Annotated in this window: 45 protein-coding genes (1 of these 45 running past the window's edge); 27 read left to right on the top strand and 18 right to left on the bottom strand. The window is 72.1% G+C overall.

Annotated features, from left to right (window positions below; translation table 11 throughout):
* Both ACODT5_RS14655 and ACODT5_RS14650 read left to right on the top strand, forming a co-directional pair.
* On the top strand, positions 1–71 hold the 3' portion of the coding sequence (locus tag ACODT5_RS14655; RefSeq protein ID WP_422519712.1) for a DHA2 family efflux MFS transporter permease subunit. Its footprint begins 1,426 nt before the window's first position; only the last 71 of its 1,497 coding nucleotides appear in the window; its start codon lies off the left edge, out of view; it ends in the stop codon at positions 69–71.
* A gap of 124 nt (positions 72–195) precedes the next feature.
* On the top strand, positions 196–1,365 hold the full coding sequence (locus ACODT5_RS14650; RefSeq protein WP_422519804.1) for a glycosyltransferase: 1,170 nt from the start codon (positions 196–198) through the stop codon (positions 1,363–1,365).
* Positions 1,366–1,575: 210 nt separating this feature from the next.
* On the opposite strand, the gene ACODT5_RS14645 is transcribed toward ACODT5_RS14650, so the two are convergent.
* On the bottom strand, positions 1,576–1,995 hold the full coding sequence (locus ACODT5_RS14645; protein ID WP_422519711.1) for an ester cyclase: 420 nt from the start codon (positions 1,993–1,995) through the stop codon (positions 1,576–1,578).
* Positions 1,996–2,303: 308 nt separating this feature from the next.
* Between ACODT5_RS14645 and ACODT5_RS14640 the strand changes: the two genes are divergently transcribed.
* The 7 genes from ACODT5_RS14640 (at position 2,304) to ACODT5_RS14610 (ending at position 8,760) form a co-directional block, all read left to right on the top strand.
* The gene (locus tag ACODT5_RS14640) at positions 2,304–2,444 is read left to right on the top strand and encodes a hypothetical protein (RefSeq protein WP_422519710.1); all 141 of its coding nucleotides are present in this window, start codon (positions 2,304–2,306) and stop codon (positions 2,442–2,444) included.
* A gap of 4 nt (positions 2,445–2,448) precedes the next feature.
* Positions 2,449–3,837, top strand: a complete 1,389-nt coding sequence (locus tag ACODT5_RS14635) for an NDP-hexose 2,3-dehydratase family protein (protein ID WP_422519709.1) — start codon at positions 2,449–2,451, stop codon at positions 3,835–3,837.
* Positions 3,838–3,898: 61 nt separating this feature from the next.
* Positions 3,899–4,894 carry an NAD-dependent epimerase/dehydratase family protein gene (locus ACODT5_RS14630; RefSeq protein ID WP_422519708.1) on the top strand — a complete coding sequence of 332 codons (996 nt, stop codon included), beginning with the start codon at positions 3,899–3,901 and terminating at the stop codon, positions 4,892–4,894.
* A gap of 46 nt (positions 4,895–4,940) precedes the next feature.
* On the top strand, positions 4,941–5,927 hold the full coding sequence (locus ACODT5_RS14625; protein ID WP_422519707.1) for an aldo/keto reductase: 987 nt from the start codon (positions 4,941–4,943) through the stop codon (positions 5,925–5,927).
* A gap of 243 nt (positions 5,928–6,170) precedes the next feature.
* On the top strand, positions 6,171–6,794 hold the full coding sequence (locus tag ACODT5_RS14620) for a dTDP-4-dehydrorhamnose 3,5-epimerase family protein (RefSeq protein WP_422519706.1): 624 nt from the start codon (positions 6,171–6,173) through the stop codon (positions 6,792–6,794).
* A gap of 222 nt (positions 6,795–7,016) precedes the next feature.
* Positions 7,017–7,835 (top strand): AfsR/SARP family transcriptional regulator, encoded by an 819-nt coding sequence (locus ACODT5_RS14615; protein WP_422519705.1) that lies wholly within the window; start codon positions 7,017–7,019, stop codon positions 7,833–7,835.
* A gap of 16 nt (positions 7,836–7,851) precedes the next feature.
* On the top strand, positions 7,852–8,760 hold the full coding sequence (locus ACODT5_RS14610; protein WP_422519704.1) for a glycosyltransferase: 909 nt from the start codon (positions 7,852–7,854) through the stop codon (positions 8,758–8,760).
* Positions 8,761–8,893: 133 nt separating this feature from the next.
* On the opposite strand, the gene ACODT5_RS14605 is transcribed toward ACODT5_RS14610, so the two are convergent.
* The 17 genes from ACODT5_RS14605 to ACODT5_RS14525 all read right to left on the bottom strand — a co-directional run bounded on the left by ACODT5_RS14605 (position 8,894) and on the right by ACODT5_RS14525 (position 27,132).
* Complete coding sequence (locus ACODT5_RS14605) at positions 8,894–9,775, bottom strand: ester cyclase (protein WP_385374097.1); 882 nt, start codon at positions 9,773–9,775, stop codon at positions 8,894–8,896.
* A gap of 38 nt (positions 9,776–9,813) precedes the next feature.
* Complete coding sequence (locus ACODT5_RS14600; RefSeq protein ID WP_422519703.1) at positions 9,814–11,025, bottom strand: FAD-dependent monooxygenase; 1,212 nt, start codon at positions 11,023–11,025, stop codon at positions 9,814–9,816.
* 80 nt (positions 11,026–11,105) lie between these two features.
* Positions 11,106–12,101 (bottom strand): aldo/keto reductase, encoded by a 996-nt coding sequence (locus tag ACODT5_RS14595; RefSeq protein WP_422519803.1) that lies wholly within the window; start codon positions 12,099–12,101, stop codon positions 11,106–11,108.
* Positions 12,102–12,209: 108 nt separating this feature from the next.
* Positions 12,210–13,316, bottom strand: coding sequence for a 3-oxoacyl-ACP synthase III family protein (locus ACODT5_RS14590; protein ID WP_422519702.1), 1,107 nt, complete (start codon positions 13,314–13,316; stop codon positions 12,210–12,212).
* Complete coding sequence (locus ACODT5_RS14585; protein WP_422519701.1) at positions 13,313–15,682, bottom strand: beta-ketoacyl synthase N-terminal-like domain-containing protein; 2,370 nt, start codon at positions 15,680–15,682, stop codon at positions 13,313–13,315. The genes ACODT5_RS14590 and ACODT5_RS14585 overlap by 4 nt, the downstream gene beginning before the upstream one ends.
* 37 nt (positions 15,683–15,719) lie before the next feature.
* Positions 15,720–17,021 (bottom strand): beta-ketoacyl-[acyl-carrier-protein] synthase family protein, encoded by a 1,302-nt coding sequence (locus tag ACODT5_RS14580; RefSeq protein WP_422519700.1) that lies wholly within the window; start codon positions 17,019–17,021, stop codon positions 15,720–15,722.
* Between the two features lie 28 nt (positions 17,022–17,049).
* A complete protein-coding gene (locus ACODT5_RS14575; RefSeq protein ID WP_422519699.1) occupies positions 17,050–18,321 on the bottom strand; it encodes a beta-ketoacyl-[acyl-carrier-protein] synthase family protein in 1,272 nt (423 codons plus the stop codon).
* An 18-nt stretch (positions 18,322–18,339) separates the two neighbouring features.
* Entirely contained in the window at positions 18,340–18,768 is a 429-nt protein-coding gene (acpS, locus tag ACODT5_RS14570; protein WP_422519698.1) for a holo-ACP synthase, read from the bottom strand.
* A 67-nt stretch (positions 18,769–18,835) separates the two neighbouring features.
* On the bottom strand, positions 18,836–19,249 hold the full coding sequence (locus ACODT5_RS14565) for an acyl carrier protein (RefSeq protein WP_422519697.1): 414 nt from the start codon (positions 19,247–19,249) through the stop codon (positions 18,836–18,838).
* A gap of 87 nt (positions 19,250–19,336) precedes the next feature.
* Entirely contained in the window at positions 19,337–20,335 is a 999-nt protein-coding gene (gene fabD / locus ACODT5_RS14560; protein ID WP_422519696.1) for an ACP S-malonyltransferase, read from the bottom strand.
* The gene (locus ACODT5_RS14555; RefSeq protein ID WP_422519695.1) at positions 20,332–20,577 is read right to left on the bottom strand and encodes an acyl-CoA carboxylase subunit epsilon; all 246 of its coding nucleotides are present in this window, start codon (positions 20,575–20,577) and stop codon (positions 20,332–20,334) included. Before ACODT5_RS14555 ends, fabD begins: the two co-directional genes overlap by 4 nt.
* Positions 20,574–22,211, bottom strand: coding sequence for an acyl-CoA carboxylase subunit beta (locus ACODT5_RS14550; RefSeq protein ID WP_422519694.1), 1,638 nt, complete (start codon positions 22,209–22,211; stop codon positions 20,574–20,576). The genes ACODT5_RS14555 and ACODT5_RS14550 overlap by 4 nt, the downstream gene beginning before the upstream one ends.
* Before the next feature lie 120 nt (positions 22,212–22,331).
* Positions 22,332–24,206, bottom strand: a complete 1,875-nt coding sequence (locus ACODT5_RS14545) for an AfsR/SARP family transcriptional regulator (RefSeq protein ID WP_422519693.1) — start codon at positions 24,204–24,206, stop codon at positions 22,332–22,334.
* 363 nt (positions 24,207–24,569) lie between these two features.
* Entirely contained in the window at positions 24,570–25,019 is a 450-nt protein-coding gene (locus tag ACODT5_RS14540) for a DUF2871 domain-containing protein (protein ID WP_422519692.1), read from the bottom strand.
* A 162-nt stretch (positions 25,020–25,181) separates the two neighbouring features.
* Entirely contained in the window at positions 25,182–25,685 is a 504-nt protein-coding gene (locus ACODT5_RS14535) for a hypothetical protein (RefSeq protein WP_422519691.1), read from the bottom strand.
* 16 nt (positions 25,686–25,701) lie between these two features.
* Entirely contained in the window at positions 25,702–25,953 is a 252-nt protein-coding gene (locus ACODT5_RS14530) for a hypothetical protein (RefSeq protein ID WP_422519690.1), read from the bottom strand.
* A gap of 174 nt (positions 25,954–26,127) precedes the next feature.
* Complete coding sequence (locus ACODT5_RS14525; RefSeq protein WP_422519689.1) at positions 26,128–27,132, bottom strand: helix-turn-helix domain-containing protein; 1,005 nt, start codon at positions 27,130–27,132, stop codon at positions 26,128–26,130.
* 196 nt (positions 27,133–27,328) lie between these two features.
* Here ACODT5_RS14525 and ACODT5_RS14520 point away from each other — a divergent pair, with 196 nt between their 5' ends.
* The 18 genes from ACODT5_RS14520 (at position 27,329) to ACODT5_RS14435 (ending at position 57,580) form a co-directional block, all read left to right on the top strand.
* The gene (locus tag ACODT5_RS14520; protein WP_422519688.1) at positions 27,329–27,697 is read left to right on the top strand and encodes a hypothetical protein; all 369 of its coding nucleotides are present in this window, start codon (positions 27,329–27,331) and stop codon (positions 27,695–27,697) included.
* 180 nt (positions 27,698–27,877) lie between these two features.
* On the top strand, positions 27,878–28,105 hold the full coding sequence (locus tag ACODT5_RS14515) for a hypothetical protein (RefSeq protein ID WP_422519687.1): 228 nt from the start codon (positions 27,878–27,880) through the stop codon (positions 28,103–28,105).
* Positions 28,106–28,171: 66 nt separating this feature from the next.
* On the top strand, positions 28,172–28,654 hold the full coding sequence (locus tag ACODT5_RS14510; protein ID WP_422519686.1) for a helix-turn-helix domain-containing protein: 483 nt from the start codon (positions 28,172–28,174) through the stop codon (positions 28,652–28,654).
* A 110-nt stretch (positions 28,655–28,764) separates the two neighbouring features.
* Entirely contained in the window at positions 28,765–29,775 is a 1,011-nt protein-coding gene (locus ACODT5_RS14505) for an asparagine synthetase A (protein ID WP_422519685.1), read from the top strand.
* A 78-nt stretch (positions 29,776–29,853) separates the two neighbouring features.
* Entirely contained in the window at positions 29,854–44,538 is a 14,685-nt protein-coding gene (locus tag ACODT5_RS14500; protein ID WP_422519684.1) for a non-ribosomal peptide synthetase, read from the top strand.
* A 96-nt stretch (positions 44,539–44,634) separates the two neighbouring features.
* Complete coding sequence (gene gntD, locus ACODT5_RS14495; RefSeq protein WP_422519683.1) at positions 44,635–45,672, top strand: guanitoxin biosynthesis L-enduracididine beta-hydroxylase GntD; 1,038 nt, start codon at positions 44,635–44,637, stop codon at positions 45,670–45,672.
* A gap of 65 nt (positions 45,673–45,737) precedes the next feature.
* Positions 45,738–46,493: an SDR family NAD(P)-dependent oxidoreductase gene (locus ACODT5_RS14490; RefSeq protein WP_422519682.1), complete on the top strand. Its 756-nt coding sequence runs from the start codon at positions 45,738–45,740 to the stop codon at positions 46,491–46,493.
* A gap of 34 nt (positions 46,494–46,527) precedes the next feature.
* A complete protein-coding gene (locus ACODT5_RS14485) occupies positions 46,528–46,941 on the top strand; it encodes a cobalamin B12-binding domain-containing protein (RefSeq protein WP_422519681.1) in 414 nt (137 codons plus the stop codon).
* Complete coding sequence (locus ACODT5_RS14480) at positions 46,941–48,215, top strand: methylaspartate mutase (RefSeq protein ID WP_422519680.1); 1,275 nt, start codon at positions 46,941–46,943, stop codon at positions 48,213–48,215. Before ACODT5_RS14485 ends, ACODT5_RS14480 begins: the two co-directional genes overlap by 1 nt.
* A 34-nt stretch (positions 48,216–48,249) precedes the next feature.
* A complete protein-coding gene (locus ACODT5_RS14475) occupies positions 48,250–49,557 on the top strand; it encodes a glutamate synthase-related protein (protein WP_422519679.1) in 1,308 nt (435 codons plus the stop codon).
* A gap of 178 nt (positions 49,558–49,735) precedes the next feature.
* On the top strand, positions 49,736–49,954 hold the full coding sequence (locus ACODT5_RS14470; protein WP_422519678.1) for an MbtH family protein: 219 nt from the start codon (positions 49,736–49,738) through the stop codon (positions 49,952–49,954).
* A gap of 2 nt (positions 49,955–49,956) precedes the next feature.
* Positions 49,957–50,724, top strand: a complete 768-nt coding sequence (locus ACODT5_RS14465; protein ID WP_422519677.1) for a thioesterase II family protein — start codon at positions 49,957–49,959, stop codon at positions 50,722–50,724.
* Positions 50,721–51,725 (top strand): TauD/TfdA family dioxygenase, encoded by a 1,005-nt coding sequence (locus tag ACODT5_RS14460; protein ID WP_422519676.1) that lies wholly within the window; start codon positions 50,721–50,723, stop codon positions 51,723–51,725. The genes ACODT5_RS14465 and ACODT5_RS14460 overlap by 4 nt, the downstream gene beginning before the upstream one ends.
* A gap of 58 nt (positions 51,726–51,783) precedes the next feature.
* Positions 51,784–53,595: a non-ribosomal peptide synthetase gene (locus tag ACODT5_RS14455; protein ID WP_422519675.1), complete on the top strand. Its 1,812-nt coding sequence runs from the start codon at positions 51,784–51,786 to the stop codon at positions 53,593–53,595.
* Positions 53,596–53,694: 99 nt separating this feature from the next.
* A complete protein-coding gene (locus tag ACODT5_RS14450) occupies positions 53,695–54,366 on the top strand; it encodes an ArsR/SmtB family transcription factor (protein ID WP_422519674.1) in 672 nt (223 codons plus the stop codon).
* Between the two features lie 16 nt (positions 54,367–54,382).
* On the top strand, positions 54,383–55,756 hold the full coding sequence (locus ACODT5_RS14445) for an MFS transporter (RefSeq protein WP_422519673.1): 1,374 nt from the start codon (positions 54,383–54,385) through the stop codon (positions 55,754–55,756).
* A 66-nt stretch (positions 55,757–55,822) separates the two neighbouring features.
* Positions 55,823–56,830 (top strand): aspartyl/asparaginyl beta-hydroxylase domain-containing protein, encoded by a 1,008-nt coding sequence (locus ACODT5_RS14440; protein WP_422519672.1) that lies wholly within the window; start codon positions 55,823–55,825, stop codon positions 56,828–56,830.
* Between the two features lie 3 nt (positions 56,831–56,833).
* Complete coding sequence (locus ACODT5_RS14435; protein ID WP_422519671.1) at positions 56,834–57,580, top strand: 4'-phosphopantetheinyl transferase family protein; 747 nt, start codon at positions 56,834–56,836, stop codon at positions 57,578–57,580.
* The last annotated feature ends 91 nt before the right edge of the window (positions 57,581–57,671 follow it).

Genomic DNA, 57,671 nt, shown 5'->3' with positions numbered 1-57,671 from the left:
AATCGGACGGTGCCGAGTCCGACAGTGCACAGCCGCACAGCGCCGAACCGGCCGCCTCGGCCACCCGCTGACACCTCGTACGCCGACCCGCGGCCCGACACGACGACATCGCGTCGGGCCGCGGGAATTCGGCATCACCTCACCTCTTCCCACGCCACCTCTCCTCACGCCACTGGCAGAAAGGCCGTGCGAGACATGAAGGTCCTCTTCGCAAGCCTCGGAAACTACGGACACGTACTCCCCCTGGTTCCGCTCGCGCAGGCGGCGCAAGCAGCCGGGCACGAGGTCTGGTTCGCCACCAGCGAGCAGTTCCACACGACCCTCGAGAAGGCGGAGCTGCGGCCGGTCGCCAGCGGGCTCACCGTCCCCGAGGCGTTCATCGAGGCGATCGGCGGCCAGGCGTTCCTGGAGGCCAACGGCGGTGCCGCGCAGGCCAGTGACATCCCGCCCGAGGTGCTGGCGGCCCTGGCCGTGAAGGCGTTCGGCTCGGTCCTGCCGCGCAGCGTGTTCGCGGACCTCACCCCTGTCCTCGCCGACCTCCGGCCGGACCTGGTCGTCTACGAGTCCTTCAACCCGGGCGCCGGCTTCGCGGCCGCGGCGGCGGGCATACCCGCCGTCTGCCACGGCATCGGCCAGGTCTCCTCGGACCCGCTGATCCCGCAGGAGCTGTTCGCCACGGCGACCGACCTGGGCGTGGTCGACAAGATCGGCCGCGGTCTGAGCCTGGGCAACCCGTACATCGAGATCTGCCCGCCCGCCGTGCAGAACGAGGGCTTCCTGGCCCCCGGTGTCCAGGTGATCCCGCAGCGGCCCGCCTCCTCCAGCGAGCCGGGCGAGCTGCCCGCGAGCGTCACCGAGGGGGAGGGCCCCCTGGTCTACCTGAGCTTCGGCACCGTGGTCACCTCCGCGGAGCTGCTGCGCACCGCGATCGACGGCCTGCTGCCGCTGAACGTGCGGATCCTCGTCGCGACGAGCTCCCTGGTGGACCCGGCCGAGCTGGGCGAGCTGCCGGACCGGGTCGTCGCGCTCCCCTGGGTGCCGCAGCCCGAGGCGCTGAAGTACGCCACCGTCATCGTCCACCACGGCGGCCACGGCACCACGCTGGCCTCGCTGGCCGCGGGGCTGCCGCAGCTGATCCTGCCGAAGGAGAACGACGGCCTCGGCAACGCGCCCGCGGTGAAGGCGACCGGAGCGGGCCGCATGCTGCTCGGCGAGGAAGTGTCCGCCGAGGCGGTGGAGGCCGAGGTGCGCATCCTGCTGACCGACGGCGCCTACCAGGAGGCGGCCGACCGGGTCGCCCAGGAGATCGCGGCCCTGCCCGGGCCGGCCGACACGGTCGCGAGGTTCGCCGAGTTCGTCGGCTGACCCACCCCGCAGGTCCCCGGCGGCCACGCGCCGCCGGGCGGCCTCGGTCCGCCCGTTCACGGACCCCCCCACGCATCGTGCCCCGCGCTCAAAGACGAGCGCGGGGCACGATGCGTGGGGGGTGATGTGGGATGCGTTCTTCGAGCACGGCCGTGAGGCGGTCGCGGGTCTCCGCGACCGCCGCAGGGCACGGCGGACGGCCCGCCTCGTTCAGTGCTGCGCGAGCGCCGCCGGGTCGGCCCCCAGCTGGCGGAAGAGGTCGTCCATGTTCAGCTGGTCCCAGTGCTCGGCGAGGAGCCCGTCCGCCACCCGCCAGATGTCGATGGACTGGAAGTTCACCGGACGCCCGCTCGCCGGTATGCCGAGGAACGTGCCCAGGTGGGTCGCGGTGTACTCCACGCGGGCAGCAACCCGGTCGCCTTCCGCGATGACGTCGTGCAGCACGGCCTTCAGGTCGGGGAAGGCGCTGAACACCTGCGTCCAGAAGCCCCGGTTGGCCTCGATGCCGTCGGCCACCCCGGGGTTGTGGTCGATGTGACCGGGAGCCGTGTGCTCCTCCATCGTGCTGACGTCATGGCTGTTGATCATGTCCACGAAGCTCTGCACGAGAGCGTGGTGATTCCTCGACATGCCGGCCTCTCTCTAGGCGGGGTGGGAGAAGAACGATGAAGTCGAAGCATCGCCACCCGCGGTCGAATCCCCCTCGAGCACGCGCCCGGGCGCGCGTTCGCGACGAGCACCAGGGCGCTCCAGCGGAGCGCGAGGGAGGGGCGAGGGGGGCGTCCTAGCGTTACGTTCCGAATCGAACGAGCCAGTCTCAAGGACACTCCACGGCCACCACACGCCGACCGCGGCGATCGTGGAGGCGCAGTTCCGCGCCGAGCAGGAGGCGGACTGGCGCGGCATCCCCCCACTGCGGCAAGACCGTCGACGCGCCCGTGGCGATCCCCTTCCACTTCGACGACGACGTGCTGATCGAGAAGACGCTCCGCTTCGACATGGCCACCTTCGCCCGACAGCTCTCCTGCCCTCGCGAAGCCGGCTCGCCCGTCATGGCCCGTAAAGTTGAAAGGAAGTAGCAGGATGCAGCCCGAGGTGAACGCCGCCGACGCCTTCCTGGCATCGGCGCTGGAGTCGATATCCCCGCTGACCCCCGACGCAGGCGCCTTCCTCAAGGAACGCGAGGAGTCCGCCTCGTACGAGGTCGAACAGGTGCCGCTGGCCTCCCTCCCGAACTGGCACCACGGTGACCGGCTCAACCGCGAGGACGGCAAGTTCTTCACGGTCGAAGGGCTCTCCGTACGGACGGACTTCGGCCCCGTCCCGCAGTGGTCCCAGCCGATCATCGTCCAGCCCGAGATCGGCATCCTGGGGATCATCGTCAAGCGGTTCGACGGCGTGCTCCATTTCCTCATGCAGGCGAAGATGGAGCCGGGGAACACCGCCTTCGTCCAGTACGCGGCGACCGTTCAGGCGACTCAGAGCAACTACCGGCGCGTCCACGGAGGCAGGGCCACCCCGTACCTGGAGTACTTCCTGGAGGGCACGCGGCCACGCGTCCTGTTCGACCAGCTCCTCTCCGAGCACGGCTTCTGGTACCTGAACAAGCGGAACCGGAACATGATCGTCGAGGTGCCCGAGGACCAGGACGTCCCCGTCGAGAACGACTTCACCTGGCTCACCCTGGGCCAGCTGCGCCACCAGCTCATGCTGGGCAACCGCGTCAACATGAACGCCCGTACCGTGCTCTCCGGAATCGCCTACGGCGCTGCCGACGACGGCGGGCCGTCCTACGCCGAGCAGACCGACGGATTCCACGCCGAGCTCCTGAAGTCGCACCGGACGCCGTGCTCGGAGACCGACCTCGCCGGCGCCCTGACGTGGCTCTTCGACCAGAAGGCCAGGTTCAACCTGGACGTCAGGCGGACCAGCCTGCGGGACATGGACGAGTGGATCTGCGACGACGAGAGCATCCGTCACCGCGACGGCCGCATCTTCGACATCATCGGCATGTCGGTCCGGGCGACGAGCCGTGAGGTCGGCACGTGGTGGCAGCCCATGCTCGAGCCCCGCCCCGGAAACGCCGTGGCCCTGGTCTGCCAGCGGCAGAACGGGGTACTGCGGTTCCTGCTCCAGGCCACCGTCCAGCCCGGCCTGACGGACCGGCTCGAACTCGGACCCACCATCCAGTTCTCCCCGGGCTACCACCGCGGCCCCGAGGACTTCCCGCCGCTGACGGAGTACCTCGACGCACCCGAATCCTGGACCCGGCTGGACGCCATCCAGTCGGAGGACGGCGGCCGCTTCTCCAAGGCGGACACGCGCCACCTGGTCGTCGAAATCCCCGAGGACCACAAGATCGAGGTGCCGGACAACTACCGGTGGATCACCCTCGGCCTGCTCAACCGCCTGACCCAGATGGGCTACCACGTCAACGTCGAGGCCCGGAGCCTGGCCGCATGCCTTCTCTGACGACCGGCGGGGCCGCGAACCGTGGTTCATGGACCACACGAACCCTCATGGAGGTACGGGCGTGAACCCGCTCATCGTGGTGCTGGGCGCCACGGGCTTCGTCGGATCCGCCGTGTTCCGCGAGCTGGCCCAGCACCCGGTCCGGATACGGGCCGTCTCCCGCAGGAAGGTGTCCGTACCGGAGAACGCCCTCGCCGAGATCGAGGTGTTCCCCGCGGACCTGACCGAGCCCGGCCAGATGGCCGCCGCCGTCGCCGGCGCCGATGTCGTCATCCATTCGCTGGCGTACCTCGCCGGGGCGTCCACGTGGCGCATCGCGGACGGCGACGCGGGCGCCGAACGCGTCCACGTGGGCCTGATGCAGGACCTGCTGAAGGCGCTCGGCGACCGGCCCGCTTCCCAGGCGCCCGCGACCGTCCTGTTCACGGGCTCGATCACGGCGGCCGGCTCCTCGGACAAGGAAGTCCTGGACGGCACCGAACCCGACCGGCCCACGGGATATTACGAGCGCCTCAAGCTCGAGGCGGAGCGACTGCTGCTCGCGGCCGACGCGGCGGGAACGGTGCGCGGCGCCTGCCTGCGCCTCACCACGCTGTACGGCTACAGCGCCGGGTCCACGGCCAAGGACAAGGGCATCGTCTCCACGATGACGCGGCGCGCGGTGGCCGGCGAGCCCCTGACCATGTGGCACGACGGATCGGTCCGCCGGGACCTGCTCCACGTCGATGACGTCGCCCGCGCCTTCTGGGCCGCCATTCCCCACATGGACGAGCTCGGAGGAAAGCGCTGGCTGATCGGCACGGGCCAAGGAGCACCGCTCGGGGACGTGTTCAGCAGGGTCTGCGCGCTGGTCGCCGAGCAGACGGGCAAGGACCCGGTGCCGCTGGTCTCCGTGGAGCCGCCGGAGTACGCCGAGGTCAGCGACTTCCGGAGCGTGACCGTCGACTCCTCCGCGTTCCGGGCCGCCACCGGATGGAAGCCGCAGGTGTCCCTCGAGGAGGGCCTGCGCCTGACGACGGAGTTCTGCTCCAGCGGCCGGGAGTCGGAGGTCTCCTGAGCCCGTGACCGCGTAAGCGTTCATCCCTGAAGGAAGAGAAGGTCGCGTGATCTACACACAGCTGGGCCGTACCGGTCTGCGGGTCAGCAGGCTGGCCCTCGGCACCGTCAACTTCGGCGGCCGGGTGGAGGAGCCGGAGGCGCACCGCCTCATGGACCATGCCCTGGACCGGGGCATCAATCTGGTCGACACCGCCAACATCTACGGCTGGCGCGTCCACAAGGGCCACACCGAGGAGGTCATCGGCCGCTGGCTCGGCAAGAGCCCCGCGCGCCGCGACCAGGTCGTCCTGACCACCAAGGTGGGCGACCCGATGGGCGAGGGCCCGAACGACCACGGCCTGTCCGCCCGCAACATCGTCGCGGCCTGCGAGGCATCGCTCAAGCGGCTGGGCACGGACTGGATCGACATCTACCAGATGCACCACCTCGACCGGTCCGTGGGCTGGGACGAGGTCTGGCAGGCCATGGACCTCCTGGTCGCGCAGGGCAAGGTGCGCTACGTCGGCTCGTCCAACTTCGCCGGCTGGGACATCGCGTCCGCGCAGGCGGCCGCGCAGCGCAGGAACAGCCTGGGCCTGGTCACGGAGCAGTGCGCCTACAGCCTGGTCAGCCGGTACACGGAGCTCGAGGTCATTCCCGCCGCCCAGGCGTACGGACTCGGTCTCTTCGTCTGGTCACCGCTGCACGGCGGCCTGCTCGGCGGTGTGCTCCGCAAGCTGGAGACCAACTCCGCCGTCAAGTCCGCGCAGGGCCGCGCTCTGGAGGCCCTGGACGCGCAGCGCGACACCATTGGGGCCTACGAGAAGCTCTGTGCCCAGTACGGCCTGGAGCCGGCGGTGGTCGGCATGGCCTGGGTGCTGTCCCGCCCCGGTGTGACGGGTGTGGTGATCGGGCCTCGCACGGAGCAGCACATCGAGGGCGCGCTGGAGGCTCTGGACTGCACGCTGCCGGAGTCCCTGCTGGCCGAGCTCGACGTGCTCTTCCCGCCGGTCGGCCAAGGCGGCCCCGCCCCCGACTGCTGGCTGACCTGACCTATCCGCCCCATCCCGCCGCCCCCGTCGAGCCCATGCTCGGCGGGGCGGTGGTGCGTGCGGCGTGCGTGCGGCGCGCGTACGGGACGCCAGGGCGTGGCACGGCTCCGGCGCACGGTGCGGCCGGGCTCCAGTGCGGCTCGACCGCCGGCCGCGATCCTCTGACCGAGCGCACAGGGTGCGGTCCTCGGCCATCGGCGCTGCTCAAGCTGCTCTTGAGCGGCGGCGGCTACCTTCGTGAGCATGGAACTCCGCAGCCTGGAAGTCAGCGAACTGGCCCTGCCGGGCGCGTTCCTGCTTTCGCCCCGGGCCGTTGGCGACGAGGTCGTGGTCCGCTACGAGACGTTCCGCCAGGACGAGGTCGAGACCGCGGTCGGAAGGCCCTTCGCGATCCGCTACAGCGAGCTGTCGACCGCGCGGCGCATGGTCCTGCGCGGCATCCACGGCACGGCCGGCGAGGGTGGCCGGCCCAGGCTCTTCGACTGCGTGCGGGGATCCGCCGTCCACGTCGTGGTGGACCTGCGCGTCGGGTCCCCGGACTACGGCCGGCACGAGATGGTCTGGCTGAACCACCGCGACCTGTGCGGGGTGTTCGTCTCCGAAGGTCTCGGCCACGCCTGGCTCGCGATCGAGGACGACACGGTGATCGCCTGTCACAGCTCCCTGCCGGAGTCGCCCGACTCCGGCTACACCGTCAGCGCCCTCGACCCCGCTCTGGCCCTGCCGTGGGGGCTCACCGGGGCGCCGGTGATGTCCGACCGGGACCTGGCCGCGCCCACCGCGGCGGAGGCACTGGCGAAAGGGATCCTGCCGGTGTACGAGGACTGCCTCGCGCTGTACGACCGCCCGGTGCTCACCGGCGACTGAACCACTGCGGGTCCGGCTTTCCCCCCGTCCGGCCGGACCACAGGCCCCGCGTGCCTCACGGCGCGCGGGGCCTCAGTCATGTCCGCCGCGGCCCCGCCCCGTGAATCGGTCACACCCCTGAGCAGGACAAACACACCCGGCCAAGCGGTAGTGACGCACTGTCTGTGCGAGGCGGCCTCATGGGAGATTCAAGGTCCGATGACAGAGACATAAGGGGGCCGCATGCGAATCTCTGTTCTGGGGTCTTTGGAAGCCGAGCTGAAGGGCGTTCCGATCCTGCCCACCGCGGCGAAGCCGCGACAGATCCTGGCACTGCTCGCCATCTACGCGAACCAGGTGCTGCCGGTTTCCGCGCTGATGGAGGAGATCTGGGGCGATTCCCCGCCCCGCAGCGCGCTCACCACGCTGCAGACCTACATCCTCCAGCTCCGGCGCTGCATGGAGAAGGCGCTGGACGGAGAACCCGGTGGCTCCAAGGAACTGCTGCTGACCCGGCACGGGGGATACCTCCTGCACACCGAGCCGGGCAGCATCGACGCCCACGAGCACGACCGGTTGTCCTCCCTCGGACAGCGCGCCTTCGACCGCGGTGAGCACGCCCAGGCCGCGGAGCTGTTCCGGGAGGCCCTCGCCCTGTGGCGGGGCCCTGCCCTGGTCGACGTACGGACCGGCCCGCTGCTCGAGATCGAGGCGATGCGGCTGGAGGAGAGCCGCCTCGGGGTGCTGGAGCGGCGCATCGACGTCGAGCTCAGGCTCGGCCGGCACGGCGAGCTGCTCACCGAGCTCACCGCGCTCGCCGCCCGCAACCCGCTGCACGAGGGGCTGCACGCCCAGTCCATGGTGGCCTTCTACCGGGCGGGGCGGCCTTCCGCGGCGCTCGATGTCTTCCAGAACCTGCGGACCCGTCTCGTGGAGGAGCTGGGCATCGAGCCCTCGCAGCGTCTGCAGCACCTCCAGCGGGCCGTACTCGGAAGCGACCCGGCGCTGGACGCCGACATCGGGGCCGGGAGCGGGCGGATGCTCGACCGCTTCGCCAGGTAACGGCCAGGGAGGAACTGTGCGTGTGCTCTTCTCGGCGGGCCTCGGCATGCCGGCGGCACTGCGCCTGGTGTTGCTGGCGAAGGAACTGCAGGCGGCCGGCCACGAGATTCGTTTCGCCGGACCGGCCCGGACCCGCCACCGTGTGGTCCGGGCCGGTCTGGTTCCGGTACTGGCCACCCCCCAGCAGTTCAGCAGGGCCTGGCGGCCCGACCTGGTGGTCCACGATCCGCTGTGCCCGGACTCGACGGCCATGGCGGCCGAGTCCGGGGTGCCCACCCTCGCCTATCTTCCGTTCGCCCACGCGCCGCTGTCGCCGCGGCCGACCGTCTGGATCGACCCCTGCCCCCCGCTGCTGCGGGACCGGCCGGAGCCCGAAGCCTGGCAAGTGCGCTGTGACGCCTACGAGTTGCCGCCCCAGCCGGCACCCTGGCTCACCGAGCTGTCGCTGCTTCCGCGCGTCTGCATCACCGGTATGCCGACCGGCAGCCGGCCCGAGGACCTGCGCCGTGCACAGCTCTTCCGCCGGATAGCCGAGGGCGTCGAAAGCCTCGGCCTGCAGATCGTCGTACTGAACGGCGACGACCATCCCTGGAGCGCGGTGCTGCGGGGCAGCGTCGTCGTCGTGCACGGCGGGGACGAAGGGATCGTGTACGCGGCCGCCCGGTACGGGGTCTCCCAGCTCGTGCTGCCGACCGGGGAGGACGAGTGGCGGGCGGGCAAGCGCCTGGAACAGGCGGGCATCGGCGTCTGTCTGACCGACGACGACCTGGAGGGCGCCTCCAGCATGCTGCGGCTGCGCTTCCACATCGCCGAGCTGGTCAACGGCGGGCGGGTGCTTCCCGCGGCCGCGAATCTGGGCCAGAGCATCGCCCGCATGCCGAAGCCCGCCGACCTCGTCCCGGCTGTCGAGGCGCTGCTGAGCTGACGGCCGACAAAACAATCGACGGGCCCGCGCCGCCGGGGGATGTACGGCGTGGGCCCGTCGTCGGGGAACGATCCCAGTCTGCCGACCTGATCTGGAGGGCGGCTGGAACTCGGATCGGAGAAACGTGCGCAGGTCAGCGGGATCCGTCGGGCCGGTCCCGGGTGAGCTGCGGCGGGGCCGTCCAGGCGAGACCGGCCTCCTCGTTGGAGGTGGCGGGGCCGGCCCAGGGGTCCACGCCGTGGATGTCGAGGATCTGCTCGCGCAGCCACTGGTCGAAGGGGTGCGTCGACTCCGCCCAGCGCTTGCGGGTCCGCTCCGGGTCCGCGGTCTCGAAGTGCACGATCACGTGGTCCCGGTCGGGCCGCGGGTCGACGCGCAGCACCTCGCTGGTGATGCCCAGCCTGCGCCGGGAGGCCTCGTACTCGAGCCGGCGCGGCCCCTGCAGCTCGACGGTGAGCTTCTCCCAGGCCAGCGGCTTGCCGGACTTGAGCGGTACGGTCCGGGTCACGGACCGGGCACCCTCCGCGGAGCGCCGGCGGCCCTTGCGCGGCGCCAGCATCCGCAGGCCGAGCGCGGCGAACATGTTGGACGCCACGTTGTGCTCCCAGCGCTCGGCGATCCTGCCCTCCTCGTCGAACCGCCAGATGACGATGCCGACGGACAGGAACGAACGGCCGGTGGGCGCGATGCCGAGCAGCTCGCCCAGGTGGGTGCCGCGCCAGGTGTTGTGGATGACGACCATGTCGTCGTGGGCGCTGATGTCCTCGATGGTGACGTTGAAGTCGGGGAACGCCTCGCGCAGCGCGGCGATGGTGTACTTCACGCCCTCGGCGCCCTCGGGCGCGCCGGGCAGGCCCGCGTGGTCGACGATGTCCGGCCGGTAGTGCTGGTCCACGATCGAAGCGTCGCCCTGGTTGACGAACTCGGTGAAGACGCGCCGGATGGTCGCCTGGTTTCGTTCCTCGGCGCTTTCACCCAGTGCTTGCGCCAGGTTGGTGGTGGCCGCAGTGGTCACAACAGCAGTCCTCTCGTCAGGGGCGGGTACGAAGGTGCTCAGGCAGCGTGGGCGGTGGCGCCGGAGCTCCACCGGGTTCCGTAGGCGACGTGATCACGTTCCGTGGACTGGAAGGTCTTGTTCCAGGTCAGGGACATCACCCGGTCGCGCAGCCAGACGGCGGCCGGGTTCTGCAGGGAGCCGAGCACGCCGATGCGGTGCGCCAGCAACTGCATCGGCCGGGTGCGCTCCTGGCGCTCGGCCTCGTAGGCGCGCAGGGCCTCGGTGACGGTCACACCGGGCGAGACGAGGTGTCCGGCCAGGACGAGGCCGTCCTCGATGGCCTGGCAGGCGCCCTGCCCGATGTTGAAGCTCATGGCGTGCGCGGCGTCGCCGAGCAGGGTGACCCGGCCCCGGCCCCAGACGGGGTCGGGCTTGCGGTCCAGGACGTCGCCGCGCAGGATGCTCTCCGGCACGGTGGCGTCGAGGATCCGACGCACCATCGGGTCGCTCCAGTCGGCGTGCCGGGCGCGCAGCATGTCCAGGGTCTGCTCGGGCGTGCCCTCGTCGCGGCCTTCGGCGGGGCCGTCGGCGACGCTCATCCAGTGCACGACGCCGGGGGCGATGTCGTAGTACGTGAAGCGGGTCCCCGGACCGAACAGGGCCTGGAACGTGCCGGGCGCGAGCTCCTCGGGGCCGATCTCGGCGTGGCCGCGCCAGGCGATGTAGCCGGTGTAGTCCGGAGGCTGGGGGCCGAGCAGCTGGGCGCGGACGGCGGAGCGGACCCCGTCGGCGCCGATCAGCAGGTCGCCCTGCTCGGAGGTCCCGTCGGCGAAGTGCAGGCTCACCCCGTCGGCATGCTCGGTGTACCCGGTGACCTCGGCGCCGGTGACGACGGGCGCGGTCACGGCGTCGCGCAGGATGCCGTGCAGGTCGGAGCGGCCGATGGCGACCGTGGGCTGCCCGTAGCGCTCGACGAACTCGCCCACCGGCCACATGCCGATGGGCCGGCCGGCCGAGGTCGCGAAGTTGCACTCGGCCTGGGCGGGGGCGATCGCGGAGACCTGGTCGGCGACGCCGAGGTGGGCCAGGGCGAGCATGCCGTTGGTCCAGATGTGCAGTCCGGCGCCGCCGTCGCGCAGTTGGGGAGCGCGTTCGAAGACGACGGAGTCGATGCCCTGCTGCTGCAGGGCCAGGGCGGTGGCGATGCCGCCGATCCCGCCGCCGGCGATGAGAACGCGGCGTATGGGACGAGGCGTCTGAGCGGACATGTCATTCTCCCGGAGAGCGGGGCGGAGGCCGGATTGCGTGGGGGTGAGGGTGGGGGTGTGGGGGGTGTCGGGCGTGGGGCTCAGCGGGTCAGCGCGGCCATCTCCGCGTCCGGATAGCGGTTGCCGGCCGTGACGCCGTACGGGGCGATGACGTCGATCGCCGCCAGGACGTCGGCGGAGAGCTCGAGGTCGGCCGCGGAGATGTTCTCCTCGAGGTAGGTGCGCCGCTTGGTGCCGGGGATGGCGACGACGTCCTCGCCGCGGGAGAGCACCCAGGCGAGCGCGAGCCGGACGACGGTGGTGTCGGCCGCGGCGGCGAGCTCGCTGAGCTGGTCGACGACCGGCAGGTTCTGGCGGATGTTCTCGTCCTTGAAGCGCGGAGCGATGCGCCGGAAGTCGAGGCCCTCGGGAATGTCGGAGGTGTCGCGGATCGTGCCGGTCAGGAACCCGCGGCCGAGCGGGCTGTAGGCCACGAAACCGATGCCCAGCTCGCGCACGGTGTCCAGCACGCCGTTGACCTCGACGTCCCGGGTGAACAGCGAGTACTCGGTCTGCACCGCGGTCAGCGGATGCACCGCGTGAGCGCGCCGAATGGTCTCCGGCCCCGCCTCGGAGATCCCCAGGTGCTTGACGAGCCCGGCCTTGACGAGTTCGGCGAGCGCGCCGAAGCTCTCCTCCACGGGGACGTCCGGGTCGACCCGGTGCAGGTAGTAGAGGTCGAGGTGGTCGGTGCCCAGACGGCGCAGGGTGCCCTCGATCGACTTGCGGATGTAATCGGGGCGGCCGTTGATCCGCCACGTCAGCTGGCCGTCGGGGCCGATCTCGTTGCCCACCTTGGAAGCGAGCACCACCTTGTCGCGGCGCCCGGCCACGGCACGGCCGATCAGCTCCTCGTTGGAGTGCGGGCCGTACATGTCGGCGGTGTCCAGCAGATTGACACCGAGCTCCAGCGCCCGGTCGATGGTGGCCAGCGCCTCGTTCGCGTCCGCGTTGCCGTACCCGAACGTCATGCCCATGCAGCCAAGGCCCTGGGCCGGGACTTCCAGTCCGGGTGTACCCAGCTTGCGGTGCTTGATCGCCACGTGATGCCTCCTGGAATCGCGCCCCACGACGGAGGCGGCGTGCAATGAATGCAATGAATGCGATGAATTGAGATGACTCGACAGGTCTGGGAAGGCGGCCGCTCAGGCCGCGGGCGGTGCCTGCCAGGTCAGCGACAGGCCGGTGTAGACGTACCGGCTGGCCTCGATGCCGAGCAGCACGATCCGGTCGCCGGCCTTGATGCGCCCCGAGGTCCAGCCCGCGTCCAGCGACAGCGGCACCGCGGCCGATCCGGTGGCCCCCACATCGGCCAGGTTCTCCACGATCCGCCCGTTGAGCGCCTGGATGTCCTCGGGGGACATTCCGGCGGACTCGAACTCGTTGGCGAAGTAGTCGGCGTTGCCCTCCGGCAGCACGATCGCGTCGAACTCCCCGAGCGTCCGGCCGTCCTTCCGGGCCATCTCCTGGATCGCACGGACGAACACCTTCGGCCCGAACGTGGTCGTGCCGGGTACGTCGATCTTCATCTGGATCAGCTGGCGCCGGGCCAGCTGCTCCGCCTGCGGCACGTCCGTACCGCCACCGATGATCTCCATGCCGGGCTTGCGCAGCCCGCCCACGCACGCGTTGACGAAGGCGAACTCGTCTCCCGGCTTGCCCGACGACTCGCCCACGGGCTCGGCCCGCATCACCACGGCCCCGGCACCGTCACCGAACGTGTACAGCGTCAGGCGGTCCCGCATCCGCACGCGCGCCGGGTCCTTGCCCAGGAAGTGCGGCGCCAGCACCGGTGATCCGGCCTCGCTGCCCACGACCAGGGCGGTGCGCGCCGTCCCGTCGGCCAGCTGCCGCCGGGCCAGGTCCAGCGCCTGCACCCAGCCTGCGCAGGCCCCGCGGATCTCGATCGCGGCAACGCTCTCGAGGCCCAGGTAGTGCTGCAGGGTGGTCGCCACGTTGGGCAGCGTGTACTCCGGCGTCGCCGTGCACACCACGATCAGGTCGACCTCTTCGGGCTCCACACCGGCCCGCTCCAGGGCTTGCCGGGAAGCACGCTCGGCCATCCGGCTGTTGTTGATCCGGTGCTCGCCCGTGACCGGGTCGATCATCCAGTACCGGGTCTTGACCTGGATGCCTTCGAGCACGTCGTCCGGCAGCGGCCCGACGTACTTCTCCAGCGTGGCGTTGTCCAGCGGCTCGCCGGGCAGGTAGGCGCCGGTGGAGAGGATCTTCACGTCGTACGCGGTGGTCATCGGACGGACTCCGTTGCGGGAAGGGGGACGGGGGACAGGACGAGCGAGACGTGGGTGCCGCCGAGGGACGAGCTGTTCACCAGGACCGGGCGGGGATCCCCGCCCTCGCGCCAGGCGCCGACGGCGAGGACCGCCGCCAGGTGGGCGCCCGCACCGACCGGCTCACCGAGGACCCGCTTCGGGGCCTCGACGCGCACCCGGTCCGTGTCGAACACCCGCTCCACAGCGGCCTGTTCGGGGCGGTCGGCGGCGGACAGGCCCGCCGCGTTCGCCCAGACCGTCGCGATGTGCTCCGGCCCGAGCCCGGCGTTGCGCAGTGCCTGGCGCATCGCCCGCTCCACACCGTCACCGGACGGGTCCCAGCGGCCGATGCCGCAGGCGTCGGACGCGGTCGCGTGCCCCAGGACCACGGCGTGGATCGTGGCGCCGCGCCGCTCGGCACTCTCCCGGCGCTCCAGCACCAGCGCGATGCCGGCCTCGGCGAAGGTGTACCGGCGCCCGGCCGCCGAACCGAACAGCGGGATGCTGCGGTACGCGGCCAGCGTGGCCGGCGAGAACGCCTCCACCGCCGGCACCAGCAGGCGCTCGGCCCGCCCGGCACGCAGCATGTCGTACGCGACACCCAGGGCGGCGGCACCCGCCGCGTGCCCCGACGTCAGCGTCGACGTCGGCCCCTTGGTGCCCAGGGCCATGGCGACGTGGCCGGCCGCGCCGCTGTACACGGTGTTCGTGAACACGGCGGGGTTCGCCTCCCGCGCGCCGTCGGCCAGCAGCGGGACGGTGAACCGTTCGCTGCTCTCCATCGGCCCGATCGCGGTGCCCAGCACCACGCCGGTCGCGGCGACGGCGTCCGCGTCGCCGTCCGCGCCCGCGGCGCCCAGGGCGGCGCGGCACGAGGCGATGGCGAGCTGGGAGACCTTGTCCATGCGCCGGCGCTCCCTGGGGGTGCCGACGGCCGTACGGTCGAACTCGGCCCGGGCCACGCGCAGCCCGTCCTCGGGCGCACCCTGCCGGCGCCCTGCCGCGTACGCCTCCCAGAGCGCCTCGGCCCCCTCGCCGGCCGAGGTGATTACGCCGAACCCGGTCACGACGACGTCGTCCGGGCCGACGGCCGGAGCCGGCGCACCGGGGCCGCCGGGGCGGGCGAAGGCGATGGTGGCGTTGGCTCCGGCGAACCCGAAGTTGTTGGACAGCGCGGTGTCCAGCACCATCGGCCGGCCCGTCCCCGCCACCGGGTCAAGACCGCACTGCGGGTCCACCTCGGTGAAGGACGCGGTGGGCGGCGCCACCTGGTCGCGCAGGGCCAGCACCGTGACGATGCCCTCCACCGCGCCGGCCGCGCCGAGCAGATGGCCGATCATCGACTTGGTGCTGGACAGCGAGACCTTCTCGGCGGCGGCCTCGCCCAGCGCGGCACGCACGGCCTTGCTCTCCGCCGAGTCGTTCTTCTCCGTACCCGTGCCGTGCCCGTTGACGTACCGGACGTCGTCCGGGGTCAGACCCGAGGCGCTCAGCGCCGAGCGGATCGCCCGGGCCGCGCCCTCACCCTCCGGGTGCGGCGCCGTCGGGTGGTGGCCGTCGGCGGACAGACCGTAGCCGAGGATCTCGGCGACGACCGGCGCGCCGGTACGTTCGGCCACCTCCCGCGACAGAAGCAGAAGCATCCCGCCGCCCTCGCCCAGCGTCAGACCCGACCGGTCCTTGGAGTAGGGGGCCGCGGGCTGCGGCGAAAGCGACCACAGACTGCTGAACCCGGCGAACGCCGACTCGGTGAAGGCATCACTGCCCCCCACGAGCATCGCGTCGGCCGCGCCCGCCCGGATCACCTCCAGGGCGTGCGCCAGCGCATGGGCGCTGGCGGCACAGGCCGTGTTGGCACTGAGCACCGGGCCCTTGAGGCCGAAAGCGGCCGACAGCGCCTCCGCGCCGGCATGGGGCGGCACGAACGTGTAGCGCTGCCAGTCCGGCTCGCCACCCTCCTGCACCTCGCGCAGGGCGATTTCGGCGCTGCGCCAGCCACCGTGGCAGGTGCCGTAGGCGACCCCCCAGCGCTCGGCCGGGATGTCCGTGCCGACCCGCAGGCCCGAGGAGGCCATGGCCTCCTCGGCGGCGGTCAGCGCGAAGTCGATCGACCGGTCACGGGCCTCGGAGTCCGGCGCGTAGTCGTACGCGGGCGAGCAGGGTTCGGTGATCTCACCGCCCAAGGTGGTCTGGTACTCGTCCATGGGCAGGCGGCGCACGGGCGAGATCGCCACCCGCCCGGCGCGCACCCCGTCCCACAGGGCCTCGGCCGAACCGCCGTGCGGGGTGACCGCACCCACTGCGGCGATCACCACGCCGACGGTCTGGTCAGGAACGTCAGTCATGCGTCAGCTTCCTTCTCTGCACGGGCTGCTCAGCCGTTCACACCGGCCTGGACAGGGTCAGGGCCACGGCCTGTCCCTCGATGCCCCGGGCCAGCGCCATCGCATGGGACGGCCTGGTCTCCCGGGCGCTGCCGCGGACGTGGTCCAGGGCGCACACCGGGTCGGGATGGTCGAGGTTGAGCGTCGCGGGCACGACCCCGTGGTGCAGCGCCAGCGCGGCCACGGCGGCGTTCAGCGCACCACCGCCGCCGAGGAGGTGGCCGGTCTGCGGCTTGGGCGTGCTGACCGGCACCGACGAGGCCGCCGTGCCCAGCGCGGTCCGCAGGGCGATGGCCTCGCTCGAGTCGCCCATGCGGGTCCCGGAGCCGTCCGAGGCGATGTAGCCGAGGTCGTCGGCGGCCAGGTGGGCGTCCTCGAGCGAGCGCCGCACCGCCCGGGCCAGACCGCGGCCCTCGGGGTCCGCCGCCGGCGGCGTACGGGCGTCGTGGCCGGCGCCGTAGCCGGTCACCTCGGCGTAGATGCGAGCACCGCGCCGCAGCGCCGCCTGCTTCTCCTCCAGCACCAGCAGGGCCGCGCCCTCGCCGGGGAGACCGCCGCTGCGGTCCCGGTCGTAGGGCCGGTACGCCCCCTGCCCGCGGTCGTTGCGGGTGGTCAGGATTCCGAGCCGGTCCAGCAGCGTCATCGACCACCAGCTGGTGGCGTCGTCGTAGCCGCCGGCGATCGCCACGTCCGCGTCCCCGCGGCGCACCGCGCGCATGGCGCGGCCGATCGCGGTGGCGCCGGCGTCCGCGTAGCCCGCGAAGAAGGTGCTGGAGCCCCTGATGCCGTACGTCTGCGAGATGTTGAACACCGCGCCGGCCGGCAGCCCCTCGACGAAGAACAGCGGCGGCATGATGACATCGCCGTGCTTGGCGAGGTGCGCCAGGTCGGCCGTGCCGTCCGGGCGGCGGATCACCTTCAGCTCGTCGATCAGCTGCTCCATGCGCCCCAGCGACTTGTTGCCGCCCAGGTACAGGCCCGTCCGGTAGCCGAGCTCGTCACCGCCGTCCTGCTTGTGCGGCAGGCCCGCGTCGTCGAGCGCGATCCGGGCCGCGGCCAGCGCGAGGCGGTCACCGCGGTTGATGGTGCGCAGCTGGCGCTTGGTGGCGTACCGGGTGGCGTCGAAGTCGGGGATCTCACCACCGAGCCGGGTCTGCAGCGGCTCCGGGTCGTACGCCTCGATCGGGCCGATCCCGCACTCGCCGGCCACCAGCGACTTCCAGTTGGCCTCGGGGCCCTCGCCCAGGGCGGTCACCAGGCCGATGCCACTGATGACGACCTGACGTCCGCTGTCGTTCATCGCGCTCCTCCATGTCGCTGTCGGGTCGTCATCGCTTCTCCTCGTAACGCCCCACGACCAGGCCGACGTTGGTGCCGCCGAAGGCGAACGCGTTGATCAGGGCGTTCCGGACCTCCTGCTTGCGTGCCGTGTTCGGGACGAAGTCGAGGCCGAGCCGCCGGTCGGGCGTCTCCTGGTTGATGGTCGGCGGCACCACGCCGTGGTTGATCGCCCCGATCGCGGTGAGCAGGCTCAGCGCGGCGGAGGCGGCGGTCAGGTGACCGGTCATCGACTTCGGCGAGCTGATCACCAGCCGCTCGGCGTCGTCGCCGAACACCTTCTTGATCGCCGTGGTCTCCGACAGGTCGTTGCCCGGGGTGCTGGTGCCGTGCGCCACGACGTAGTCGATGTCGGCCGGTTCCAGGCCGGCGTCCGCGATCGCCGCCTCGATGGACTCGATGGCGCCGCTGCCGTCCGGCGGCGAGTCCGTCATCCGCCAGGCGTTCAGGCTGGTGCCGTAGCCCAGGACCTCGGCGAGGATCCGCGCCCCGCGGGCGCGGGCCGACTCCAGCTCCTCCAGTACCAGCACGACGCCGCCCTCTCCGAGGACGAACCCGGAGCGCTTGTCGTCGAAGGGGCGGCTGGCCCGCTGCGGATCGTCGTTGTAGTCCTTCGTCAGCGCACCCAGCAGGCCGAAGCACAGCACGTCGAGCCAGGTCGTCAGCGAGTCGTAGCCGCCCGCGAGCATGAGCTTGGCATCGCCCTCCTGCAGGGAGCGGAACGCCTCCCCGACGGCGTGCCCGGAGGCGGAGCAGGCGGTGGACACACCCAGCATCGGGCCGGTGGCGTCCAGCATCCGGGCCATCGCCGCGGACGCGATGTTCTGGCTGTAGGCCAGCGAGGCCGAAGGCGCGTAGGTGGTGAACGCGTCGTCCCGGCCGGTCTTGTCGCGCAGCGCCCCGACGTCCACCAGCCACTGCAGGTCCGGCCGGTCCACACACGCGCCCATGGCCACGCCCATGTCCGCGCCGTCGTACGTGTCCCCGTCCACCCCGGCGTCGCGCAGCGCCTCCCAGGCCGCGCCCACGCCGAAGGTGCCCGGCCGCAGCAGCCGGCGCAGGCCGACCGAGGCGGGCACGGCGTCGTCCAGCCGGTAGTCCTTGACCTCGCCGGCGATCGTCACGTCGAAGCCGGTGGTGTCGATCGTGGTCAGCCGGCCGACTCCGCTGCGCCCGTCGACCAGTCCCTGCCATGTGCTCGGCGCGTCGTTGCCCAGCGGCGTGACGGCGCCCACGCCGGTGATGACCACCCTGCGGCTCATCGCGGTGCCTCCGTCTCGTCAGGCCTCATGCCGTTCGTCTCCTTCTCCCGTGTGCGTGGTGCGGACTGGTGCGTCGTGCGGTGCCTCGGGCAGGCACACCATGACGGCGTGCGCGACGGCGAGACCGCCGCTGTGGCTCATGCTGACGTCGATGGAGTGCATGCCGAGGGCCCGGGCAACCACCTCGACCTCGCCGTGCAACCGCACCTGGGGGCGGCCGGCGCGGTCGTTGACGACCTCGATGTCCGTCCACTCCATGCGCGGGCCCATGCCCGTACCCAGGCTCTTGAGCACGGCCTCCTTCGCGGCCCAGCGGGCGGCGAGGTGCTCACCACCCCGCTTGCGCCGGTCGCAGTAGGCCAGCTCCCGAGCGGTGAACACCCGCTCCCGAAGCTCCGGTTGCGAGTTCATCAGCTCATCGACCCGGGAGACCACGGCCAGGTCCATGCCGGTACGGACCCGCAGCGGAGGCGGGGCGGCGCTGTCCCGGTACGGTGGCCCCCCCGCCCCTCGCTCACGCAGCGGCCGCGGCGAGGGCGGCACGCTCAGCCACCAGATCCGTCAGGTTCTGCACGGTGAACAGCGACAGCACCTCATCGGCCGTAAGCTTTCCGGCCAGCTCCTGCACGTCGATCTGCGGCAGCGACTTCTTCAGCTGGGCCAGACCGACCGCGTTGATGATGTCGTCCTCGTCGGCGAACTCCTCGTCGGGTATCCCGCCCTGGAGGAGCTCGGCGATGTCCGAGACCTTGATCTTCACGTCCGCGGCCTTCTCGATGCGAAACAGGACGTCCAGCAGGTCGATGGACTCGGCGTCCAGATCGCCCAGCAGCGTGGCTTCGGGCACGGCCTCCTCGATGTCGATGCCCAGTGCGTCGGCTACCGCCTCCTGGACGATGGCGCCGAAGTCCTTACCGTCGTACGACATGTGTCTTTCAACCTTTCGTAGATATCGCTCGTGGATATCGCTCGAGATGGACGAACCGGGGCGGTGCGCCAGGCGGAGCGTGCGGCGTCAGGACGCCACCGGGGCCTGCCACTTCTCCGGTGCCAGTTCGCCGTGCAGCGCCGTGAGCCGGCGCGGGTCTCCGGTGGAGCGGGTGCGGGCCTCGCCGAGGGTGCGGCGGGCGAGCCCGCTGAGCACCCGGCCGGGCCCGAGCTCGGTGTACGCGCCCACCGGGTGCCGGGCGGCCGTGCGCAGCACCTCGACCCAGCGGACGGGGCCGGTGAGCTGACGCCGCAGCAGCTGCCTGGCCTCTTCTCCCGAGCCGATGTAGGTGCCGGTGACCGAACTGATCACGGGCAGCTCGGGATCGGCGAACGGGTGGGCGGCGAGTGCCTCGGTGAACTCCTCCTCCACCGCCGACATCAGCGAGCAGTGGAAGGGCGCCCCCACGTCCAGCCGTACGACCTGGTCGGCGCCGGCTTCCAGCGCCGACCGGCCGGCCGATTCGACGGCGGACGCGTGCCCCGAGATGACCGTCTGCAGCGGCTCGTTGTAGTTCGCGACCTGGACCAGGCCGTGACCCTCGACGCTGTCGCAAGCGGCCAGCACGTCCTCCGCGGACAGGCCCAGTACGGCAGCCATCGCGCCGGGCACCTCGCGGGCCACCTCGCCCATCAGCTGGCCGCGCAACCGCACCAGCTGCAGGGCCGACTCCAGGGACAGCACCCCGGCGGCCACCAGCGCCGGGTACTCGCCGAGGCTGTGGCCGGCGGTCGCCGCCGGCCGGTAGCCGTCGGACCGCAGCAGTTCCCATACGGCCAGGCTGGTCGTGGCGATCGCGGGCTGGGTGATCTCGGTGCGGCCGAGCTCCGCGGCACTGCCGGTCACACAGATCTGCGACAGCGGCAGTCCCAGGATCTCGTCGGCGCGGGCGAACAGCTCCCGGGCCGCCGGATAGGTTTCCAGGAGGTGCTTGGCCATGCCGGGCCGCTGCGAGCCCTGTCCGGGGAACATGGCCAGGCAGCCCGACGTCGCACCGTCGCCGCCGGGGCCGGTCCAACCGGTCATCGGGTAGTCCTTTCATGGGTCGTTGCGTAGGTGCGCTGCCAGCCGGCCGCGTCCGGGGCTTCGGCGGGCAGCGACCGCTGCCAGCCCTCCAGCCGGGCCCAGCGGCGCTCGTCGCCCGGCGGCGGAGCCAGCTCGCCGGGACACCCGCGCAGCGCGGCGAGCACGACCAGCAGCCCTGCCAGCTCCTCCGGTGTCGGGTTGCCCCGCAGCACCGTCAGCGGGACGCTCCCCGGCGCGCTCACAGCGGCTCGTTTCCGTGCTTGCGCAGCGGCTGCCGGGCCCGCTTGGTGCGCAGCATGTCCAGGGACTTGATCAGCACCCGCCGGGTCTCCGCCGGGTCGATGACGTCGTCGACGTGGCCGCGCTGCGCGGCGACGAAGGGATTCATCAGCTGCTCGGTGTACTCGGCGACCAGCTCCTTGCGGAGCTTCTCCGGCTCCGCCGCCTCGCGCAGCTGCCGCCGGAAGATGATGTTGGCAGCGCCGTCGGCGCCCATCACGGCCGTCTGGTTGGACGGCCAGGCGAAGGACAGGTCCGAGCCGATCGACTTGGAGTCCATGACGATGTACGCCCCGCCGAACGCCTTGCGCAGGATGACCTGCACACGCGGCACCGTCGCCTCGCAGTACGCGTACAGGAGCTTCGCGCCGCGCCGGATGATCGCGTTGTGCTCCTGGTCGGTGCCGGGCATGAATCCCGGTACGTCGACCAGAGTCACGAGCGGGATGTTGAACGCGTCGCAGGTGCGCACGAACCGGGCGGCCTTCTCCGAGGAGTCGATGTCCAGCACCCCCGCCATGGCGGCGGGCTGGTTGCCCACGATGCCGACCGCGCGACCGTCCAGGCGGGCCAGGGCGCACACGATGTTCGGCGCCCAGTTCTCCTGGATCTCCAGGTAGTCGCCGTCGTCGACGATGTGGCCGATGACCGTCCTGATGTCGTACGGCGCCCGGTCGTCGACCGGCACCAGCTTCAGCAGCTCCTCACAGCGCCGGTCCGGATCGTCGTGGGGCCTGCTGTACGGCGGCATCTCGGCGTTGTTCGACGGCAGGTAGGAGAGCAGCTCCCGTACGCCCTCGAAGCAGAGCTCCTCGTCCGGGGCGACGAAGCTCGCCACGCCCGTGCGGGTGCCGTGGGTGTACGCGCCGCCGAGCTCCTCCTGCGTGACCTTCTCGCCCGTCACCGCCTGCACCACGTCGGGTCCGGTGATGAACATGTTGGCCATGCCCTCGACCATGAACGTGAAGTCGGTCAGCGCCGGCGAGTAGACGGCGCCGCCCGCACAGGAACCGAGCACGACGCTGATCTGGGGCACCACGCCCGAGGCGCGGACGTTGCGGGCGAACAGCTTGCCGAAGCCGGCGAGCGCGTCGATGCCCTCCTGGATCCGTGCGCCACCGCCGTCGTTGAGGCCGATGACCGGTGCGCCGACGGAGTCGGCGAAGTCGAGCAGCTGGTGGATCTTCGCGGCGAACGTCGCTCCCAGCGCGCCGCCGCGCACCCGGGCATCGTGAGCGAAGACGAAGACCGTACGGCCGTCGACCTCGCCCCAGCCCGTGATCACGCCGTCGCCCTCGGGATGCGTGTGCTCCATGCCGAAGCCCACCGCCCGGTGCTCGGCGAACAGCCCCAGCTCGGTGAACGTGCCCGGGTCGAGCAGTTTCTCGATGCGCTGGCGGGCCAGCAGCTTGCCCTTGGAGAGGTGGCGGGCGTCGGCCTCCGGGTCGTGCCCGAAGTGTGCCTGCGCCCTGCGGGTGGCGAGCTCGTCGGCCAGATCGGCCATCGTGGCTGCACGCGCCGGTGTCGGTAGCCGAACTTCCGTGTCGGTCCTGCCGAGCTCCGGCAGCACGGCCTGGGGAGAGTCAGGAGGCGTCATTGCGGTCCCACTCCTTCCTGCCCTGTCGCGTAGGTGGCTTCGGATACGACTCTCCGGTACAGGGGTGGGAGCTGGACTGGAGTGCGTCTTGAAGGCGGGTGTATCACCAGGTGGGCCGCGTCAGACGGCCAGACGGACGGCCCCCTCCAGGGCGCCGGCCCGGCCGGAGACGAGCTCCTGGGCGAAGCTGCGCCGCAGGCCGTCGAGGCGGTAGCGGGTGGGAAGGTGGGCCCCCGCGGGCTCGACCACGCTCAGGAAATGGGCCTCCACCAGCTGCTCGCAGGCGTCCTCGACGGTGGCGAAGTCCTTCCCGAGCACCGGGCAGGCCAGCTGGGCGTCGAACTCGGGCACCGGCAGGTGGCCCAGGCAGCACAGCGCCTCGCGGGCGTCCTCGGGCAGCGCGTTGTACGAGGCCGTGAAACTGGCCCGCACGCTCAGCGAGCTGTACGCCAGCTCGTCCAGCCGCCGGCCCTCGTCGCCGAGCCGCTCCGCGTACCGGCTCAGCGACCAGTGGGGGCGGCTGTTGAGCCGTAAGGCCGCCGCACGCAGGGCCAGGGGCAGCCCGCCGCAGTACCGCGCGATCGTCGCCGCCGCGGCCGGCTCCCGCTCGATCCGCTCCGGGCCCAGCATCCGTGCCAGCAACCGCACACTGTGGCCGTGCGGCAGATCCGGCACCTGCAGGACGCGGGCGCCGAGCGGCGTACTGAGCCGGCCCCTGCTGGTGACCAGCACCGCGGCGTCCGAACTGCCCGGCAGCAGCGGCTGCACCTGTGCGTCGTCGGCCGCGTCGTCGAGGATGAGCAGCACCCGGCGCCCCGCGAGCGCCAGCCGGTAGACCTCCGCACGCTCGTCGGGGTCGGCCGGGAGCCGGTCGGGGTCCGTCCCCAGCACGCGCAGCAGCCGGCCCATCACCGCGTACGGGTCCGCCGGCCGGGTGCCGCTGCCGCGCAGCGCCGCGTACAGCTGCCCGTCGGGGTAGGCGGATCCCAGCCGGTGCCCCAGGCGCACGGCCAGCGCGGTCTTGCCCACGCCGCCACCGCCGACCAGCACCACCGCGGGCGGCTGCGCGGCGGTGGGCTGGGTCAGGGTCCGCTGGATCACGTCGAGTTCGCGTTCGCGCCCCGTGAAGTCGGGGAGGTCGAGCGGGAGCATCTGCGGGACGTGCGGGGAGGGCCGGGGGCGCTCGAGGACCTGCAGCGTGCCCACGCCGTGCGGGTCGCCGCTGCGCTCGGGCGGCGGCACGGGGTCGGCCGCCTCGCCGCGCAGGATCGTCTCGTACAGCCGCTGCAGCCGCCGCGATGGATCCGTGCCGAGCTCCTTGGCGATCAGCCGGCGCATCGCCTGGTAGTACTCCAGAGCGTCGACGCTGCGCCCCTCCAGGTAGAGCGCGAGCATCAGACGCTCACAGAGCTGCTCGGAGAGCGGATCGGTCAGCAGCGCGGCACGCAGTTCCGACAGGACCGTACCGGGCCGCTCCAGGCGGATCTCGGCGTCCGCCCACTGACTGAGCGCCTCGTGGTGCAACTGCCGCAGCGTCTCCCGCAGCCGGGCCGCCCAGTCACCCTGCATGCCGCCGAGCGCGTCGCCCCGCCACATGTGCAGCGCCTGCTGGAGCAGCGTGCTGCGCTCCTGATCGCCGAGACCCTCCTGCTGCGCGCTCTTGAGCAGCCGCCGGAAGCGCACCAGGTCCACGGCGCCGGGATCGGCCGAAATCTGGTAGCCGGCCGGGGTCCGAACCAGCCCGATCGGCTCGGGCAACCCGGCCGAGGCAGTGGCCAGCGCCCGGCGCAACCGGGTGATGTACGTGTGGACGACATTGCGGACCCCCGCGGGCGGCCGGTCCCCCCATACCCGGTCCACGAGGGACTCCAGTGGCACCGGCCTTTCCGGATCGACCAGCAGGACGCCGAGGATGCTGCGTTGCCGCGCGGGGCCGAGATCGGCCAGGGCACTGCCTGTCCAGAGTTCTATCGATCCGAGTATCCGGAGCTCCATCGAAGATCACCCGTATCCCTTCAGTGTCCGAAAAGCTAACTCCGGCCGGTGCAGCGCCCCTTGATTCCCGCTCTGTCGCACCGGCCCCGGTAGGCGCGACAACGCACGTCACCCGCCCCGCGGAAATTCGCGGGGCGGGTGACGGATGCTGCGTACCGGGCTCTCGGGCAGGGCGGCGGATTCAGGCCGTCACCGCCCGCTTGCTGCGGCGGGCACGCTGACGACGGCGAAGACCGGACCCTTGAGGGATCGCCCGGCAGGTTCCCCGGGCCTCATCGGTGAGCACACGAAGGCCCGAGCCGGTGCTCCGGCTCGGGCCATTTGCTGTCCGGGGGCCCGACGGCCCCCACCGTAGGGCGACCGTCAGACCGAGGTCTTCACCGGCTCGGACTCCTCGGGCTGCCCACTCTCGTGGTTCTTGACCTTCTTCCCGAGCAGGATGAAGAACAGGACGAGCCCCACCGTCAGGACGATGTGCCCCAACCCTCCGACCAGGGAGAAGAGTTCGGGTACCTCGTTGCCGAGCACGGTCTGGGTGCCCCGGTAGAACATGCTCAGGCAGGTGATCGTGAGGCCGGTGTTGTAGATCCAGAAGAAGTAGTCGAACTGCTTGGTCCCGGACAGCCTGAACACCTTGTCGAGACCAAGAACTATGAGGAAGACCAGCATGCCCAGCGCGAGCAAGTGGGTGTGGAGGACGCCGAGCTGGGTCTCGCCCTCGAACTCGTTGATCTTGGTCAACTCGCGGTAGTACAACCCGGAGAGTGTTCCGATAATCATATAAACATGCGCCGCGACGTATGACTTACGCATCCCCGTGCCCCACTCCCTGCTGATCCAATCGCGCCCTAACGGTGGCCATTGAAGCACCTCGCGTAGCCTGTTCGGTGGAATCAGAAGGATCACTCGAGCCCGATTCGAGTGACATTCCACGGCCTCTCTGGCGCCACCACTCCGATGTGGAGTATTGGTCCGCTAACTCGCCGCCCGCACCCCCTCGGCGTCCGCGACGACCTCGCCGGCCGCCGCGATCCAGGAGTCGAGCTGTTCCGGTGTCGTGGACGGGTCGGCCACCAGCTCGGACAGGGCATCGTCCTGGTAGTTCGCCGTAGAGACGGCCGGGCAGCGGTGACAGGCGTCCACACCCGTCTGACGCCACCACTGGCACTGGTTGCGCAGGTGGCACCGGGGAACCGCGCGGGTCTGCTCCTTGGCCGGGACGCGCAGGACCCGCTCGACCAAGGTGCAGTCGTCGCCCCGCCGGTTGGCGCAGTCCGAGACGCAGTGCGATGCGAAGCGCAGGACCCGGGTGGGGGAGACCCCCGCCGGGATCGACCCCAGGACATCGGCCGCGGGCACGGGGTCGGCGAGGTACGTGACCTGGCCGCCCGGGCCGGAGCGCACGCCGAGGACGACGGACTCGGGCGCGTGCGCATCGCCGCTCGGACACCAGGAGGGTGTGGACGCGTCGGTTCCCACGGTGCTCACCTCCCGGTCAGCCCTGAGCGGCGGAGAGATCGGCCGGCGCGTCGGCAGCGACGACACGGCCGACCACGCCGCCGATCGGGTCGCCGCTCTGGAGCTGATCCTGGGCGATGGCCTGCTGCAGGCCGGCCTGCAGCTGCTCGGCGGACGTGATGCGTTCGGCCTTGGCGGGGGCGGCGGCCGCCGGAGCGGCGGCGCCGATGGCGATGGCGGCCGCGATGGCGGCGGCCGCGCCGGTGGCAGTGAGTCGGGTGTGCTTCATGAAGCCTCTCCTGGGTCGAGGTCCCGGACGTGACGTCCCTGGCTCGAGCGCACCCTAGGAAGCACGGGCCCGCGCGGACAGGCAGTTGGCGGCGGCAGTTGAGTTCCGCCGGTCCGCCGGCCCGGTCATTCCGCCGGTCCGCGGGCCCGGTCATTCCTCCGGTCCCCGGCCCGGTCATTCCTCGCCGGTCAGCCAGCCCCTCGCGACGGCTCGGGTGCCGGCCTGGAACCGGCTGCGGGCATCCAGCAGCTCCATCAGGTCGGCGGCGATGCGCCGGGCGGTGCGCGGCGAGACGCCCAGCCGTTTGGCGACGGCCTCGTCGGTCGCCCCCTGGCCGAGCATCCGAAGGGCCTCGGCCTCCTGGGGGGTCAGACCGCGCTGGTCGCGGTCCCGGTCACGGCCGGGCGTACCGAGCGGGGCACCGTTCTCCCAGATGGATTCGAAGAGCGCGCAGAGCGCGGTCAGGGTCCCGTTGGCGGTCAGCTCCAGGGCCCCGGCGGCACTGTTCTCGCTCTCGGTGGGCACGATCGCCACGCTCCGGTCCATGATCATGAGCCGGATCGGCAGCGAGGTCGCGGTGCGTACCTCGCCGCCCAGTTCCGAGAGCCATTTGGCGTACGCCACGGTGGCCGGGCTGTTGCGCACGCTGTCGAGGTAGAGGGTGCGCATCCTGACACCCCGGCCCAGCAGTTCCTGGTCCTGGGGCTTGGCGGCCTCCATGCTGGCGGCGCTCTGGGCACCGCCGGGGGCGAGGGTCATCACCTCGGTCCGGACCGCCCGTACCAGGACGTGGATGCGGTCGCGGATCTCCTCGATCCCGTCCAGCCGCTTCACGTCGGCCAGGACCTTGCGGGGCCGGCTGGCCGCGTAGTCGGCGGCCAGTTGCACGGCCGCCACCCTCAGCCGTTCCACCCGCTGCTGTTCGGCCACCAGCCGTTCCTGCTGCCGGGCGATGAGCGCCTGGAGGCCCAGCTCGGGGTCGACCGCACGGAACGCTTGCGGATCGTTCATCGAGGCGCGGATCAGAGCCAGTTCACTGAGCTCGTCGAGCGCCGAACGCAGCTCCTCGTCGGAGATCCCGAGCCGGCTGCGCAGCTCCTCCAAGTCGGCCTGCGGCTGGACGAGTAGGGCTTGGTATACGTTCGCGCAGGCGGTGTCCAGGCCAAGTGCGTCCAACACAGGCGTCTCCCAAACGAGTTGATGGGCCCGTATACAAACACGCCAGGGCGAACGTGAGTACGGCGCAAGCGTTTCATGTCGCAGGAATGGCCGGGCACGCCGTGCACGAGCGCCGAGGTGGCCTGTTTATGACCGGGCATACAGCGTCCCCCGGATCTCCTTGTTGGGCGCTGCGGACCCCGCGCAAGCTCGATGGATGCATCTCGTCCATGTGCGCGTCCTCATGCCGGAAGAACGTGAGTGTCCCGAGCCCCAGGACCTCCGGGACCTCCTCCGTGCCCACGCCGCTCCCGAGGAGCGGGTCGACCACGTCAGCGTCCATCCGGGCGAGGAGGGACTCGTGACGGTCGGCCTCTTCGTCACCTCCGACTCGCTGGTCTCGGCGGAGATCGTGGCGCTGGCCGTCGCCGAGCGCGTGGTGGGCGGTGAAGCGGCTCTGCGGGGGGCGCGGATCGTCAGCTGCTCCGGCGCGCTGGTGCCCGAGTTCTATGACCGGTTCCTCATCGGTGCTGGTGACGATGGACGGATTGTGCGAGTGCAGGATCAGGACACGGGTCAGAGCTAGCGGCAGGCTCGAGTGGCGCGCGAGTCTTGCTCCACCGGCAGGGAGGCGGCCCCGGAAAGCAGGGGCCACAGCCGGACACGGGGCGTCAACCGCGGGACGCCCCCGACCAGCCTCCGGAGCACCACCCGAATGTGCTCGCGATTCCCGCCCCGTGCCACCCGACCCAGGGAGAAGACTGTCGTGTCGATCCGCCTGCCCCTCGCCAAGTTCACCGCGGTCCTCGCTCTTGTCGCCGTCCCGGCCGTCGGTGTCGCCGCAGCCGTCACGGCCGGCTCCCAGGGCCCCTCCGGCAGCCGGACCACGATCTCCTCCGTCGCCGACGGGCCCGTGGCCGGTGACCAGCAGGGCGCTGCTGCCACCCCCACCCCGAGCCCCTCGCAGTCCAAGGACACCACCGGCTGGGACTAGTCCCTGCCCGCAGTCCAAGGACACCACCGGCGGGGAGCAGTCCCCGCCCCCTCAGCAAAGATCCCCGTGCGTCTTCTTCTCCGAACCCGTGGAGGGGTAGTGCTCCTGCCTTACAAGGTGAATCCGTTCGGTTCCCTTCTTCAGCTCTACAGAGCCAAGGAAGGGATGACACAGCAGCAGCTCGCGGACTTCTCCGCGATGAGCGTCCGGGCCATACGGGACCTGGAACGCGGCCGGGCCGAGCGGCCCCGGCGGGACACGGTACGGCTGCTCGCCGAGGCGCTCCGGCTTGACGACCAGCGCCGTGAGGTATTCGAGCGGGCCGCCCGGCCCGCACCCGCCGGGGACCGCGGCGAACTCGTCGACCTCCACCTGGCGAAAGACATGCCCGAGTACGAGTACGCGACCATGCTCCTCGAATCGCTGTCGCTCGACTCGGCGGACGGCGACTGGGCCGACGCGCTCAACGACATGGCCGAGCAGAAATGGCGTCTGGTCGCGGTCGACCGGGGCGTCGCCTTCATGGAACGCCGGCTCGACCGCGTCTGATCCGCGCCCTGCGCACTGTCCGAAAGCTGCCGCCCGCAACTGCCGCTCGTACGGAATTCCAGCAAATAGATTTGCTGTAGAAGGAATTCCGAAAGAATCGAGGGCGCGCCATGTCGCAGCAGCAGCAAGAGCAGGAATACCTGAAGGATTCCGGGAACCAAAGGCTTCCCGGAACTCCGCGGGAACACCTCTCCTCGGAGACCACCCGTACCGTCCTGCGCATTCAGCACCGCATGCTGATGGCAATACGCCAGCATCTCGACGACGCCGGATTCACCGAACTGCACATGCCGATCATCGGCCCGGTGACCGACCCGGGCTGCCGGGGTGCCAAGCAGGTGGACATCGACTACTACGGGCGCCGCTACAAGCTCATGACGAGCGCGATCCTCTACAAGCAGGCTTCCCTGCTCGCGTTCGACAAGATCTTCTGCATCGCCCCGAACGTCCGGCTGGAGCCGCCGGAGACGGCCAGCACCAGCCGGCACCTCGCGGAGTTCCACCAGATCGACGTGGAGGTGGCGGGCTTCACCCGTGAGCAGATCATGGGCGTCGCCCAGGGCATCGTGGTCGCCGCGGTCCGCGAGATCGTCACGACGATGCCGCAGGAGCTGGAGCGCCTCGGCCGGGACGTGGACGCCTTCAAGGACCTTCTGGAGCTGCCGTTCGACGTGACGACGCACGCCGAGGCGGTCAGCCAGGTCGACGGCGACCCGCACGCCGAGATCGACTGGGAGGGCGAGGCGCGGATCTCCTCCAAGGCCACGCGCCCCTTCTTCGTCACCGACTACCCCAAGGGCTCCCGCGGCTTCTACGACCGCGAGAGCCGCGAATACCCCGGCACGCTCCGGAATTTCGACCTACTGGCCCCCGAGGGGTACGGCGAACTCGCCAGCGGCAGCGAGCGGGAATTCGAATACGCCCGCATCGTGACGCGGATGCGCGAGACCGGGGAGAACCCGGCGAAGTACGGGTGGTACCTGGACATGGTCCGTGAGGGAATTCAGGGGAGCTCCGGATTCGGCATCGGATTCGAGCGGCTGACCCGCTACGTCACCGGTGTCCAGTACATCTGGGAGGCCAGCGCGTATCCCAAGATCCCCGGAGTCTTCTCGGCCTGATTGCACCATCTATTTCAGAGGGTTCCACGAGTTCCGCGAGTCCCATGAGGCAGAAAAAGAAAAGGTGGAGTGAAGAAGATGTCGACCGATCGTGACGAGCAGCAGTGGTGGCGGGAGCGGCTTGCCGGACATGCCGAGCAGACCGGGCCGCTGCTGCCCGTCACGGACGCGGACGGTGAACCGGGGTCCGTGGAAGCGGAGCTGGCGCCCGGTACGCCGCAGGGGCTGCGCGCGCTCGCCGCCGCGGCCGGGACGGGTCTGGACGCCGTCCTCATCGCCCTCACCGCCGCCTTCCTCGCCCGCACCGGCCACGCCACGGACCAGCTCGTCGGGATTCCGGCGCCCGGCCACCGGGCGCTGCCCGTACGGCTCGACGTCGCCCCCGGCACCACCCTGCAGGCCCTGGCCGCCCAGGCGGAGGCCGGGGCCGCAGAGGCGTCGGCGCACGCCGGCATCACCCCCGAGGACCTGGCGGAGCTGCTGCCCCTCCAGTCCGCCGGGTACGGGTCGACGGGCCCCCTGGTCCTGCTCGGCGCCGCCGCCGCGCCGGCCGGCGCGGGTCTGGCCATCGCGGTGGACCCCGACCGCGGCCGGCTGGCCCTCCACGCGGCCCCCGGCAGCGTGTCCGCGGCCGAACTCGCCCTGCTGCAAGCCTCCTTCGGCGCCTTCCTCGCGTCCGCCGCGCGATGCAGCGCCGACGCGACCGCCGACCGCCCCGACCTGCTGGACGAGGCGTCGCGCCACACGGTGCTCAACGAGTGGAACGACACCGCCCGTTCCCTGCCCGAGGGCCCCGGCGATGTCGTCGAGGCCTTCGCCCGCCAGGTCCGCCGCGCCCCCGAGGCCGTGGCCCTGCGCACCGACGACGGCCCGGTCGGCTACGCCGAGCTCGACCGCCGCGCCAACCGGCTCGCGCACCGCCTGGCCGGGCTCGGCGTGGGCGCCGAGACCGCCGTCGCCGTGCTGATGGAACGATCTGCCGACCTGGTCGTGGCGCTGCTGGCCGTACTCAAGGCGGGCGGCGCCTACGTGCCGCTGCACGTCACCTACCCCGAGGCCCGGATGCGCTCGGTCATCGAGCAGACCGGCGCGCCCGTACTCCTCACCGACCTCGCCACCACCCCCGGCGACACCTTCGACGGCCTGACCCGCACGCTGGTCGTCGACGCCGACCCCGAGCTCGCGCACTGCCCCACCACCGCGCCCGAGGTCCGTGTCACGCCGGACCGTCTGGCCTACGTCATGTTCACGTCCGGCTCCACGGGCGCCCCCAAGGGCGTGGCCGTCCGCCACCGCGACATCCTCGCGCTCGCCGCCGACCACTGCTGGGACGCCGAGACCCAGGCCCGGGTGCTGGTGCACTCCTCGCACGCCTTCGACGCCGCGACGTACGAGATCTGGGTACCGCTGCTCGGGGGCCACCAGGCCGTGATCGCCCCGGCCGGACAGCTGGACGCCCCACTGCTGCGCCGGATGACCGAGGACCACGGCATCACGAGCCTCTTCCTCACCACCGCGCTCTTCAACCTCGTCGCGGAGGAGGACCCCACGGTCTTCGACTCCGTCCGCCAGGTGTGGAGCGGCGGTGAGGCCTGCTCGCCCGACGCCATCCAGCGCGTCCTCGACCTGTGCCCGCGCACCGACTTCGTGCACGTCTACGGCCCCACCGAGACCACGACCTTCGCGACCTACCTCGCACTGCGCGCCCCGCACCGCGTCGGCGCCACCGTGCCCATCGGCCGCCCCATGGACAACATGCGCACGTACGTCCTCGACGACGCCCTGCGCCCGGTCCCGGCCGGCGTCACCGGTGAGCTCTACATCGCGGGCGAGGGCCTCGCCCGCGGCTACGCGAGCCGTCCCGGGCTGACCGCCGAGCGGTTCGTGGCCTGCCCCTTCGACCCCGGTGCGCGGATGTACCGTACCGGCGACCTGGCCCGCTGGCTGCCCGACGGCACCATCGAGTTCGTCGGCCGGGCCGACCAGCAGGTCAAGATCCGAGGCTTCCGCATCGAGCTGGGCGAGATCGAGGCCGTACTGGCCCGTTTCCCCGGCGTCGGCCTGCGGACCGTGGCCGTTCGCGAGGACCGGCCCGGCGACAAGCGGCTCGTCGCCTACGTAGTTCCGGCCGATGGGGCCACGCTCGACCCGGCCGCCCTGCGCGCGCACGCTGCCGGAGCCCTGCCCGAATACATGGTCCCCTCCGCCTGCGTCGTCCTCGACGCGCTGCCGCTCAACTCCAACGGGAAGGTCGACCGCAAGGCCCTGCCCGAGCCCGTCGCCGAGGCCGTCACCGGGCTGCGAGGCCCGCGCACGCCGGAGGAGGAGGTGCTCTGCGCCCTGTTCGCCCAACTGCTGGGCTACGACCGGGTCGGCATCGACCAGGGCTTCTTCGACCTCGGCGGCAGTTCGCTGAGGGGCATGACCCTGATCAGCCGCATCCGTACCGCCCTGGGCGCCGAGGTGTCCTTCACCACCTTGTTCCGCAATCCCACCGTGGCGGGCCTCGCCGAGGCCCTGCGGGACGGCGCGGCACGGCGCCCGGCCCTGGTCGCTGCCGAGACCCGCCCGGACCCGCTGCCGCTGTCGTACGCGCAGCAGCGCCTGTGGTTCCTGCGGGAGTGGGAGGAAGGCGGCTCGACCTACAACATCCCGCTCGCCCTGCGGCTGCGCGGACCGCTCGACCGGTCGGCCCTGCGGGCCGCGCTCGCCGATGTGGCAGGTCGACACGAGTCCCTGCGCACCCGCTACCCGGCGCCGGCCGGTGAGCCGTACCAGCACACGGACCCGACCGGCACGATCGAGCTGCACCACGCCCGGGTGCCCGAGGACGGCCTCGACGCGCTCGTACGGGAGGCGGCCGCGCACGTCTTCGACCTCGCGGCCGACCTCCCCCTGCACGCCGAGCTGCTGGAACTGGCCGAGGACGACCACGTGCTGGTCCTCGTGCTGCACCACATCGCGGGCGACGGCTGGTCGCTGGCCCCCCTCAGCCGTGATCTCGGCACCGCCTACGCGGCGCGCACGGCGGGGGAGCGGCCGCAGTGGGCCCCGTTGCCCGTGCAGTACGCGGACTACACGCTGTGGCAGCGGGAGCTGCTGGGCGCCGAGACGGACGAGGAGAGTCTCGCCGCCCGCCAGCTGGCCTACTGGAGCCGTCAGCTGGCCGGGGCCCCGGAAGAGCTGGAGCTCCCGGTCGACCGGCCGCGACCGCCGGTCGCCTCGCACCGCGGCGAGGTCGTCACCGCGCTCGCCGGCCCGGAGCTGCACGCCGGGCTGACCGCCCTGGCCCGGCAGACGGGCACCACGCTGTTCATGGTCCTGCACGCGGCCGTGGCCACGCTGCTGTCACGGCTCGGTGCGGGTACGGACATCCCGCTGGGGACGGCGGTGGCCGGGCGCGGCGACGAGGCGCTGGACGACCTCGTCGGCTTCTTCGTCAACACGCTGGTGCTGCGGACGGACGTGTCGGGTGATCCGACGTTCCGGGAGCTGCTGGGCCGGGTGCGGTCGGCGGACCTGGATGCGTACGCCCATCAGGAGCTGCCCTTCGAGCGCGTGGTGGAGGCGCTGAACCCGGCCCGCTCGGCCGCCCGCCACCCGCTGTTCCAGAACATGATCGTCCTGCAGAACAACATCGACGGCATCTACGAGTTCACCGGCACCACCTCCGAGCACCACCCGCTGGAGAAGCGTGCCGCCAAGTTCGACCTCACCTTCTTCGTGGAGGAGGCGGACGGCGGGCTGCGCTGGGACGTGGAGTACGCGACCGACCTGTACGACCGGCCGACCGTGGAGTCGATGACCGGACGCCTCCTGCGGCTCCTGGCGGCCGTCGTCGCCGACCCGGACGTTCCGGTGGCGGGCATCGGTCTGTTGGAGCCGGCCGAGGAGCGTCGGGCTCTGGAGGAGTGGAGTGGTGCGTCTGCCGGGCGGGAGGACGGGCGGTCGGTGCAGGCCGTGTTCGAGGAGCGGGTGGGCGTCGATGGTGACGCGATCGCGCTGGTGCAGGGGGCTGAGCGGGTTTCGTTCGCGGAGTTGAATGCCCGCGCCAACCGTCTGGCGCGTCATCTGGTGGCTGCCGGTGTGGGGCGTGGCGAGGTCGTCGGCGTGTACCTGCCGCGCTCCGTGGAGCTGGTCGTTTCGCTGCTCGCGGTGTTGAAGGCGGGCGCCGCGTACACGCTGCTGGATCCGGCGTTCCCGGTGGAGCGGCTCACGGCCGTGGTCGAGGACGCAGGGGTTGCGGTCGTCGTTTCGCGGCGGGAGCAGGCCCGGGAGTTGGGCGCGCTGGCCCGGTACGTGCTGCTGGACGGCGATCGGGAGGCCATCGAGCTGCTGGACGGCTCAGACCTCACACTGCCGTGCGGGGCGTGGGATGCCGCCTGCGTGATGTTCACCTCCGGATCGACCGGACGCCCCAAGGGCGTGGTGGCCCCGCACCGGGCCCTGGTGTCGACGTTCGTGGGACCCGACTACTTGGAGTTCCGCCCGGACGACGTGTACTTGCAGTCGTCCCCGGTGTCATGGGACGCCTTCGCGCTGGAGGTGTTCTCGGCGCTGTTCCACGGCGGCCGCTCGGTCCTCCCCGTGAGCCCGCGGACCGACCTGGACGAGATGGCGCAGCTCGTCGCCGACCACGGGGTGACCGTGCTCCAGCTGTCGGCGAGCCTCTTCAACGTCCTGGTCGACGACCGCCCGGAGGTCTTCGCCGGCCTGCGGACGGTGATGACCGCTGGTGAGGCGGCGTCCGTGGCGCATGTGGCCCGGGCCCGTCATCTTCACCCGCGGCTGCGGATCCTCAACGGTTACGGCCCGGTGGAGTCGATGGGCTTCACCACCTCCTTCGCCGTGGCGGAGGAGGAGGACCTGAGCGCTCGGTCGATCCCGATCGGCTCGCCGCTCGCCGGCAAGCGGGCCTACGTGCTGGACGGTCTGCTGCGCCCGGTCCCGGTGGGCGTTCCCGGCGAGCTGTACGTGGCCGGCTCGGGCCTGGCCCGCGGCTACGCGGGCCGCCCCGGGCTGACGGCCGAGCGGTTCGTGGCCTCCCCCTTCGACCCCGGTACGCGGATGTACCGTACCGGCGACCTGGCGCGTTGGCGGGCGGACGGTGAGCTGGAGTTCATCGGCCGCGGGGACGACCAGGTCAAGATCCGAGGGTTCCGCATCGAGCCCCGTGAGGTCGAGGCCGTCGTCGCGCGTTTCCCGGCGGTGCTGCAGACCACCGTCATGGCCCGCGAGGACCGGCCCGGCGACAAACGCCTCGTCGCCTACGCCGTCCCGGCCGACGGAGCAGTGGTCGACCCGGCCGCCCTGCGGGACTTCGTCGCCCGGATGCTTCCCGAGTACATGGTCCCGGCGGCCTTCGTACTCCTCGACGCGCTCCCGCTGACCGCCAACGGCAAGCTGGACCGACGGGCCCTGCCCGCCCCGGTGACCGGCGCCCCGGCAGGCCGCGGGCCGCGCACCCCCGAGGAGGAAGTGCTCTGCGGGCTGTTCGCCGAAGTCCTCGGTGTCTCGCGGGTCGGTGTGGACGACAGCTTCTTCTCCCTCGGCGGGCACTCCCTGCTCGTCACCCGGCTGATCAGCCGGATCCGCTCGGCGCTCGGCGCCGAGGTCGGCATCCGTACGCTCTTCGCGACGCCGACCGTCGCGGGACTTGCCGCTGGTCTCCGCAAGGACTCCGAGCGCCGGCCCGCCCTCGTCCGCGCCGCGACCCGACCGGACCCGGTACCGCTGTCGTACGCGCAGCAGCGGCTGTGGTTCCTGCGGGAGTGGGAGGAAGGCGGCTCGACCTACAACATCCCGCTCGCCCTGCGGCTGCGCGGGCCCCTCGACCACGACGCGCTGCGCGCCGCGCTCACCGACGTCGCCCTGCGCCACGAGGCGCTGCGCACCACCATCCCGTCCGTGCACGGCGAACCGCGCCAGCACATCGTGGCCGACCCCGAGATCCCGCTGCGGATCCGCCCGTGCACCGAGGACGAGCTGCGGGCACGCGCCGATCGGGCCGGTGAGCACGAGTTCGACCTGGCCGTCGAACTGCCCTTCCGCGCCGAACTGCTGGAGCTGGGCGCGCAGGACCACGTCCTGGTCCTGATCATCCACCACATCGCCGGCGACGGCTGGTCCATGGCCCCGCTCAGCCGTGACCTCAGCGTCGCCTACGCGTCCCGGGCCGCGGGCCGTGCCCCGGAATGGGCCCCGTTGCCCGTGCAGTACGCGGACTACACGCTGTGGCAGCGCGAGCTGCTCGGCGACCAGCGTGACGAGCAGAGCCTGGCACTGCGCCAGCTGCACTACTGGAACACGGCCCTGGCCGGCGTCCCGGAGGAGCTCGAACTGCCCATGGACCGGGCGCGGCCGCCGGTCGCCTCGCACCGCGGCGAACTGGTCACCACTCTCGTGGGCCCGGAGCTGCACGCCGGGCTGACCGCCCTGGCCCGGGAGACCGGGACGACGCTGTTCATGGTCCTCCAGGCGGCCCTCGCCGCCCTGTACTCGCGGCTCGGTGCGGGTACGGACATCCCGCTGGGGACGGCGGTGGCCGGGCGCGGCGACGAGGCGCTGGACGACCTCGTCGGCTTCTTCGTCAACACGCTGGTGCTGCGGACCGACGTGTCGGGTGATCCGACGTTCCGGGAGCTGCTGGGCCGGGTACGGGCTGCCGACCTGGATGCGTACGCCCATCAGGAGCTGCCCTTCGAACGGGTCGTGGAGGCGCTGAACCCGGTGCGTTCCACCGCCCGCCACCCGCTCTTCCAGACCATGATCGTCTTGCAGAGCAATGCCGCCTCCGCCCTGGACCTGCCCGGTGTGACGGCCACGCGCTACCCGCTCGACCATCGCATCGCCAAGTTCGACCTCACCTTCTTCGTCGAGGAGCTGGTGGGCGCCGTCGGCGCGGAGGGCGGGTTGCGCTGGGACGTGGAGTTCGCGACCGACCTGTACGACCGGTCGACGGTCGAGTCGGTGGTCGGACGGCTGGTGCGGCTACTGGAGGCCCTGGTCGCGGATCCGGATGTCCGGGTGGCGGGCATCGGTCTGTTGGAGCCGGCCGAGGAGCGTCGGGCTCTGGAGGAGTGGAGCGGTGCGTCTGCCGGTCGGGTGGACGGGCGGTCGGTGCAGGCCGTGTTCGAGGAGCGGGTGGGCGTCGATGGTGACGCGATCGCGCTGGTGCAGGGGGCTGAGCGGGTTTCGTTCGCGGAGTTGAATGCCCGCGCCAACCGGCTGGCGCGCCATCTGATGGCGACCGGCGTGCGGCGCGGTGAGGTCGTCGGTGTGTATCTGCCGCGTTCGGTGGAGCTCGTGGTGTCGCTGCTCGCGGTGTTGAAGGCGGGCGCCGCGTACACGCTGCTGGATCCGGCGTTCCCGGTGGAGCGGCTCACGGCCGTGGTCGAGGACGCAGGGGTCGGGGTCGTCGTATCGCGGCGGGAGCAGGCCCGGGAGTTGGGCGCGCTGGCCCGGTACGTGCTGCTGGACGGCGATCGGGAGGCCATCGAGCTGCTGGACGGCTCAGACCTCGGGCTGTCGTGCGGGGCGCGGGATGCCGCCTGTGTGATGTTCACGTCGGGCTCGACGGGACGCCCCAAGGGTGTGGTGGCTCCTCACCGGGCTCTGGTGTCGACGTTCGTGGGACCCGATTATCTGGAGTTCCGTGCGGACGACGTGTACTTGCAGTCGTCCCCGGTGTCATGGGACGCCTTCGCGCTGGAGGTGTTCTCGGCACTGTTCCACGGCGGCCGTTCCGTTCTTCCGGTCGGGCAGCGCACGGACCTGGAGGAGATGGCGCAGCTGGTGACGGAGCACGGGGTGAGCGTGCTCCAGCTGTCGGCGAGCCTCTTCAACGTCCTGGTCGATGACCGGCCCACCCTGTTCTCGGGCCTGCGGACGGTGATGACCGCCGGTGAGGCGGCGTCCGTGGCACACGTGGCCCGGGCCCGTCATCTCCACCCGCACCTGCGGATCCTCAACGGTTACGGCCCGGTGGAGTCGATGGGCTTCACCACCTCGTTCACCGTGGCGGACGTCGATCTGGGTGCTCCGTCGATCCCGATCGGCTCGCCGCTCGCCGGCAAGCGGGCCTACGTGCTGGACGGTCTGCTGCGCCCGGTCCCGGTGGGCGTTCCCGGTGAGCTCTACGTGGCCGGCTCAGGTCTGGCCCGCGGGTACGCGGGCCGCCCCGGGCTGACCGCGGAGCGGTTCGTGGCCTGCCCCTTCGCCCCCGGTGCGCGGATGTACCGCACCGGCGACCTGGCGCGTTGGCGGGCGGACGGTGAGCTGGAGTTCATCGGCCGCGGGGACGACCAGGTCAAGATCCGAGGGTTCCGTATCGAACCGCGCGAGGTCGAGGCCGTCGTCGCGCGTTTCCCGGCGGTGCTGCAGACCACCGTCATGGCGCGTGAGGACCGGCCCGGAGACAAACGCCTCGTCGCCTACGCCGTCCCGGTCGAGGGCGGGTCGCTCGACCCCGAGGAGCTGCGCCGCTTCCTGGGCCGCGCCCTGCCCGAGTACATGGTCCCGGCGGCCGTGGTCGTCCTGGACGCGCTTCCGCTGACCCCCAACGGCAAGCTGGACCGGCGGGCCCTGCCCGAACCCCTCGTCGGCGGCACCGCCGCGGGCCGCGGGCCGCGCACCCCCGAGGAGGAAGTGCTCTGCGGGCTGTTCGCCGAGGTCCTCGGCATCTCGCGGGTCGGCGCCGAGGAGAACTTCTTCGACATCGGCGGCCATTCCCTGTCCGCCACCCGGCTGATCAGCCGGATCCGCTCGGCGCTCGGCGCCGAAGTCGGACTGCGTGACCTGTTCGCCTTCCCGACCGCCGCCGGCCTTGCCGCCGGACTCGCTCCGCGCCCCGGGGGCCGCCCGGTGCCGACCGCGGCGGCGGTCCGCCCCGACCCGCTGCCGCTGTCGTACGCGCAGCAGCGGCTGTGGTTCCTGCGGGAGTGGGAGGAAGGCGGCTCGACCTACAACATCCCGCTCGCCCTGCGGCTGCGCGGACCGCTCGACCTGGCCGCGCTCGGCGCGGCCCTGGACGATGTGGCCGCCCGCCACGAGGCACTGCGCACGGTCTTCCCGGCCGAGGGCGGCGTACCGCGGCAGCACATCGTCGAGGACGCCCGGATCCCGCTGACCGCGACCGAGACCCCCGCCGACGCGCTGGACGTCCGGATCGCGCAGGCCGCCGCCTACCCCTTCGACCTGGCCACCGAACTGCCCTTCCGCGCCGAGCTGCTGGTGCTCGGCGAGGAGGACCACGTCCTGGTCTTGGTCCTGCACCACATCGCCGGCGACGGCTGGTCCATGGCCCCCCTCGCCCGCGACCTGTCCACGGCCTACGCCTCCCGGACCGCCTGGCACGCCCCCGGCTGGTCGCCGCTGCCGATGCAGTACGCGGACTACGCGCTGTGGCAGCGGGAGCTGCTCGGCGCCGAGGACGACGAGGAGTCCCTGGGCGCGCGCCAGCTCGCCCACTGGACCGAGGCCCTCGCGGGGCTGCCGGAGGAGCTGGAGCTGCCGGTGGACCGGCCGCGACCGACGGTGCCCAGCGGACGGGCGGAGGCGGTGTCGGCGTGGATTCCCGCGGAGTTGCACGCGCGGTTGTCGGGTCTGGCCCGGGAGACCGGGACGACGTTGTTCATGGTCCTTCAGGCGGCCCTCGCGACGCTGTACTCGCGTCTGGGGGCGGGTACGGACATTCCACTGGGCACCGCGATCGCGGGGCGTACGGATGAGGCGCTGGACGATCTGGTCGGGTTCTTCGTCAACACGCTGGTGCTGCGGACGGACGTGTCGGGTGATCCGACGTTCCGGGAGTTGCTGGGCCGGGTGCGTACGGCGGATCTGGATGCGTACGCGCATCAGGAGCTGCCCTTCGAACGGGTCGTGGAGGCGCTGAACCCGGTGCGTTCCACCGCCCGCCACCCCCTCTTCCAGACCATGATCGTCCTGCAGAACACCGAGGACGGCGTCTACGAACTGGCCGGCACCCGCACCGAGGTCCACCCGATCGAACACCACGCGGCCAAGTTCGACCTCACGCTCGGACTCGCCGAGAACTTCGACGAACAGGGCCGTCAGGCCGGCATCGGCGCCGAGTTCGAGTACGCCACCGACCTCTTCGACCGCGGGACCGTCGAGGCCATGAGCCGCGGCTTCCTGCGCCTGCTCGAGGCCGTCACCGCGGCACCCGACCAGTCCGTCGGCCGCGCCGAACTGCTCGACCCCGACGAGCTCGACCGCATCCTCACCGAGTGGAGCGCCGCCGTCCCCGCCGAACTGTGGCAGGACCTGGCGGAAGCGGGCACCCGCAACACCCGGACCGCCTACCTCCTCGACGATGCGCTGCGGCCGGTCCCGGCCGGGGTGCTCGGCGAGGTCTACCTGGCGACCGCCGCACCCGCGGCGGCCCCGGCCGGGGCGGGCGACCGCTACGTGGCCAACCCCTACGGCGGCTCCGGAACGGTCATGTACCGCACCGGACGGCTCGGCCGCTGGCATGCGGACGGCCGTCTCGACCTGGGCGTTCCCGCCACCACCGTCGATGAGGCGCCCGACACGGAGGCCCCCGGCACCGAGGCCCCCCGCAGCCGGGCACCGCGCAACCCGGCCGAAGAGGTCCTGTGCGTCCTGTTCGCCGAGGCGCTCGGGATACCCCGGGTCGGCGTGGACGACAACTTCTTCGCCCTCGGCGGCTATTCGCTGATGGCGACCCGGCTGACCAGCCGGATCCGCTCGGTGCTGGGCGCCGAGGTCGGCATCCGCACCCTCTTCGCCAACCCGACCGTGGCCGGCCTGGCCGAAGCCCTGCGGGACGGCGACGCCCGCCGCCCGGCCCTGACCGCCGCCGGAACCCGGCCGGACCCGCTGCCGCTGTCGTACGCGCAGCAGCGCCTGTGGTTCCTGCGCGAGTGGGAGGAGGCCGGAGCCACGTACAACATCCCGCTGACGCTGCGGCTGCGCGGCGCGCTCGACGCGCAGGCCCTGCAGGCCGCACTGGACGACGTCGTGGCCCGCCACGAGGCGCTGCGCACGGTCTTCCCGGCCGAGGGCGGGGTACCGCGGCAGCACATCGTCCAGGACGCCCGGATCCCGCTGCACGTGGCGGCCTGCCCGCCGGTGGAGATGACCGGACACCTGGTCCGTGCCGCCCGCTACCCCTTCGACCTGGCCACGGAACTGCCGGTCCGCGCCACCCTGCTGAACATCGGCAAGGACCACCACATCCTTGCCCTGGTCCTGCACCACATCGCCGGCGACGGCTGGTCGGTCGCCCCGCTGGCCCGCGACCTGGCCACCGCCTACGCGGCGCGTACGGCCGGGAAGGCGCCGCGATGGTCGCCGCTGCCGGTGCAGTACGCGGACTACGCACTGTGGCAGCGGGAGCTGCTCGGGTCCGAGGACGACGAGCAGAGCCTGGCCGCCCGCCAACTGGCCTACTGGAAGCAGCAGCTCGCCGGGCTGCCGGAGGAGCTGGAGCTGCCCGCGGACCGACCGCGGCCGGCCGTCTCCAGCGGCCGGGCCCAGGGAGTCCGCGCCTCGGTCCCCGCGGAGTTGCACGCGCGGTTGTCGGGTCTGGCCCGGGAGACCGGTACGACGTTGTTCATGGTCCTTCAGGCGGCCCTCGCGACGCTGTACTCGCGGCTGGGGGCGGGTACGGACATTGCGCTGGGTACCGCGATCGCGGGGCGTACGGACGAGGCGCTGGACGATCTGGTCGGGTTCTTCGTCAACACGCTGGTGCTGCGGACGGACGTGTCGGGTGATCCGACGTTCCGGGAGCTGCTGGGCCGGGTGCGTACGGCGGATCTGGATGCGTACGCGCATCAGGAGCTGCCCTTCGAACGGGTCGTGGAGGCGCTGAACCCGGTGCGTTCCACCGCCCGCCACCCCCTCTTCCAGACCATGCTGCTGCTCAAGAACGGCACCGGCGGCGCCCTGAGCCTGCCCGGCCTGGAGGCCTCGGAGCACCAGCTCGACCTGCACGTCGCCGAGTTCGACCTGCTCTTCGGCGTCGAGGAGGCGTTCACCGCGGACGGCGAGCCCGCAGGACTCGGCTGGAACATCGAGTACGACACCGACCTCTTCGACGCGCACACCGTCGAGCGGATGGCCGAACACCTGGTGCGGCTGCTGACGGCCCTCGCCGTCGCACCGGACGCCCCCATCGGACGGGCCGAAATCCTCGGCGCCGAGGAGCGCAGCCGCATCCTCGGTGAGTGGAGCGGCCGTCCCGTCGTGGAAGCCGGCCGCGGAGCCGCGGCCGGGCAGCCCGTGCACGCCTTCTTCGAGGAGCAGGCCCGCATCCGGCCGCAGGCCACCGCCCTGGTCCTGAACGACGAGCGGCTCGGCTTCCGCGAGCTCGACACCCGGGCCGACGCCCTGGCCCGGGAGCTGATCCGGCAGGGTGCCGGGCCGGAGGAGCGGGTCGCCGTCCTGCTCAAGCGGTCCGTGGAGTCGGTGGTCGCGGTGCTCGCGATCCTCAAGGCCGGCGCCGTCTACATACCCGTCGACTCCGGCCTCCCCGCCGACCGGATCGGCTACATCCTCGGCGACGCGGCCCCCCGGCTCGTACTGACGTCCTCGGACATCGACCCGCAGCTGTACGCGGGGAGTTCGCGAGCCCTGCTGCTGGACCGGTGGGCGCCCGCACCGCAGGGCGCGTACGAGGCGGCCGCCATCACGGCGGACGGGCACCGCGGCACCGCGCTGCGGCCCGAGAACCCGGCCTACCTGCTCTACACGTCGGGCTCCACCGGCCGTCCCAAGGGCGTCGCGGTCGAGCACCGGGCGCTGACGAACCTCTTCCACAGCCACCAGGAGACGCTCTTCGCCGAGCACCTCGCGGCCACCGGCCGGGAGGCGGCGACGGTCGCCGTCACCGCGCCGCTGTCCTTCGACGCCTCCTGGATGGGGCTGCTCGCCCTGTTCGCCGGCCACGAGCTGCACCTGCTGGACGACGAGACCCGGCGCGACCCGGCGGCGATGGTCCGCTACACCGGCCGGCACGGCGTGGACTTCCTGGACACCACCCCCACGTACGGGCTGGAAATGCTGGAGCACGGCCTGCTCTCCACCCCCGAACTCACCCCGCGCACCCTCACCTTCGGCGGCGAGGCGATCCCGGAACCGCTGTGGCGCCGGCTGCTGGACGAACCCGCCACCACGGCCCACAACTTCTACGGGCCGACGGAGTGCACGGTCGAGACGCTCACCACCCGGCTGGAGGCGACCGACACCCCGGTGATCGGGCGGCCCATCGCGAATGCCCGGGTGTACGTCCTGGACGAGGCGCTGCGACCGGTGCCCGCCGGTGTCACCGGCGAGCTATACATCGCCGGCGACGGACTGGCCCGCGGCTATGCGGGGCGGCCCGCGCTGACCGCGGAACGGTTCGTGGCCTGGCCGTACGGCAACGGCGAGCGCATGTACCGGTCCGGGGACCTGGCCCGGTGGCGGGTCGACGGCAGCCTGGAGTTCTGCGGCCGCGTCGACGACCAGGTCAAGATCCGCGGCTTCCGGATCGAACCGGGGGAGATCGAGGCGGTTCTCGCCAGGCACCCCGGGGTGGACCACGGCGCGGTCGTGGTCCGAGAGGACCGGCCCGGGGACAAGAGGCTCGTCGCCTACCTGGTCCCGGCCGCCGACGGCGGGGCGGACCCGGCACAGCTGCGCCGGTTCATGGCCGCCGCACTGCCCGAGTACATGGTCCCGGCGGCCTTCGTCCCGCTCGCGGTGCTGCCGGTGACCTCCAACGGGAAGCTGGACCGGCGGGCGCTTCCGGTGCCCGAGTACGGCGGTCAGGGCCGGGCCGCGCAGACCCCGACCGAACTCGCCCTGTCGGCGGTCTTCGCCGAGGTGCTCGATGTGCCGCGGGTCGCCGTGGACGACAGCTTCTTCGACCTCGGAGGGCATTCGTTCCTGGCCACCCGGGCGGTGAGCCGGATCCGGGCAGAACTCCCCGACGTCCTGGCGGAACTGAACGTGCAGGCCTTCTTCCAGACGCCGACGGTGGCCGGGCTCGCGGCCCGCGCCGCGGACGGCGGCGTGAGCGCCGGCCCCGACCTGCTGGTGCCGCTGAGCTCCCGCGGCAGCCGCACGCCGCTGTTCTGCGTCCACCCGGTCACCGGACTGAGCTGGTGCTACGCCGGCCTCGCCGGGGCACTGGAGGACCGGCCGGTCTACGGGCTGAACGTGGACCGCGACCCGCAGGGCCGGCACCCCGATCTGACCGCCCTGGCCGACGCCTACCTGGCGCGGATCCGGGCGGTCCAGCCCACCGGGCCCTACCACCTGCTGGGCTGGTCGCTGGGTGGCAACATCGCCCACGCGATGGCCTGCCGGCTGCAGGAACAGGGGGAGCGGGTCGAGCTGCTGGCGCTGCTCGACTCCTACCCGATGGGCCGCGGCAGCGGGGACGGCGGAGCCGCCTTCTCCCCGCGGGAGATCTCCGGATTCCTGGGCCGCGAGGGCGCGGAGGGCGCGGGCGCCGCACTGGAGCCCGCGTTCGTCGCCTCCCTGGCCGAGGCCGCCGCCCACACCGTCGCCCTCGTGGAGGACGCCGGGCCGGGCCGGTTCACCGGAGACCTGCTGCACTTCACGGCCACCTCCGGTCGTGAGCCCGGCGCCCCGGTCCCGGCGGACTGGGGCCCGTACCTCACCGGGCGCGTCGCCGCCCACGACATCGACTGCGAGCACCTGGACATGACGAGGCCGGCTCCACTGGCCGCTGTCGCCGAGGTCCTCGCCCGCGACCCCCGTTTCACGTGAAGGACCCCCGCACGCGAACCGCACCCGCACCTGCACGCGAACCGCACCCGCACCCACGCCAGACGCCAAGGCCTGTTCAGGAAGAGCCGAAAAGCCATGATTGAAGAGACCATCGCCCAGTACCAGTTGTCCGCCGACGAGGTGGAACAGATCAGAGAGGGCGTGGCGCGGCTGGCCGAGACCCTCGCCGACCCCACGGCCCCGCGCGGCTACGACGACGCGCCCAACCGGTTCGCGGATGCCGCACTGCCGCCCCGCCTCCGGCAGTTCCTCGAGACCTTCCGCCGCACCGAGTCCTCCGCCGGCCTGCTGATCCACGGCTTCCCCGTGGACGACGACGCGGTCGGACCGACCCCCGACCACTGGGAGGAGGTCGTGGCCCCGGGTACCACGCTGGAGCAGGAGATCTTCCTGGCCATGTGCGCGACGGCGCTGGGCGATCCGTTCACCTTCTCCACGCTGCAGCTCGGCCGCATGATCCAGAACATCCTGCCGATCCGCGGCGACGAGCAGCGCCAGAGCGGCCACGGCAGCGAGACCCTGCTGGAGTTCCACACCGAGGACGGCTTCCACCCGGGCCGCTGCGACTACCTGATGCTCTTCGGCATACGCAATCACGACCAGGTTCCGACGATCATGGCGTCCGTCCGGGACGTGAAGCTCGGCGACGAAGAGATCGACGCGCTGATGCGGCCGGACTTCAAGATCGTGCCGGACGACGAACACGTCCGCCAGCTCCAGCTGCGCTTCCCCGACCACCCCGCCCTCGCCCGCGTCGAGGCGATGCAGAGCAACCCGGTGGCCGTGCCCGTGCTGTTCGGCGACCGGAACCGCCCCTACCTGCGCATCGACCTGCCCTTCATGAGGGTCGTCGAGGGCCGGCCGGGCGCCGAGCGGGCGCTGCATGCGCTGATGGCGGAGCTGGAGCGGGTGCAGCACTCCGTGGTCGTCGAGCAGGGCAGCCTGCTGGTCGTCGACAACTACCTGGCGGTGCACGGCCGCAAACCGTTCGAGGTCCGCTACGACGGCACCGACCGCTGGCTCAAGCGGATGATCGTCAGCCGTGACCTGCGCAAGGCCGCCCAGGCGGGCGCCACGGGCGGACTGCCGGGCAGCGGCCGGGTCGTCTTCTGACCCCGCTCGCCCCCCCGCAGTCGCTCACCCCTCCCGCAGCACCCATCCCAGACAAGGAGTACGTCGTGCGTACCGTCGTCATCTCAGGAGCGTCCAGCGGTATCGGCCGGGCCACCGCCGCGCGCTTCGCCCGTGCCGGTGACCGGGTGGTGAATCTGGACGTCACCGCACCCCAGGACCCGGACCCGCAGGAGTCCGCCGTCACCTGGCTCAAGGTGGACACCGCCGACTGGACGGCGGTCCGCGAGGCGCTGGCCCAGGTTCACGAGGAGACCGGCCGGCTCGACGTGGTGATAGCCAACGCGGGGATCAGCGTCCGCCACGGCGTCCTGGACATCGAGGAGGCCGACGCCCGCCGCATCACCGACGTGAACCTGCTGGGCGTGCTCGGCCTGTGGCAGGCCGCCGCCCGCATCATGACCGTCCAGGGCGAGGGCGTCCTGCTGGCCACCGCTTCGGTCAACGGCCGCCGCGGATACCCCTTCTACGCCGACTACAACGCCACCAAGGCCGGGATCATCGCGCTCACCCAGACCTTCGCCCTGGAACTCAGCCCCGTCGTGCGGGTGGCGTGCGTCAGCCCCGGTGCCGTGCTGACCCCGATGCAACTGGCCGAGTACACCGGCGAGATGCTCGCCGCCACCAACGCGCAGATCCCGGCCGGCCGGCACGCCGACCCGGACGAGATCGCGGCGGCCTTCTGCTACCTCGCCTCGCCGGACGCGCGCTTCGTCACCGGCCAGGAGCTGGTGATCGACGGCGGTGAGACCGCGGGCGCCACCACCTCCGCCTACGGCACCGCCGTACCCCGCGACCACTGACCGGACCGGAGCGAACGGAGATTCGGAAGATCCCATGCACACCGTAGTGACCAGCACCTCGTCCGACGCGCACACCTGGAACTTGATCTACCTGGAGCTGCTGCTCCAGGAACAGGGCCACGAGGTGACCAACCTGGGTGCCTGCGTACCCGACGCCCTGGTGATCGGCGAATGCCGAAGGCACCGCCCCGACCTCATCGTGGTCAGCAGCGTCAACGGCCACGGCGCCAACGACGGCCTACGACTGATCCGGCAGATCAGGACCACCGAGGAACTGGCCCGCACCCCCGTGGTGATCGGCGGAAAGCTCGGCACCTCCGGCGACGGGGCCGCCGCCTGGGCACCCCGGCTGCGCGAGGCCGGATTCGACGCGGTCTTCGGGGAGAGCGAGGGCATCCTGCCCTTCCGCGGCTACCTCGACCGCCTGGCGGCCGGGGTGCGGGTCTGATGGCCGCGACCGGACACCGGGCCGACGACTTCGGCTCGTTCGTACGCACCTCCCCCGAGCTGGTCGTCCAGCCCCGGATGGGCTTCGGCTCACCGGCCCGGATGCGCCGCGGACTGCTCGCCACCCGGGCCGCCGACGCCACCACCGTGGGCACCCTGACCATCGACAGCTACACCCGGGTCGGTGACCAGGCCGCCGCCCGCCGCGCCGTCGAGGAGGGCGTCGACCTCAACGGCTTCCCCATCGTCACCCACGGCCCCACGGCCACCCGCCGGATGCTGGCGGGCGTCGCCGACCCCGGCTTCCCCGTCCAGGTACGGCACGGATCACCCGCGCCGCAGGCCATCATCAACGCCCTCGCCCGCTCCGGACTGCACGCCACCGAAGGCGGCCCGGTCTCGTACTGCCTGCCCTACAGCCGCACCCCGCTCGCGGAGTCCGTGCGCAACTGGGAGGAGGCCTGCCGACTGCTCGCCCGGGCCGGCGGTCCCGGACAGCGGCCGCACCTGGAGTCCTTCGGCGGCTGCATGATGGGCCAGCTCTGCCCGCCCTCGCTGCTGGTGGCGCTCTCCCTGCTGGAATGCATGTTCTTCGCCCGGCACGGCCTGACCAGCGTCTCGCTGAGCTACGCGCAGCAGATCGACGAGGAGCAGGACGAGGAGGCGGTACGGGCACTGCGGAGCCTGGCCGCGGAACTGCTGCCGGGCATCGACTGGCACGTCGTGATCTACACGTACATGGGGGTCTACCCGCGCACCCCCTCCGGCGCCCGCTCCCTGCAGGAACGGGCGGTCCGCCTCGCCGTGCGCACGGGCGCCGAGCGGCTGATCGTCAAGACGGCCGCCGAGGCACACCGGATCCCCACGGTCGCCGAGAACGTGGACGCGCTGGAGAGCTCGGCGCGCACCGCACGTCTGACGCGGCCCCGTCCGGTTGCCCAGGACGCGCGCGACAGCGAGGTGTACGCCGAGGCGCGGGCGCTCGTCGAGGCCGTGCTGTGCCTCGGCGACGACCTGGGCGCGGCACTGGTGGAGGCGTTCGCGCGGGGCTGGCTGGACGTCCCGTACTGCCTGCACCCGGACAACGCCGGCCGGTCGGGCTCCTTCATCGACGAACGCGGTCGGCTGGCCTGGAGCTCGATCGGGGCCATGCCGCTGCGACATGTAGTGACCCCGCGTCCGGCCGCCGCGCTGACCAGCGGCGGGCTGCTGGACGCCCTGCACCACGTGGAGACCCGGTTGGACCTCGGACAGTTCGCCGGGGCCGGGGCGTGAGTACGACGAGCCGGACAAGAGGGAGTGACAACGGATGAGTTCACTGCATGCCGGCGGATACCCGCAGGAGCAGGTACGGGCCCGGGCCCGGGAGGGTGCGGCCCAAGTGTTCCCGCCCGCGTCGGCCTACGGGAACGAGCTGTTCGGGGCCTCGCAGACACCGGCCGACGCCGGCGCGGACGTACTGGACCGGACCCGGCTGGTGCCGCCGGCCTTCATGCCGCAGCGCCTGGAGAAGCTGATAGAGCTGGCCCGAGAGCCCCTCTACCGCGATGTCGGCCTCGCCACCGCCATCGGCGGCTTCTCCTCCACCCTCCCGGTGTACGTCTCGGCCTTCGGCTCCACCCAGGTCGCCAGCCGGGACCTCGGGCTGGCGGCCGGACGGCAGGCCGCGCGCCTCGGCCTCCCCATGGTGATCGGGGAGAACGTCGGGCCGGTCAACGGCACCGGGCGGCTCGGGGAGCGCGAGGGCCGGACCCTGCTGGGCCGGATCGGCGCCTACCAGGACGCCCTCGAAGGACCTGGCGGGGGCATCGCCGTACAGCAGTCCACCGAGGACGCCGACGCGGAGATCTGGAACCTCATCTACAGCGACCCCTCCGTGCAGCCGCTGCTCGAATCGGGACGCCTCGCCTTCGAACTGAAGCTCGGCCAGGGCGCCAAGCCCGGACTGGGCGGAATGACCCTGATCGACGAGGAGTCCGCGCGCCGCCTGGAAGAGCAGTATGCCGTCGAGACGCTCCTGGACGACGCCGGCGCGGCCGCCGCGGGCGGCCGCCGGGTACTGCGCTCCAGCTGCCCCGGCACCTTCACCCAGGAGATCCTCTCCCACCAGGTGCGGCTGATGCGGAACAACTTCCCCCGGGCCCGGATCTGGGTGAAGCTCCCGCCCTCCCGCGATGTCCGCGAGGCCGCCGCGACCGCCTGGGCGGCCGGCGCCGACGCGGTGACCGTGGACGGTGCCGAGGGCGGCTCCGGCTGGGCCCCGCTCTCCTTCCTCGGCTCGGTCGGCCTGCCGCTCGCCGAATGCCTGCGCCGGGTGCGGCCCGGCCCCGGGCAGTGCCTGCTGGCCAGCGGCCGGATGTGGGAAGGCGGTCGCGCGGTCAAGGCGCTGGCCGCCGGAGCCACCGCGGTGGGCCTCGGCCGGGCCGCGCTGCTGGCCGTCGACGAGGACCCGGAGGCGGGCCTGGAGCGGCTGGTGCAAGCGATGGCACTCGAACTGCGGCTGCTGATCAGCGCGCTGGGCAAGTACCGCCCGGCCGACCTGGGGCCCGAGGACCTGTGGCACCCCGATGCCCCGCAGTGGTCCCAGGCACCCTTCCCGGAGCTCGTGTCGCCATGAGCGGCGGGGACCCGGCAGGCCCACCCGGCAGAACTGCTCCCGCAGGCGGCCCCGAAACTGCCCGCCACCTGCCGAAACAACTGCCGGGCCGGGCCGCCGGCCGCTCCTACGCTCGAAAAGACGCCGGCGCTCCGACACACCTTCCGGCCACAGCTGTGCGAGAGAGAAGGACAGACCCATGGCGAACCCGTTCGAGAACGAGGAGGGCCAGTACCTGGTCCTCGCCAACGACGAGGAACAGCACTCCCTGTGGCCCGCCCAGATCGCCGTACCGGCCGGCTGGCACACGGTCCACGGAGTGGACAGCCGCACCGCCTGCCTGGAGCACATAGAGCAGAACTGGACCGACATGCGCCCCGCCGGCCTGCGCCGTGAGATGGACGAGGTGGCCCAGTAGCCATGAGCGGCCAGCTACTGCAGGACGCCTCGGTGGTCCGGCCGGTGATCCGGCCCGCCGCCACCCACACCCTGGTCTGCCTCGGCTTCTGCGGCGGGGGGACCGGTCCCTACCGGGACTGGCTCGGCCTGCTGGACGAGTCCACCGAACTCGCCCTGGTCTGCTACCCGGGCCGGGAGGGCCGCTTCGCCGAGGACTTCGCCACCACCTGGGACGAGCTCGCCGAGGACGCCGCGGAGTCGGTGCTCCGCGCCGCGGGCGGGCGCCCGTACACGCTCTTCGGGCACAGCATGGGCGGCTGGATGGCCTTCGACGTGGCCTCCCGGCTCGAAGCGCGTGGCGCCCACGCGCCCGGGCAGCTGATCGTCTCCGCCTGCAACGCCCCGGACCGCGGCGTGACCGAACGCGACCGCTTCCCGCGCATCGAGGACGCCTCCGGCCGGCTGCTGGAGTGGATGCAGGAGATCGGCCTGCTGCCCCCGTACGTCCTCGAGGACCCCGATCTGAGCGAGATGGCCGTCGAGCTCATGCGCGCCGACATCGTCGTCCGGGACTCCTACCGCCCCACACCCGGCGCCACCGTCTCCATGCCCGTACAGGTCCTGTACGGCGAGGAGGACGCGGTGATCGAGCCCGCGGTGGCCGAGCAGTGGGCGCGCGTCGCCCGCGGCGGGCTGCGCGTGGACGCGCTGCCCGGCGGCCACTTCTACACCCAGCCGCTGTGGGAGGCACTTCCCGGACAGTTCGCGGCGCGAAAGGAACAGCCATGACGCTCCAGTGGACCGAGGCGCCCGGCAAGCCGGTGACGACCGTGATCGACGGCGTGGCCACGATCGAGGAGGCCGCGGCGTGGGTGCGCCAAAACCACGCCGAGTTGCGCGAGGTCCTCACCCGGCACGGCTCGCTCTACCTGCGCGGCCTGCCGATCAAGGAGGCCGGCGACTTCGCGGCCGTCCGTGACGCGCTGTTCGCGGCGCGCGCCAAGTACCAGGAGAAGGCCACCCCGCGCAGCGACTTCGGCGACGACGTCTTCTCGTCGACCGACCTGCCGCCGGCGCAGGCCATCCGCATGCACAACGAGAACAGCTACACGCTCACGTTCCCCGGGCTGCTGCTCTTCTGCTGCCTGATCGCACCGCCGGAGGGCGGAGCCACGCCCGTCGCCGACGTCCGCAAGGTTCTGGCGGAGCTGCCGCCGGAGCTCGTGGAGCGGTTCCGCACCCACGGCTGGGCGCTGACCCGCAACTACGCCGAGCACATCTCGCTCGACTGGCGCACCGCCTTCGCCACCGAATCCCGGGCGGACGTGGAGCGTTACTGCACGGACAACCGGATCGGCTGGCAGTGGGGCGAGGACGACACCCTGCGCACCCGCCAGGTGCGCTCCGCCCTGATCCGGCACCCGCGCACCGGCGAGGAAGTGTGGTTCAACCACGTCGCCTTCTGGAGCGAGTGGGCCCTGGACCCGGACATCCGGGACGTGCTGGTCGGCGAGTTCGGCGCGGACGGACTGCCGTTCAACAGTGCGCTGGGCGACGGCACCGCACTGACCGCCGAGGACGTGGCGGTACTGGACGCGGCCTACGAGCGCGCCACGGTACGGGAGGCCTGGCAGCCGGGCGACCTGCTGCTCGTGGACAACGTCCTGACCGCGCACGGCCGCGACCCGTTCAGCGGCGACCGCAAGATCGTCGTCGCCATGGGCGAGCCGGTGTCCGTCGCCGACTGCAGCCCGGCCGTACCGGTGGGCGAGGCGGCCCTGTCGGCCTGAGCCTTCCGAGGCCCCGCGCCCCGCGCGGAAATCCCCCGTCCTGATCGAGGAGCCTGTGATGCACGCGAGTCCCACCGGCCTGACCGAGGCCGTCCCCGCCGCCTGGGCGGTACCGGTCCGGGCCGCCGCCCCGGATCTGCTGGCGCGCTTCCGGGAGGCGGTCACCGCCCACCCTGGTCGTACCGCCGTCACCACGCCCGCCGGCGTGAGCCTGACCTTCGCCGAACTCGACGCCCGGGCCCGCGTCCTGGCCTCGGCCCTGGCCGGCGCCGGAGTACGCCCCGGCGCGGCCGTCGGCATCAGCCTGGAGCGCGGTCCCGAGCTGGTCTGCGCGCTGCTCGCGGTGTGGCGCGCGGGTGCGGCGTACGTACCGCTGGACCCGGCGCACCCGGGCGAGCGGCTCGACTACATGGTCGAGGACGCGGGCATCTCGGTGGTCGTCGCGGCCGAGGGCGGCCACGCCTGGCCGGCCGGGACACGGGTGGTCGAGCCCGGCGCCGGCGGGGTGTTCCCGGTCCCCGAGGCCACCGTGCCGCCCGGCGCGCCCGCCTACGTCATCTACACCTCGGGCTCCACCGGCCGCCCCAAGGGAGTCACCGTGACCCGGGGCGGAGCCGCCCACCTGGTGCGCTCCCTGGAGGAGAGCGGCATCTACGGGGCCACCGCCGGTCGCGTCGCCTGGAACGCGAGCGTCTCCTTCGACGCGTCCGTCCAGCAGTGGGCCCGAGTCTGCCGCGGCGACGGACTCCTCCTCCTGACCGAGGAACTGCGGGCCGAACCCGAGGCGCTGGGCGCGTACCTGCTGGAGCGTGACGCGACCGACCTGGACACCACCCCCTCGCACTGGACGGCGCTGCGCGACCAGGTCGTGGCCGCGGCCGCGCACCTGTCCGAGCGCCCGCTGCGGCTGTTCATCGGCGGCGAGGCGGTGCCCCACGCGATGTGGGCGGACCTGGCGGAACTCTCGGAGCGCGGCATCGTCCGCGCGGTGAACCTGTACGGGCCCACCGAGTGCACCGTCGATTCCACGGCCGGCTGGATCGCCGGGGACAGCGCCCACATCGGGCCGCCGCTCCCGGGCGTCGGCGCGTACGTCCTGGACGACGACCTGCGGCCGTGCGACGAAGGCGAGCTGTACCTGACCGGCGCCGGCCTGGCGCAGGGTTATCAGCGGCGCCCCGGGCTGACCGCGGAGCGCTTCCTCGCCTCGCCGTTCGGCCCCGCGGGCAGCCGCATGTACCGCACGGGCGACCGCGCGCGGTGGCGGGCGGACGGCGCGCTGGACTACCTGGGACGGGTCGACCACCAGGTCAAGGTGAACGGCTTCCGTGTCGAACTCGGCGAGATCGAGGCCGCCCTGACGGACCATCCGGCGGTGGCGGCGGCGGTCGTCGTCGTCCGCCAGGACGCCGCCGGCGCCACGCTCGCCGGGTACGTGGTACCGCGCCCCGGAGCGGCCCTGGACCGCGAGGAGCTGCGCGGGCACATCGCGGCACGGCTGCCCGCGTACATGGTCCCCTCCCTGACCGAACTGGCCGGCCTGCCGCTGGCCGTGGGCGGAAAGGTGGACCGCACGGCGCTCCCGGAGCCGGCCGGGCGGGCCGCGGCGGACGGCGCCGCGCAGGCCGGGGCACTGCCGGAGGGCGAGTTCGAGGTGACGGTGGCCGAGGCCTGGCAGGAGGTGCTGGGCCGGGACGGAGTACTGGCCACGGACGACTTCTTCGCGCTGGGCGGGCACTCTCTGATGGCGCTGCGCGTGGTGGCGAACCTCAAGCGGCGCCTCGGCGTGGTGATCCCGACCAAGCTGGTCTACAAGCACCCCGTGCTGCGCGACCTGGCCCGCGAGGCGGCCCGCCTGAGGGATGCCTGAGCAATGCCCGAGCTGCGTTCCGTCCCGGTGGCCGATGTTACAAAGATTTCTTTGCAACGAAGTCTTGGCAAAGAAACCTTTGCATCCTATGGTTCAGGCATGAGCGACGAGCTTCCCGACGTCGAGAGCCTGCGTCCCTGGCCGCTGGGCCCCCATCCGGCCGGGGAGGTCGCCCCCGGCCCCCGCACCCTGCGCGGCCTCGCCCATCCCCTGCGGGTGAAGCTGCTGGGGATGCTGAGGGCCGAAGGACCCGCGACCGCCACCCGGCTCGCCCAGGCCGCCGGCGTCAGCTCCGGCTCGGCCAGCTATCACGTGCGCCAGCTGGCCGCGTACGGGTTCGTGGAGCCGGACCCGCGCCCCGCCGGCGGACGCGAGCGCTGGTGGCGGGCCGCGCACCAGACCACCAGGATGCGGACCGCGGACTTCGAGGACACCGAGTCGGCGGCGCTGGCGGGGGTGTACCTGCGGAGCGTCGCGGACTACTACGCCGGGCAGACGCGGGACGCGGTGGCCGAGATGCACCTGCTGCCCGCCGACTGGCGGGAGGCGAGCACCACCAGCGACTTCGCGCTGCGGCTGACCGCCGGGGAACTGGAAGCCCTGGTGGCCGACCTCTTCGAGGTCATCGGCAAGTACCGCCGGGAGGACCCGGACCGCGGGGCGCAGGACCCGGGGACCGCCCCGATCGTCCTCCAGCTCCAGGCCTTCCCCCGGCCCGGCGCGCTCATCGGGCAGCCCTCCCGACAGCTCGCCCCGCACGACCCCAAGTAACGAAAGGTTCGCGCCGATGCCCACCCAGATGCCCCCGGAGACCGATGTAACCGCCCGCGGCCGTACCTCCCTCTACGGACTGCTGGTCGCCTACACGGTCTCGCTGTTCGGTACCCGGCTGACGATGATCGCGCTGCCCTGGCTGGTCCTGGTGACCACCGGAAGCGCCACTCAGACCGGACTGGTGGTCTTCTGCGAAGCAGTCCCCATGGTCATCGGCAAGACCCTGGCCGGCCCGCTGATCGACCGGGTCGGCTCCCGCCCCTTCTCCATCGTCGCCGACCTGATCAGCGCCGTCGTGGTCGGGCTCGTCCCGCTCTGCTACTGGCTCGACGTCCTGCCGTACGGCGCGCTGCTGGCGCTCTCCGCGGTCATCGGCCTCGCCCGGGGCCCCGGTGACATCGCCAAGCGCACGATGACCCCCGAGGTCGCCGAACAGGCCGGGGTCCCGCTGGAGCGGGCCAGCGGCCTGGTGGGCACCCTGGAGCGGCTGGCCGGCACCGCGGGTCCCGCCGCGGCGGGTGCGCTCGTCGCCTTCCTCGACCCGCTCTGGGCCATGACGGCCAACGCCCTGTGCTTCGTCCTCTCCGCCGCGGCCATCATGCTGACCGGTCCGCGCCGCGGCGAGCACGCCGGCCGCGCCGCCGCGACCGCCGCCGAGCAGAAGGAGAAGGAGGAAGAGGAGTCCCAAAGCTACTTCGAGCGGCTGAAGGACGGTGTCCGCTTCCTGCGCCAGGACCGGCTGCTGCGCTCCATCGCGGTGATGCTCAGCGTCACCAACCTCGTCGACGCGGCCTACGGCTCGCTGCTGATCCCCGTCTGGGCCAAGGAAGCCGGCGGCGGCCCGGCCGCGATGGGCGCGCTGGGCTCGGTGTTCGGCATCGCGGCGGTCGGCGGCTCCGCGTTCGCCACGGCCTTCGCGCACCGGCTCAAGCGCAGGCCCACGTACGTGATCGCGTTCCTGATCGCGGGCCCGCCGAGGTTCCTGGTGATGGCCTTCGACCTGCCGCTGTGGGTGGTCCTCGCGGTCGCCGCCTGCGACGGCCTGGCGATCGGGTTCGTCAACCCGATCCTGAACGCCGTGATGCTGGAGCGGATCCCGCGGCCGTTGCTGGGCCGGGTCTCCGCGCTCACCGATTCGGTCGGCTCCGCCGGGGTCCCGCTCGGCCCGATACTGGCCGGCGCGGCGGTGACCGCGGCCGGGCTGGCGCCGGTCCTCTTCGCCTGCGCCGGGCTCTATCTGGCCAGCACGGTGTTGCCCGCGATGCGGCCGCACTGGCGCGAACTGGACGCCAGAAAACCCGCGGAACCGGCAGTAGCCACGGACAAGACCACCGCCGAAACCGCCGCCGAAACCGCCGCCAAAACTGCCCCCCACACCCCCGCATAGCACTGACCCGACCCCATAACGATGTTCCCAACCCAGATACCTGACCCACGGAAAGAGGCGTTTCCCATGTCGAGTGGCACGTTCGCTGCGGTACAGATGAAGGGCGAATACGACGTCGAGCGGCTCGTGGCCGAACTCCGGGAGCTGGAGGCCACCCAGTGGGCCGCCCAGCGCACGTACGGGGAGAGCCTCGAACCCGGCGAGGCCACCGTCCTCGACTGGCGGGTGCTCCCGCTGCGCAGCCCCGAGGGCAGTGCCGAGCGCACCGACCCCGGCGGCCTCGGCCTCGTCGAGTACGCGTCCACCCCCTGGCTGGACAAGGCCCCGTACATCGCCTCGATCCTGGCCGACCTCCCCACCGAGCTGCGCGCGGTGCGGCTGATGTCGCTGGGCGTCGGCGCCGAGGTCGACGAGCACCGCGACGTCCCCTACGGCCTGCCCGCGGGCTGGGTCCGGCTGCACATACCCCTGGTCACCAACGACAAGGCCGTCCTCACCCTCGGCGGCGAGAAGCACACCTGGCAGCCCGGCACCCTCTGGTTCGGCGACTTCTCCCGCCTGCACACGGTGCGCAACGACGGCGACGAGCGCCGCGTGCACATGGTCATCGACGCCTACGTCAACCACGAGCTGCTGGAGCTCTTCCCGGCCGAGTTCCGCGACTCCATCCGCTGGTCCGAAGTCCTGCTCAACCGGCCGCAGCTGCCGCTGGACGAGTCCGAACTCCCCGGCTTCGCCTGCGCCTTCCCGCTGCCGGACGCCTTCCTGTACGGCGAGTCCGAGGAGCTGGCCGCCGCGGACGAGAAGAACACCGCGGACGCCGTGGCGGCGTCCGAGGACCGCGAGGGCCGGATCCGCGTGGACGGAAACCGCCTCGTACTCGACGTCGACGGAGAGCCGCGCGCGGCCCTGGTCCACCTCGGCGAGGGCGAGTTCCGTGCCACCGGCTGGACCGCCGAACGCACCCTGAAGATCGAGCCGGCCGGCGTCGGCGGCCCGCGCGTGCGGCTGCGGATGCGATGGGGCAGCCGCATGGAGGAAGTCGTCCGCGCGTCCGTCCCGGTTGCGGCCTGAGCCATGCGGACGGCAACCGGCGTACTGCTCGATCCCGTCGAGTTCGTTCCGGCCGGGTTCGCCCCGGCCGGAACGGGCCCGGTGGACGGCGCCCGCCGGCCGGCCCTGCCCCGGACGGGAGAGCCCCCACACCTCTGGCTGGTACGAGCCGAACGCCACCGCGCGTTCGTCCTGCTCAACGCGCCGGACGTGCTCGACACCGAGGAACGCACCCGCGCGGCGGCGCTACGCGTACCCGTCGACCGCGAGTGCTACCTCGCCACCCACGTCGGGCTCCGGCTCCTCCTCGGCGCCTACCTGGACCTGCCACCGCGGGAAGTTCCTCTGACGCGCACGCCGTGCCCCTCCTGCGGCGGCCCCCACGGACGCCCCTCGGTAGCCGGCAACCCTCTTCACTACTCGCTCTCGCACAGCGGCAGCCTGGGCCTGCTGGCCTTCGCGGGCACCCCGGTGGGGGTGGACACCGAGACGGTGCCCACCCCCACCGCGGTACGCGAGGCCTCCGACGCGATGCACCCGCGCGAGCTGGCGGAACTGAGCCTGCTCCCCGAGCCGGCCCGCCCCTTGGCCTTCTCCCGAGCCTGGGTCCGCAAGGAGGCCTACCTCAAAGGCCTGGGCATCGGCCTGGCCGACGACCCGGCATCCTGGTACGTGGGCACCGGCACGGAACCGGCAGAACCATCCCCCGGCTGGCAACTGGCCGACATCGCGATATCCCGCGGCTCCTCAGCCGCGGTCGCCTGGCGCTGACGAAGGAGGACAAGGACCGAGGCGCGTTCTCAGGCCGGAGAGCGAGAGCAAGACTCCGAACATTGCCACGCTCTTCGACGGCCTCCAACTG

Origin of the sequence: Streptomyces tatrensis, assembly GCF_049310065.1 — a bacterium.
In the GTDB taxonomy this organism is placed as follows: Bacteria; Actinomycetota; Actinomycetes; order Streptomycetales; family Streptomycetaceae; genus Streptomyces.
This window is presented reverse-complemented; position numbering and strand designations above follow the sequence as displayed.

Excerpts from the sequence above, each read along its gene's own strand:
- ACODT5_RS14650 (WP_422519804.1), top strand. The coding sequence starts at position 196 with ATGAAGGTCCTCTTCGCAAGCCTCGGAAACTACGGACACGTACTCCCC.
- ACODT5_RS14645 (WP_422519711.1), bottom strand. The coding sequence starts at position 1,995 with ATGTCGAGGAATCACCACGCTCTCGTGCAGAGCTTCGTGGACATGATC.
- ACODT5_RS14635 (WP_422519709.1), top strand. The coding sequence starts at position 2,449 with ATGCAGCCCGAGGTGAACGCCGCCGACGCCTTCCTGGCATCGGCGCTG.
- ACODT5_RS14620 (WP_422519706.1), top strand. The coding sequence starts at position 6,171 with ATGGAACTCCGCAGCCTGGAAGTCAGCGAACTGGCCCTGCCGGGCGCG.
- ACODT5_RS14615 (WP_422519705.1), top strand. The coding sequence starts at position 7,017 with ATGCGAATCTCTGTTCTGGGGTCTTTGGAAGCCGAGCTGAAGGGCGTT.
- ACODT5_RS14600 (WP_422519703.1), bottom strand. The coding sequence starts at position 11,025 with ATGTCCGCTCAGACGCCTCGTCCCATACGCCGCGTTCTCATCGCCGGC.
- ACODT5_RS14590 (WP_422519702.1), bottom strand. The coding sequence starts at position 13,316 with ATGACCACCGCGTACGACGTGAAGATCCTCTCCACCGGCGCCTACCTG.
- ACODT5_RS14585 (WP_422519701.1), bottom strand. The coding sequence starts at position 15,682 with ATGACTGACGTTCCTGACCAGACCGTCGGCGTGGTGATCGCCGCAGTG.
- ACODT5_RS14580 (WP_422519700.1), bottom strand. The coding sequence starts at position 17,021 with ATGAACGACAGCGGACGTCAGGTCGTCATCAGTGGCATCGGCCTGGTG.
- ACODT5_RS14575 (WP_422519699.1), bottom strand. The coding sequence starts at position 18,321 with ATGAGCCGCAGGGTGGTCATCACCGGCGTGGGCGCCGTCACGCCGCTG.
- acpS (WP_422519698.1), bottom strand. The coding sequence starts at position 18,768 with ATGGACCTGGCCGTGGTCTCCCGGGTCGATGAGCTGATGAACTCGCAA.
- ACODT5_RS14565 (WP_422519697.1), bottom strand. The coding sequence starts at position 19,249 with ATGTCGTACGACGGTAAGGACTTCGGCGCCATCGTCCAGGAGGCGGTA.
- fabD (WP_422519696.1), bottom strand. The coding sequence starts at position 20,335 with ATGACCGGTTGGACCGGCCCCGGCGGCGACGGTGCGACGTCGGGCTGC.
- ACODT5_RS14550 (WP_422519694.1), bottom strand. The coding sequence starts at position 22,211 with ATGACGCCTCCTGACTCTCCCCAGGCCGTGCTGCCGGAGCTCGGCAGG.
- ACODT5_RS14545 (WP_422519693.1), bottom strand. The coding sequence starts at position 24,206 with ATGGAGCTCCGGATACTCGGATCGATAGAACTCTGGACAGGCAGTGCC.
- ACODT5_RS14540 (WP_422519692.1), bottom strand. The coding sequence starts at position 25,019 with ATGCGTAAGTCATACGTCGCGGCGCATGTTTATATGATTATCGGAACA.
- ACODT5_RS14530 (WP_422519690.1), bottom strand. The coding sequence starts at position 25,953 with ATGAAGCACACCCGACTCACTGCCACCGGCGCGGCCGCCGCCATCGCG.
- ACODT5_RS14520 (WP_422519688.1), top strand. The coding sequence starts at position 27,329 with ATGCATCTCGTCCATGTGCGCGTCCTCATGCCGGAAGAACGTGAGTGT.
- ACODT5_RS14505 (WP_422519685.1), top strand. The coding sequence starts at position 28,765 with ATGTCGCAGCAGCAGCAAGAGCAGGAATACCTGAAGGATTCCGGGAAC.
- ACODT5_RS14500 (WP_422519684.1), top strand. The coding sequence starts at position 29,854 with ATGTCGACCGATCGTGACGAGCAGCAGTGGTGGCGGGAGCGGCTTGCC.
- gntD (WP_422519683.1), top strand. The coding sequence starts at position 44,635 with ATGATTGAAGAGACCATCGCCCAGTACCAGTTGTCCGCCGACGAGGTG.
- ACODT5_RS14485 (WP_422519681.1), top strand. The coding sequence starts at position 46,528 with ATGCACACCGTAGTGACCAGCACCTCGTCCGACGCGCACACCTGGAAC.
- ACODT5_RS14480 (WP_422519680.1), top strand. The coding sequence starts at position 46,941 with ATGGCCGCGACCGGACACCGGGCCGACGACTTCGGCTCGTTCGTACGC.
- ACODT5_RS14475 (WP_422519679.1), top strand. The coding sequence starts at position 48,250 with ATGAGTTCACTGCATGCCGGCGGATACCCGCAGGAGCAGGTACGGGCC.
- ACODT5_RS14470 (WP_422519678.1), top strand. The coding sequence starts at position 49,736 with ATGGCGAACCCGTTCGAGAACGAGGAGGGCCAGTACCTGGTCCTCGCC.
- ACODT5_RS14465 (WP_422519677.1), top strand. The coding sequence starts at position 49,957 with ATGAGCGGCCAGCTACTGCAGGACGCCTCGGTGGTCCGGCCGGTGATC.
- ACODT5_RS14460 (WP_422519676.1), top strand. The coding sequence starts at position 50,721 with ATGACGCTCCAGTGGACCGAGGCGCCCGGCAAGCCGGTGACGACCGTG.
- ACODT5_RS14455 (WP_422519675.1), top strand. The coding sequence starts at position 51,784 with ATGCACGCGAGTCCCACCGGCCTGACCGAGGCCGTCCCCGCCGCCTGG.
- ACODT5_RS14450 (WP_422519674.1), top strand. The coding sequence starts at position 53,695 with ATGAGCGACGAGCTTCCCGACGTCGAGAGCCTGCGTCCCTGGCCGCTG.
- ACODT5_RS14445 (WP_422519673.1), top strand. The coding sequence starts at position 54,383 with ATGCCCACCCAGATGCCCCCGGAGACCGATGTAACCGCCCGCGGCCGT.
- ACODT5_RS14440 (WP_422519672.1), top strand. The coding sequence starts at position 55,823 with ATGTCGAGTGGCACGTTCGCTGCGGTACAGATGAAGGGCGAATACGAC.
- ACODT5_RS14435 (WP_422519671.1), top strand. The coding sequence starts at position 56,834 with ATGCGGACGGCAACCGGCGTACTGCTCGATCCCGTCGAGTTCGTTCCG.